The organism is Polycladidibacter hongkongensis (genome assembly GCF_001561995.1).
GTDB lineage: Bacteria > Pseudomonadota > Alphaproteobacteria > Rhizobiales > Stappiaceae > Pseudovibrio > Pseudovibrio hongkongensis.
This window is the reverse complement of record NZ_LLWC01000022.1, coordinates 111911-169581: the sequence shown is the minus strand read 5'-3', so window position 1 is coordinate 169581 and position 57671 is coordinate 111911. Positions and strand designations below refer to the sequence as shown.

Annotated in this window: 52 protein-coding genes, 5 tRNA genes and 1 pseudogene (2 of these 58 running past the window's edge); 30 read left to right on the top strand and 28 right to left on the bottom strand. The window is 53.2% G+C overall.

Annotation, left to right across the window (positions count from 1 at the left end; translation table 11 throughout):
* Positions 1 to 216, top strand: partial view of a CBS domain-containing protein gene (locus AYK82_RS08890; protein ID WP_068314253.1) — the end only. The gene continues 216 nt to the left of window position 1, outside the view; only the last 216 of its 432 coding nucleotides appear in the window; its start codon lies beyond the left edge, outside the window; its stop codon occupies positions 214 to 216.
* Positions 217 to 288: 72 nt separating this feature from the next.
* Here the strand turns inward: AYK82_RS08890 and AYK82_RS08885 are convergent, their stop codons facing one another.
* The 3 genes from AYK82_RS08885 to folE form a co-directional block, all read right to left on the bottom strand.
* Positions 289 to 1320 (bottom strand): patatin-like phospholipase family protein, encoded by a 1032-nt coding sequence (locus tag AYK82_RS08885; protein ID WP_068314251.1) that lies wholly within the window; start codon positions 1318 to 1320, stop codon positions 289 to 291.
* A gap of 80 nt (positions 1321 to 1400) precedes the next feature.
* Positions 1401 to 1868 (bottom strand): phosphoribosyl-AMP cyclohydrolase, encoded by a 468-nt coding sequence (hisI, locus tag AYK82_RS08880; RefSeq protein WP_068314249.1) that lies wholly within the window; start codon positions 1866 to 1868, stop codon positions 1401 to 1403.
* A gap of 45 nt (positions 1869 to 1913) precedes the next feature.
* Complete coding sequence (gene folE / locus AYK82_RS08875) at positions 1914 to 2549, bottom strand: GTP cyclohydrolase I FolE (protein ID WP_068314246.1); 636 nt, start codon at positions 2547 to 2549, stop codon at positions 1914 to 1916.
* A 354-nt stretch (positions 2550 to 2903) separates the two neighbouring features.
* Between folE and AYK82_RS08870 the strand changes: the two genes are divergently transcribed.
* The 7 genes from AYK82_RS08870 to AYK82_RS08840 all read left to right on the top strand — a co-directional run bounded on the left by AYK82_RS08870 (position 2904) and on the right by AYK82_RS08840 (position 8201).
* The gene (locus AYK82_RS08870) at positions 2904 to 3365 is read left to right on the top strand and encodes an iron-sulfur cluster assembly scaffold protein (RefSeq protein WP_068314244.1); all 462 of its coding nucleotides are present in this window, start codon (positions 2904 to 2906) and stop codon (positions 3363 to 3365) included.
* Complete coding sequence (gene yidD, locus AYK82_RS08865; RefSeq protein WP_068314242.1) at positions 3365 to 3730, top strand: membrane protein insertion efficiency factor YidD; 366 nt, start codon at positions 3365 to 3367, stop codon at positions 3728 to 3730. Before AYK82_RS08870 ends, yidD begins: the two co-directional genes overlap by 1 nt.
* A gap of 175 nt (positions 3731 to 3905) precedes the next feature.
* Positions 3906 to 3990: transfer RNA gene (locus AYK82_RS08860), tRNA-Tyr, on the top strand.
* 149 nt (positions 3991 to 4139) lie between these two features.
* Entirely contained in the window at positions 4140 to 4625 is a 486-nt protein-coding gene (locus AYK82_RS08855) for a DUF6653 family protein (protein ID WP_208976443.1), read from the top strand.
* Between the two features lie 54 nt (positions 4626 to 4679).
* A complete protein-coding gene (locus tag AYK82_RS08850) occupies positions 4680 to 5087 on the top strand; it encodes an ASCH domain-containing protein (protein ID WP_068314239.1) in 408 nt (135 codons plus the stop codon).
* A gap of 169 nt (positions 5088 to 5256) precedes the next feature.
* Entirely contained in the window at positions 5257 to 7200 is a 1944-nt protein-coding gene (gene thrS / locus AYK82_RS08845; RefSeq protein WP_068315598.1) for a threonine--tRNA ligase, read from the top strand.
* A gap of 182 nt (positions 7201 to 7382) precedes the next feature.
* Positions 7383 to 8201 (top strand): lysophospholipid acyltransferase family protein, encoded by an 819-nt coding sequence (locus AYK82_RS08840; RefSeq protein ID WP_082733827.1) that lies wholly within the window; start codon positions 7383 to 7385, stop codon positions 8199 to 8201.
* 22 nt (positions 8202 to 8223) lie between these two features.
* Here the strand turns inward: AYK82_RS08840 and AYK82_RS08835 are convergent, their stop codons facing one another.
* Positions 8224 to 9318, bottom strand: coding sequence for a hypothetical protein (locus tag AYK82_RS08835; RefSeq protein ID WP_156453309.1), 1095 nt, complete (start codon positions 9316 to 9318; stop codon positions 8224 to 8226).
* 282 nt (positions 9319 to 9600) lie between these two features.
* Here AYK82_RS08835 and AYK82_RS08830 point away from each other — a divergent pair, with 282 nt between their 5' ends.
* Entirely contained in the window at positions 9601 to 10182 is a 582-nt protein-coding gene (locus AYK82_RS08830) for a nitroreductase family protein (RefSeq protein ID WP_082733826.1), read from the top strand.
* Positions 10183 to 10241: 59 nt separating this feature from the next.
* Entirely contained in the window at positions 10242 to 10838 is a 597-nt protein-coding gene (locus AYK82_RS08825; RefSeq protein ID WP_068314230.1) for a flavin reductase family protein, read from the top strand.
* A gap of 24 nt (positions 10839 to 10862) precedes the next feature.
* Here the strand turns inward: AYK82_RS08825 and AYK82_RS08820 are convergent, their stop codons facing one another.
* Positions 10863 to 11558: an aldolase/citrate lyase family protein gene (locus AYK82_RS08820; RefSeq protein ID WP_068314226.1), complete on the bottom strand. Its 696-nt coding sequence runs from the start codon at positions 11556 to 11558 to the stop codon at positions 10863 to 10865.
* Between the two features lie 293 nt (positions 11559 to 11851).
* Here AYK82_RS08820 and AYK82_RS08815 point away from each other — a divergent pair, with 293 nt between their 5' ends.
* Together AYK82_RS08815 and AYK82_RS08810 are read left to right on the top strand one after the other, a co-directional pair.
* Positions 11852 to 12919, top strand: a complete 1068-nt coding sequence (locus AYK82_RS08815; RefSeq protein ID WP_156453308.1) for a lytic transglycosylase domain-containing protein — start codon at positions 11852 to 11854, stop codon at positions 12917 to 12919.
* A 107-nt stretch (positions 12920 to 13026) separates the two neighbouring features.
* On the top strand, positions 13027 to 14163 hold the full coding sequence (locus AYK82_RS08810) for a DUF2336 domain-containing protein (RefSeq protein ID WP_068314220.1): 1137 nt from the start codon (positions 13027 to 13029) through the stop codon (positions 14161 to 14163).
* 29 nt (positions 14164 to 14192) lie between these two features.
* On the opposite strand, the gene AYK82_RS08805 is transcribed toward AYK82_RS08810, so the two are convergent.
* From AYK82_RS08805 to AYK82_RS08795, 3 genes are all read right to left on the bottom strand, one after another.
* Positions 14193 to 14768: an Hpt domain-containing protein gene (locus AYK82_RS08805; protein WP_082733825.1), complete on the bottom strand. Its 576-nt coding sequence runs from the start codon at positions 14766 to 14768 to the stop codon at positions 14193 to 14195.
* A gap of 170 nt (positions 14769 to 14938) precedes the next feature.
* Positions 14939 to 15715: an NAD kinase gene (locus tag AYK82_RS08800; protein WP_068314217.1), complete on the bottom strand. Its 777-nt coding sequence runs from the start codon at positions 15713 to 15715 to the stop codon at positions 14939 to 14941.
* Positions 15716 to 16313: 598 nt separating this feature from the next.
* On the bottom strand, positions 16314 to 17444 hold the full coding sequence (locus tag AYK82_RS08795) for an anhydro-N-acetylmuramic acid kinase (protein ID WP_068314215.1): 1131 nt from the start codon (positions 17442 to 17444) through the stop codon (positions 16314 to 16316).
* 27 nt (positions 17445 to 17471) lie between these two features.
* Between AYK82_RS08795 and AYK82_RS08790 the strand changes: the two genes are divergently transcribed.
* Complete coding sequence (locus AYK82_RS08790) at positions 17472 to 18263, top strand: nucleotidyltransferase family protein (protein WP_068314212.1); 792 nt, start codon at positions 17472 to 17474, stop codon at positions 18261 to 18263.
* A 497-nt stretch (positions 18264 to 18760) separates the two neighbouring features.
* Positions 18761 to 20092 (top strand): sodium-dependent transporter, encoded by a 1332-nt coding sequence (locus AYK82_RS08785; RefSeq protein ID WP_068315593.1) that lies wholly within the window; start codon positions 18761 to 18763, stop codon positions 20090 to 20092.
* Positions 20093 to 20166: 74 nt separating this feature from the next.
* On the opposite strand, the gene AYK82_RS08780 is transcribed toward AYK82_RS08785, so the two are convergent.
* The 4 genes from AYK82_RS08780 to AYK82_RS08765 form a co-directional block, all read right to left on the bottom strand.
* Positions 20167 to 20445 carry a hypothetical protein gene (locus AYK82_RS08780; RefSeq protein WP_068314208.1) on the bottom strand — a complete coding sequence of 93 codons (279 nt, stop codon included), beginning with the start codon at positions 20443 to 20445 and terminating at the stop codon, positions 20167 to 20169.
* Between the two features lie 192 nt (positions 20446 to 20637).
* On the bottom strand, positions 20638 to 21051 hold the full coding sequence (locus AYK82_RS08775) for a carboxymuconolactone decarboxylase family protein (protein ID WP_068314204.1): 414 nt from the start codon (positions 21049 to 21051) through the stop codon (positions 20638 to 20640).
* Complete coding sequence (locus AYK82_RS08770) at positions 21011 to 21415, bottom strand: MerR family transcriptional regulator (RefSeq protein WP_068314201.1); 405 nt, start codon at positions 21413 to 21415, stop codon at positions 21011 to 21013. The genes AYK82_RS08775 and AYK82_RS08770 overlap by 41 nt, the downstream gene beginning before the upstream one ends.
* A gap of 135 nt (positions 21416 to 21550) precedes the next feature.
* A complete protein-coding gene (locus AYK82_RS08765; RefSeq protein WP_068314198.1) occupies positions 21551 to 25885 on the bottom strand; it encodes an ExeM/NucH family extracellular endonuclease in 4335 nt (1444 codons plus the stop codon).
* A 224-nt stretch (positions 25886 to 26109) separates the two neighbouring features.
* Between AYK82_RS08765 and AYK82_RS08760 the strand changes: the two genes are divergently transcribed.
* Positions 26110 to 26751 carry a LysE family translocator gene (locus AYK82_RS08760; RefSeq protein ID WP_068314195.1) on the top strand — a complete coding sequence of 214 codons (642 nt, stop codon included), beginning with the start codon at positions 26110 to 26112 and terminating at the stop codon, positions 26749 to 26751.
* Positions 26752 to 27038: 287 nt separating this feature from the next.
* Complete coding sequence (locus AYK82_RS08755) at positions 27039 to 30134, top strand: autotransporter family protein (RefSeq protein ID WP_172795220.1); 3096 nt, start codon at positions 27039 to 27041, stop codon at positions 30132 to 30134.
* Between the two features lie 79 nt (positions 30135 to 30213).
* Here the strand turns inward: AYK82_RS08755 and AYK82_RS08750 are convergent, their stop codons facing one another.
* From AYK82_RS08750 to AYK82_RS08690, 13 genes and pseudogenes are all read right to left on the bottom strand, one after another.
* Positions 30214 to 30915 (bottom strand): RraA family protein, encoded by a 702-nt coding sequence (locus tag AYK82_RS08750; RefSeq protein ID WP_068314189.1) that lies wholly within the window; start codon positions 30913 to 30915, stop codon positions 30214 to 30216.
* On the bottom strand, positions 30912 to 31604 hold the full coding sequence (locus AYK82_RS08745; protein WP_068314186.1) for an alpha/beta fold hydrolase: 693 nt from the start codon (positions 31602 to 31604) through the stop codon (positions 30912 to 30914). Before AYK82_RS08745 ends, AYK82_RS08750 begins: the two co-directional genes overlap by 4 nt.
* Before the next feature lie 50 nt (positions 31605 to 31654).
* On the bottom strand, positions 31655 to 32233 hold the full coding sequence (locus tag AYK82_RS18345; protein WP_244265741.1) for a cupin domain-containing protein: 579 nt from the start codon (positions 32231 to 32233) through the stop codon (positions 31655 to 31657).
* 414 nt (positions 32234 to 32647) lie between these two features.
* Positions 32648 to 33631 (bottom strand): nuclear transport factor 2 family protein, encoded by a 984-nt coding sequence (locus AYK82_RS08735; RefSeq protein ID WP_068314183.1) that lies wholly within the window; start codon positions 33629 to 33631, stop codon positions 32648 to 32650.
* 25 nt (positions 33632 to 33656) lie between these two features.
* On the bottom strand, positions 33657 to 34673 hold the full coding sequence (locus AYK82_RS08730; protein ID WP_068314180.1) for a LacI family DNA-binding transcriptional regulator: 1017 nt from the start codon (positions 34671 to 34673) through the stop codon (positions 33657 to 33659).
* On the bottom strand, positions 34673 to 35437 hold the full coding sequence (locus AYK82_RS08725) for an SDR family NAD(P)-dependent oxidoreductase (RefSeq protein ID WP_068314177.1): 765 nt from the start codon (positions 35435 to 35437) through the stop codon (positions 34673 to 34675). Before AYK82_RS08725 ends, AYK82_RS08730 begins: the two co-directional genes overlap by 1 nt.
* Positions 35438 to 35440: 3 nt before the next feature.
* Positions 35441 to 36493 (bottom strand): ester cyclase, encoded by a 1053-nt coding sequence (locus AYK82_RS08720; protein WP_068314174.1) that lies wholly within the window; start codon positions 36491 to 36493, stop codon positions 35441 to 35443.
* On the bottom strand, positions 36448 to 37893 hold the full coding sequence (gene hisD / locus AYK82_RS08715) for a histidinol dehydrogenase (RefSeq protein WP_082733824.1): 1446 nt from the start codon (positions 37891 to 37893) through the stop codon (positions 36448 to 36450). The genes AYK82_RS08720 and hisD overlap by 46 nt, the downstream gene beginning before the upstream one ends.
* Positions 37894 to 37920: 27 nt before the next feature.
* On the bottom strand, positions 37921 to 38463 hold the full coding sequence (locus AYK82_RS08710; protein WP_068314171.1) for an ester cyclase: 543 nt from the start codon (positions 38461 to 38463) through the stop codon (positions 37921 to 37923).
* A gap of 15 nt (positions 38464 to 38478) precedes the next feature.
* The gene (locus AYK82_RS08705; protein WP_068314167.1) at positions 38479 to 39360 is read right to left on the bottom strand and encodes a carbohydrate ABC transporter permease; all 882 of its coding nucleotides are present in this window, start codon (positions 39358 to 39360) and stop codon (positions 38479 to 38481) included.
* 3 nt (positions 39361 to 39363) lie between these two features.
* The gene (locus AYK82_RS08700; RefSeq protein ID WP_068314164.1) at positions 39364 to 40389 is read right to left on the bottom strand and encodes a carbohydrate ABC transporter permease; all 1026 of its coding nucleotides are present in this window, start codon (positions 40387 to 40389) and stop codon (positions 39364 to 39366) included.
* Positions 40390 to 40467: 78 nt separating this feature from the next.
* On the bottom strand, positions 40468 to 41694 hold the full coding sequence (locus tag AYK82_RS08695) for an extracellular solute-binding protein (protein WP_068314161.1): 1227 nt from the start codon (positions 41692 to 41694) through the stop codon (positions 40468 to 40470).
* Positions 41695 to 41732: 38 nt separating this feature from the next.
* Positions 41733 to 42783 (bottom strand): annotated as a pseudogene (locus AYK82_RS08690) (ABC transporter ATP-binding protein).
* Between the two features lie 157 nt (positions 42784 to 42940).
* Between AYK82_RS08690 and AYK82_RS08685 the strand changes: the two are divergent.
* On the top strand, positions 42941 to 43927 hold the full coding sequence (locus tag AYK82_RS08685; protein ID WP_156453306.1) for an ester cyclase: 987 nt from the start codon (positions 42941 to 42943) through the stop codon (positions 43925 to 43927).
* 711 nt (positions 43928 to 44638) lie between these two features.
* Here the strand turns inward: AYK82_RS08685 and AYK82_RS08680 are convergent.
* Positions 44639 to 45853 carry a GTP-binding protein gene (locus tag AYK82_RS08680; RefSeq protein ID WP_068315590.1) on the bottom strand — a complete coding sequence of 405 codons (1215 nt, stop codon included), beginning with the start codon at positions 45851 to 45853 and terminating at the stop codon, positions 44639 to 44641.
* 278 nt (positions 45854 to 46131) lie between these two features.
* Between AYK82_RS08680 and AYK82_RS08675 the strand changes: the two genes are divergently transcribed.
* The 5 genes from AYK82_RS08675 (at position 46132) to AYK82_RS08655 (ending at position 51892) form a co-directional block, all read left to right on the top strand.
* Complete coding sequence (locus AYK82_RS08675) at positions 46132 to 47136, top strand: TRAP transporter substrate-binding protein (protein WP_068314155.1); 1005 nt, start codon at positions 46132 to 46134, stop codon at positions 47134 to 47136.
* 71 nt (positions 47137 to 47207) lie between these two features.
* Entirely contained in the window at positions 47208 to 47741 is a 534-nt protein-coding gene (locus tag AYK82_RS08670; RefSeq protein WP_068314152.1) for a TRAP transporter small permease, read from the top strand.
* A gap of 3 nt (positions 47742 to 47744) precedes the next feature.
* Positions 47745 to 49037, top strand: a complete 1293-nt coding sequence (locus AYK82_RS08665) for a TRAP transporter large permease (protein WP_068314149.1) — start codon at positions 47745 to 47747, stop codon at positions 49035 to 49037.
* A gap of 18 nt (positions 49038 to 49055) precedes the next feature.
* Entirely contained in the window at positions 49056 to 50720 is a 1665-nt protein-coding gene (ilvD, locus tag AYK82_RS08660) for a dihydroxy-acid dehydratase (RefSeq protein WP_068314146.1), read from the top strand.
* A gap of 149 nt (positions 50721 to 50869) precedes the next feature.
* A complete protein-coding gene (locus AYK82_RS08655) occupies positions 50870 to 51892 on the top strand; it encodes a LacI family DNA-binding transcriptional regulator (RefSeq protein ID WP_068314143.1) in 1023 nt (340 codons plus the stop codon).
* A gap of 723 nt (positions 51893 to 52615) precedes the next feature.
* On the opposite strand, the gene AYK82_RS08650 is transcribed toward AYK82_RS08655, so the two are convergent.
* Positions 52616 to 52691: transfer RNA gene (locus tag AYK82_RS08650), tRNA-Thr, on the bottom strand.
* A gap of 161 nt (positions 52692 to 52852) precedes the next feature.
* Positions 52853 to 53686: a TrmH family RNA methyltransferase gene (locus AYK82_RS08645; protein ID WP_068314140.1), complete on the bottom strand. Its 834-nt coding sequence runs from the start codon at positions 53684 to 53686 to the stop codon at positions 52853 to 52855.
* Between the two features lie 509 nt (positions 53687 to 54195).
* On the opposite strand from AYK82_RS08645, the gene AYK82_RS08640 reads away from it, so the two are divergent.
* The 8 genes from AYK82_RS08640 to rplA form a co-directional block, all read left to right on the top strand.
* Positions 54196 to 54280, top strand: a tRNA-Tyr gene (locus tag AYK82_RS08640).
* A gap of 15 nt (positions 54281 to 54295) precedes the next feature.
* Positions 54296 to 54369: transfer RNA gene (locus tag AYK82_RS08635), tRNA-Gly, on the top strand.
* 117 nt (positions 54370 to 54486) lie between these two features.
* Entirely contained in the window at positions 54487 to 55662 is a 1176-nt protein-coding gene (gene tuf, locus AYK82_RS08630) for an elongation factor Tu (protein WP_068314101.1), read from the top strand.
* Positions 55663 to 55771: 109 nt separating this feature from the next.
* Positions 55772 to 55847, top strand: a tRNA-Trp gene (locus AYK82_RS08625).
* Positions 55848 to 55950: 103 nt separating this feature from the next.
* A complete protein-coding gene (gene secE / locus AYK82_RS08620) occupies positions 55951 to 56142 on the top strand; it encodes a preprotein translocase subunit SecE (protein WP_068314137.1) in 192 nt (63 codons plus the stop codon).
* A gap of 39 nt (positions 56143 to 56181) precedes the next feature.
* Complete coding sequence (gene nusG / locus AYK82_RS08615) at positions 56182 to 56718, top strand: transcription termination/antitermination protein NusG (protein WP_068314133.1); 537 nt, start codon at positions 56182 to 56184, stop codon at positions 56716 to 56718.
* A gap of 112 nt (positions 56719 to 56830) precedes the next feature.
* The gene (gene rplK, locus AYK82_RS08610; RefSeq protein ID WP_068314130.1) at positions 56831 to 57259 is read left to right on the top strand and encodes a 50S ribosomal protein L11; all 429 of its coding nucleotides are present in this window, start codon (positions 56831 to 56833) and stop codon (positions 57257 to 57259) included.
* Positions 57260 to 57264: 5 nt separating this feature from the next.
* A protein-coding gene (gene rplA, locus AYK82_RS08605; RefSeq protein WP_068314127.1) for a 50S ribosomal protein L1 crosses the window boundary here: on the top strand, positions 57265 to 57671 show its 5' portion. Its footprint extends 289 nt past the window's final position; 407 of the gene's 696 nt are visible here — the first part of the coding sequence; its start codon is at positions 57265 to 57267; its stop codon lies beyond the right edge, outside the window.

Genomic DNA, 57671 nt, shown 5'->3' with positions numbered 1-57671 from the left:
CGCGATATCATGACACGGAAAGTTATGGTCTGCGAAGAACAGGATACCTTGCTGGTGGTGTTGGCACGGATGACAGAGGGGCGCTTTCGTCACTTGCCCGTTGTCAAAGATGGGCGTTTGAGCGGGATTATCTCCATTGGTGATGTGGTCAAGTACCGTATTGCGCAGGTGGAGCGGGAGGCCGAAGAGATGCGCTCCTATATTCATGCGGGATAGCCGGTTTTCGCTTTGATTGCCGAAAAGGCGGCTGGCAAGTGCTTGTCGCCTTTTTGTTTGATGCATGAGGCTTTAGGCGAGATCGTCGGGCACACGGAATTTGTGCTGTGGTGGTAGAGGCGGACAAAGGCCGAGGACATCGCGAATGTCTGTGAGCATGCGCTGGGTGGTTTCATAGCCGATCTCGATGCTTTCCGCGGCACGATGAAAATCAAACAAGCCAATTTCGCCAAGGCGCAAGGGGATGACCCAGTCCGGTGGGTCGCCTGCCAAGCGGGAGCGGGCAATGCGGTCTTGTATGATGTTGTAACTTTCCATCATTACCCCGGAAATTCCCGGTAGTCCCTTTGGTTTGCCAAAAAGCTTGCGCCGAACGATGCGCTTGGCCAGTTGTAGTTGGTTTGGTGTGTCTTGATTGTCTTCTTGCAAGTTGAAGAAAGGATCGTCGTGCACCACTGTCGAGCCACGGCCAAAACTATCGGTGTTGAGATTGATGGCGATGACGAAACGGGCCCCAAAGGCACGGCAGACGGAAACGGGAATTGGGTTGACCAGAGCGCCATCCACCAGCCAGCGTCCGCCATAGGAGACTGGCTCGAAAATGCCGGGAAGCGAGGCGGTGCAGCGTAAGGCGTGGGCAAGGGAACCGGAGCGAAGCCAGATTTCGTGGCCGGTGCCGAGTTCGGTGCACACGGCGGCAAAGGGTGTGACGAGCTCTTCGATTGTTGTCTTGCCAAGGTGTTCGTGCAGAAGGTCGAAGATTTTATTGCCGGAGATAAGACCGGCGCCACCGATGGAAAAGTCCATTAGGGAGAACATGCGGCGTCGGTTTATGGAGCGGGCAAATTCTTCCAGCTCATCTAACTTGCCTGCCAGATAGCAGCCGCCAACGATTGCGCCAATTGAACTGCCACAAACCACGTGGGCTTTAATATCCGCCTCCTCTAAGGCGCGGAGCACGCCAATGTGGCCCCAGCCACGTGCGGCACCGCCGCCTAGGGCGAGGCCGATGCTTGGTGTGGTTGGGCCGGGTTTGGCGAGGCAATCGTCCTCTGGTTTGCCCGAGGCTTTAAAGCGTATTTTGTCCAGCACGTGTTTGCCCATTTGGCGAAGAGTTTGCTATGAATGAAAGAGTGTGACAGACAAACTCTATAAAAACACTGAACAAACGCGGGCTCAACCTATCACTTTTTGCCGTAGACTTCCTCTGGATCATAGACAGGCGCGGCTTCTGCGAAGGTCAGAATGGTGTTGCCGGTCGCATCCTTTTCGATTTTGCGGTAGAAGCAGGAATTATAGCCCACATGACAGGTGGCACCGTTACCTGCCACGCGTACGCGCAGCCAGATGGCGTCCTGATCGCAGTCGGTGCGCATTTCGATGACATTCTGTACTTGGCCGGAGGTGCCGCCCTTTTTCCAGTACTCCTGACGGGAGCGGCTCCAGTACCATGCTTCGCCGCTGTCGATGGTGCGTTGCAGGGCTTCGGCATTCATATAGCCGACCATAAGCAAGTCGCCGGTGTCAAAATCGGTTACAGCGGCGGCGATCAGGCCATCACTATCAAACTTCGGCGACAGTACGGCGCCCTTCTCCAACTCCTGCTTGGCAGGGCGGGGCGGGAAGTGGCTGCAATTGGCTGAGTTGCACATAACAATCCTTAAATAAATGCGTGAGTTGGCGCAGGTGTTTTGCGCTTAGGCTCGAACCAGTTGCATAAAACGGGCCTGCTCAGCTGCATCTTCGGCAAAACAGCCGGTAAAGCTGTTGGTGAGGGTAGAGACCCCCTGCTTTTGAATACCGCGCATGGACATGCACTGGTGCTCGGCCTCGACCATCACGGCAACGCCGCGCGGGGCGAGCGTGCTTTGGATGGTGTCGATGATCTGTGCGGTCATCTTTTCCTGTGTTTGCAGGCGGCGGGCGAAGATATCGACAACACGTGCGAGTTTAGACAGGCCAACAACCGCATTGGAGGGATAGTAGGCAATGTGAGCCTTCCCAACGAATGGTAGAATATGGTGCTCGCAAAAGGATGTGAAGACGATGTCGCGCAGCAACACGATGTCTTTGTAGCCTTCGACTTCCTCGAAGGTGCGCTCCAGATGCTCCTTCGGATCTTCGCGATAACCGGCGAAGAGATCTTCGTAGGCTTTGACCACACGAGCAGGCGTCTCTATGAGACCTTCCCGCGCCGGATCATCTCCTGTCCAACGCAACAAGACAGCTGCTGCAGCTTCCGCCTCTGCACGGGAAGGGCGCTGGCTGGTGGTTGCGGCCTGCGATTTTGCCTCTTGATCGGTGTCACTTACCGGTTTGAGGACTGGTTCCATTGCGGATCTCCATATTCACATCTGTCACGTTACGTTTTTTGAAAACGCCGCAGCTTTTGCGCTAAATTATGTACAAAGGGCCTAACAGGCGGTACATAGCGCAAAACCAAGGTCAAGCAATGGTGCGGGCTCTCCGGATAACGTATCGTGGTTGCTGCTGCTTTTCGGTTCTTGTCTGGCGCCAGCTAGTGGGCGGCGCTTCGCTTTGAACTTGCAGCAAGCGCTCTTATATAGGCCAGAATACGACCTATGAAAAGAGAGGGCCTTTCGGCTCGATTGAGTTTTACTCGGGCGATGCTGAAGTGATTTTGTCGCTAGGCCCAAACCGGCACATTTTAAGGAATGACACGAGCGATGCTAAACGACGTCTACAACAGCAAAATCCTTGAGCTGGCAGGCAATATTGCAGGGCTTGGCAGGCTGGAACAGCCAGAGGCGAAGGCCAAGGCGCACTCTCGATTGTGTGGCTCTACCGTTGCGGTGGAGCTGTGTGTCGAGGCAGGTACCGTGAGTGCCTTTGCACAGGATGTAAAAGCGTGTGCCTTGGGGCAGGCCAGCGCCAGTGTGCTGGGGGCGCATGTGGTGGGAGCCACGGCGCAGGAGGTGCTGGCAGCGCAGCAGGCATTGCGGGCGATGCTTAAAGAGAATGGGCCAGCGCCAGAGGGGCGCTTTGCCGATCTGCGATATCTGGAGCCGGTGCGGGAGTACAAAGCGCGTCATGCCTCTACCATGCTGGCTTTTGACGCCTGTGTTGACGCGCTGCAACAGCTGGGCGCTTTACCTCTTGCAGGCGAGACAGGTGAGGGCGCGCGCTGATGTGCCTTCGCTGTGAATTGGAGCGGCAAAAGCAGGGCACAATGCGGCTGGGCATAGGGGCGGCGATTGGGCTTGCCCTGATTTTCGTTTACCGCCACTCGCTTAGTTTGTTTCTCGGGCGGACATGCCGATATGCGCCGACCTGCTCTGAGTATACGTCGACCGCGATCCGCCGCTACGGTCTGTGGGCCGGAGGCTGGGTGGGGTTGGCGCGGATTATGCGCTGCCGCCCGGGCGGTGCCAGCGGCTTTGACCCTGTGCCAGAGACCCTGCCAGCTGAAGGGCGGTGGTATGCGCCTTGGCGCTATGGCGACTGGCGCGGTGCGCAGATTGACCCAACGACACGCCTTGGCGGTGAGGACTAGGATGGTTTTCTTGGTGCCTTGCGGCTGTTAAGCCTTATCTTTTCAACAGGTTGGCGGCGTCCTGCGATATTTATACAGTTAAATTTAAAAAATGCAGAACGGGCCGTTGACAATTATCCGTGAAGACCGCATAAACCGCCCACACCGCACGGCGAGACACACTTCGCAGCGTGACGGAGGAGTGCCCGAGTGGCTAAAGGGGGCGGACTGTAAATCCGCTGGCTATGCCTACGTTGGTTCGAATCCAACCTCCTCCACCATCCCTCTTTATGAGGTTGATGAGATAATCTTCCAAACTTCCAGAAGAACAAGTTGTTTGTTTATAGATCTGTTGTGGCTTTTTGCTGTCAATCGACAGGTGCTTTCGAGCTTGCTAGGTTTTGCTCTGCCTATTTGAGGGAGAGTTGCCATGGACCTTGGAAGTTTTGCCGAAAAGCTCATGGGAATGGACGATGCGAGTTGGGAGCGACACACCAATCCTTGGAGCGGTTGGTCGCGCTTGTCTGTACTACCTCTGTTTGCGCTGGCGGTGTGGTCGCGGGTATGGCTGGGGCTGTGGTATCTTGTGCCGGTGGTGCTTGTGCTGCTTTGGGTCTGGATTAACCCCCGGTTGTTCGGTGTGCCCAAGTCTACTGATAATTGGATGTCGACAGGGGTGCTTGGCGAGCGGATCTGGTTGAAACGAAAGCAAGAACCTATCCCGCAACATCTTGGACGCATGATCAATTTGCTTAACTTTACTTCTGCCCTTGGCGCAGTTGCCTATATCTATGGTTTGTGGGAGCTGCATCTTTGGTGGACGGTGATTGGCACTGTGGTGATGTTTTGCGCCAAGTTGTATTGCATTGATTTTATGGTAAAGCTGGTGGCTTGGAAAAATCAGGCGGCGCATTAGGCTCGTTGTAGCTTGTTCCATAGGTTGGGCGCTGCCTTAACGGAGTTATGCTGCGTGAGCGAGATTAACATCGAGGGACTGTCGAGCTTTAGCTTTGGCGATACACCAGAGCTGGCAGATGAGCTGCTGGCGCTGGTGCTGAATGGCACGAAGACGGCCACTTGCGGCGATCTGCATTATTATGAAAGCGAAGGCTTGCGCATCCCGCAGGCGGGCGATCAGTATGTCATCACCAACGGCAAGGGCGAGGCCGCTTGCGTGGTGGAGATGATTGATGTGAGTATTCGCCGCTTTGACGAGATTGACGAGGTTTGGGCGGTGCTGGAAGGCGAGGGTGACCTTTCTTTGGATCACTGGCAGGAAGGGCACAAAGAGTACTTCACCCGCCTTGGAGTTTATGCGCCAGACATGCCGCTGGTCTGCGAGTACTTTAAGCTTATCAAGATTTTGAAGAAGTCGTAGGCGGACTTGCATCAACGCGACATGCTGCGTGGATACAGGAAAGAATCTGCGGCATGACCGGCGCAGGTTCTGGACCAGCCTCGTCATTTAGGCTAAGCACTCCTTTGAAGTGACCAAATGACCCACTGCTTACCTGCCTATGTTTGCAGGAGTGAGCCGGAGAGTGATGATGATTAAACTAAGTTTTCCTGACAATTCAATCCGTGAGTACGAGGCTGGCAGTTCCGGCTTTGATGTCGCGCTGAGCATTTCCAAGTCCTTGCAGAAAAAAGCATTGGCTGTGGCGATTGACGGCGAACTGCGTGATTTGGCCGAGCCGATCACCCAGGATGGCGCCATCGAGATCATTACCCGTGATGATCCACGCGCGCTGGAGCTGATCCGCCATGATGCGGCGCACGTGATGGCTGAGGCCGTGCAGGAATTGTGGCCAGGCACGCAGGTGACCATTGGCCCGGTTATTGAAAACGGCTTTTATTACGACTTTAAGCGCGAGACACCGTTTACCACCGAAGATTTGCCGGTCATTGAAAAGAAAATGCGGCAGATTATCGAGCGGAACGCCAAGTTCACCAAGGAAGTCTGGTCGCGCGAGCAGGCCAAGGCGCATTTTGCCGAGCAGGGCGAGCACTACAAGGTTGAGCTGGTGGATGCGATCCCTGCGGGGGAAGATGTCAAGATCTACCGTCAGGGCGATTGGCTGGACCTTTGCCGCGGGCCGCACCTTTATTCCACTGGTCAGATCGGGCAGGCTTTCAAGCTGATGAAGGTTGCCGGTGCTTACTGGCGCGGGGACAGCAACAACGAGATGCTGACCCGCATTTACGGCACCGCGTGGGCTAACGAGAAAGACCTCAAAGCCTATTTGCACATGCTGGAGGAAGCGGAAAAACGCGACCACCGCAAGCTGGGCCGGGAGATGGACCTATACCACTTCCAAGAGGAAGGGCCGGGCGTTGTTTTTTGGCACCACAAGGGCTGGAAGCTGTTCCAGAACCTGACCAACTATATGCGCCGCCGGTTGGCTGATGACTATCAGGAAGTGAACGCCCCGCAAATCCTTGACAAGGCTCTTTGGGAAACCTCGGGACACTGGGAATGGTACCGCGAGAACATGTTCTCCACCGAGACAGAAGACCACCGGGTGTTTGCCATCAAGCCGATGAACTGCCCGGGTCACGTGCAGATTTTCAAGCACGGCTTGCGTTCCTACCGTGAGCTGCCTTTGCGCATGGCGGAATTTGGCGCAGTGTCGCGCTATGAGCCATCAGGCGCACTTCACGGCTTGATGCGCGTGCGGGCGTTTACGCAAGATGATGCGCATGTGTTCTGTACAGAAGAGCAGTTGGCGGAAGAATGTCTCAAAATCAACGAGCTCATTCTCTCGGTCTACAAGCATTTCGGCTTTGATGAGGTTGTGGTCAAACTTTCGACCCGCCCTGAAAAGCGCGTTGGTTCTGATGCAGTTTGGGATCATGCCGAAGAGGTTATGGGCCGGGTCTTGAAGCAGATTGAAGAGCAATCAGGCGGCAAGATCAAAACCGGTATTCTTGAAGGCGAAGGCGCGTTTTACGGGCCGAAGTTTGAATACACCCTGCGCGATGCTATTGGCCGCGAATGGCAATGTGGCACGACACAGGTAGACTTCAACCTGCCGGACCGTTTTGGCGCGTTCTATGTGGACAGTGACGGCGAGAAAAAAGAACCGGTTATGGTTCACCGTGCCATTTGTGGTTCGCTAGAGCGATTCCTTGGCATCTTGATCGAGAGCTTTGCCGGACACTTCCCGTTATGGTTGGCGCCGCAGCAATATGTGGTGGCAGCGATCACTTCTGAGGCGAACGAGTATGCTGAGCAAGTGCATGCCAAGCTGAAGAAGGCTGGTCTTGCTGGTGAGCTTGATCTGCGAAACGAGAAGATCAACTACAAGGTGCGTGAGCATTCTCTGGCAAAAGTGCCGGTAATTGTGGTTGTTGGCAAGCGTGAGGCGGAAGAGCAATCGGTGAACATTCGCCGTCTTGGCTCGAAGGACCAGACGCCGATGAGCCTTGCTGATGCGATTTCCTCGCTGGTGGATGAGGCAACACCGCCTGACTTGCGCGAAGAGGACTAACATTACTCTTAGAAAGTTCCTTTTCATGTGAGAGCAAGAAAAAGAATGGGCTGGTTCCTGCATGGTGCCAGCCCTTTTGTTTTTCTGATATTTGCTTGTTTCCAGATGTGTTGTCACGTGTTTGTAACCGTTGCTTTGCTAGGCAGAGGAATGGTTTTCCGGCGAAGGAGTTCGTCTTGCACGTGTCAAACTCTGATCTTAGTTATGCAAATCCTGAACACCCTTACTTAAAGCGATGGACGATCCGCGTGGTTGAAGGGCTTTCAGGGCGCAAGGAATTGCTAGCGCTCTATGCATACTGGCGGGATAATATAGTTGGTGTGACGCCGCATATCTGGAGTAGCCTTATGGAGCTTGTAGGGCTGGGGCTTGATGTGAATGCCGGGGCTTGGCCGCCGCGCGGCCTGAGCGCGCAGCCCTTAGTGATTGTGGCTAATCATCCATTCGGAATTGGAGACGGGATGGCGATCCTGTCACTTGCCGAGCAAATGGGGCGTCCCTACCGGATCCTGATTAATAGCGAGCTGCTTAAAGTGCCCGAAATACGTCAGTTTTCTTTGCCGATTGACTTTGAAGACACGCGAGATGCGCTGCGAACCAATCTTGCCACAAGGCGAGAAGCGTTGCGGCTGCTGCGAGAAGGGGTGACGATTGTGATCTTTCCTGGTGGGGGTGTTGCGACGTCGCGTCATATGTGGGGACGGGCTGAGGAGCTACCTTGGAAAAACTTTTGCGCCAAGTTGATCCGTAGCGCGCATGCGCAGGTATTGCCGGTCTACTTTGAGGGGCAGAACTCCCGCTTGTTCCAGCTGGTTAGCCAGTGGTCATTGACACTGCGGTTGGCTTTGCTGGTGCGCGAGTTTCGCCGTTTGCTCGGTTCCACTATTCATGTGCGCGTTGGGGCGGTGATCGAGCCGCACAAAATACTGGCAAAAGGGAGTGCTCAGGACATGACGGCCTATCTGCATGCAAAAGTCCATGCACTGGCAGGTGAACACTAGATTTGCCTTTAGGAAAGAAGGTTTAGTTGATTGCAGCCTTGATGGCGACTTCACGCTGGAAATCACCGGTGTTTACGGTGAAGCTGTCGCGGTAGGTGTTACCTTGGTTTTCGGCCAGAACTTCATAGGTACCAGAGGCGAGTGTGACATCCAAGTAAGCGCCGATGCCACTGGTGATGATGTCACCCCCAGGGCTCATCACTGTCCATGCCGTATTGGCGAGCGAGGTGCCGCTGGATTGGTTGATCAGTTTCAAGGTAACATTGCCAGCTTCCATATAAAGCATGGCCTCGGTGAGTTTGCCCGCTTGCACGTGCAGATCGGCGCGAATTTGTGCATTGAGTGAGCCGTAGCGGCTAACGACCTGATACGTGCCAGCGGCGACGGCAACGAGTTCGCCGGGCTTGATGTTCGATGCGATTTTGGTGCGGTTGCCCTCAGCATCATAGGTCATGTCGTAGATATCAAAGCGCAGCTGCTGTGATGGCACTTTCAGCTTGTCGGAGAAGGCGGCATCAAGGCGAAAGCCGCCGGCGTTAAGCAGAATTGTTCCTGTGGTGACGCCGGTCTTGAGCTTGTAGCGGGTTACCGTACTCACTTGGCCATAGGCGGTGTGAACCAGATAAGTTCCGGGGCTTAGCCGAAACTCCGCATCGCGATCCGCGGCTGTTTGCAGCAGCTTGTAGTTGCCCTCACCATCTTTTTCGGTGGTTGAATATACCCGCCACTCCACGCCCTTGGTAAGATTGGGAAGGTCCTTGGCGAGCTTGGCCACCAGATAGAGCGTTGCCTGACTTTCTGGATGCGTGCTGTTGTTTTGCTGCTGCGAGCCCGGAGCATAGGGCAGAACATTCGTGCCAAAAGAAGGGGCAAGAGAGGCCCCTTGATAGCCGCTCAACGGATCGTAGCTGATGGGCGGCACCACAAGCTTTTCCGGCTCTTCCTTCTGCTTCTGCGGTGCCAGTAACTCTGGTGCAAAAGGGTGCGCAGATGGTTTGGAAAGGGGCATGATATTTTGTGCCAGAGCTGGCACGCACATGAGCGTTAGCGCCAATACGCCCGCGTATATGGCCCAAAGGGTGGTGCTGATAAACGACTGCCGCTGATCGTGAATCACTAGATACGCTCGCTCAAACTTTCAGAAATGCAAGGATGCTTGATTGTCGCGCTGCCGCCACACTTTGATGAAAAAGTGCGTCTCAACGCTGCGAAAGACACTACAAGCCGAATTGGACTAAGGGAAGCGCTTTAGTCAAAAAACACAGCGAACTTTTGGAAAACATGCAGGTTTTTAACGAATTCATAGGGGCAGCACGCATTTGTCTCACCTGATATTGACAGGGTTGAAAATTAACCAAGATTATGAGGGTGAGTTGAAACATTTGATTTGGACGGAATCATGACAGCAAAGAACCTAGAGGTGCAAAACTTCCTGATGCACCGGCGCTCGCATTTGGCGGCGACATTGATTGAGCCAGCCCCTCAAGGGGCGGAACTGGTGCAAATTCTGCAAATGGCGGGGCGGGTGCCAGATCACGGCAAGCTCGCCCCATGGCGTTTCGTTGTGTATGCAGACGAGGCGCGGGCACAAGCCGGAGAGGTTTTGGTGCGACTGCTTGAAAGCCGCGGCGAAGTGGTGGAAGGCAACAAGCGTTCGGTCGAGCTGGAGCGGTTTTTGCGCGCGCCGTTGGTTGTTGGTGTAATTAGTGCGCCAGCGCGCGGGCATAAAGTACCGGTTTGGGAACAGGAGCTGTGCGTTGGTGCAGTTTGTGTCAGCTTGCTGAATGCGGCGTCTTCTCTGGGCTATGCAGGACAGTGGCTGAGCGAGTGGTATTGCCATGATGAAGAGGCGAACCGTCTGCTGGGGGCAAGTGAGGGAGAACGGTTTGCCGGATTTGTGCATTTGGGTAGCGCCAGTGTGACGCCGAAGGAGCGGCCGCGGCCTGACATTTTGGAAAAAACCAGTTACTGGACGTCTTAGGGCAATAATTGGCGCCACAAGACTTCATCTTATCTTTCTGTTATTCTTTGAGGAATTACATGCAGTATCAAACCAAAGATGCGCACGGGTTGGCGCATGACCCTTTTAAAGCACTGGTTTCCCCGCGGCCAATCGGCTGGATTTCAAGTGTTTCAAGAGATGGCTTACATAATCTCGCCCCCTACAGCTTTTTTAATGCGGTTTGCGCCCAGCCGCCGATGGTGATGTTCTCCTCGTCCACATACAAAGACAGTGTGCGCAACGTGGATGAAACAGGTGAGTTTGTTTGCAATCTTGTGAGCCGGGATCTGCTTGCGGCGATGAATGCGAGTTCGCAGCCGGTTGCGCGTGATATTGACGAGTTTGATCTTGCCGGACTTGGCAAGGTGGCGAGTTCGCTCGTTCGTCCGCCGCGGGTGGCGGGAGTTAAGGCCGCGTTAGAGTGTAGGCACATTTCCACGCAACACCTAAAGGGGATCGATGGACAGGACACACACAGCTATCTGGTGATTGGTCAGGTGGTGAGTGTTTACATTGATGATGGTGTTTTGCGTGATGGCAAGGTTGATATGGCAGCATTGCAGCTGGCCTCTCGTCTTGGCTACATGGATTATGCCTGTGTTGATGAGGTGTTCGAGCTGGATCGTCCGAAATAGGCTTATAGCTGTATAGAGGTGCGGCTAGCCTTTTAGAAAAGCTTGCCTTTGCGCCTGAGACACAAAGGCCTTGCCGTCAAAGCCCATTTGCTGCGCGGTCTTGGCATCCTTGAGGATCTGATCAAAGGGCGCGTCATGCTGGGAGGGGCTGTCTAACGCCAAGACCCCGGCAGCGCGGGCCTGCATGAGGCAGATGGTTTGCGCATGGGCAAAGGGAGGCAGAAGCGCGCCGTTTTCTGCACGAGAATGACTGGCCCCAAGTGTTGTGCGCAGGGCCTGCTCGTTCCAAACAATCGCGGTGAGGCGATTGCTCAGCCCTTTTAGCAATTGCGGGGCTAGCAGGGGCTCGACGTGATGACCAAATTCGATGACAAGTTGCAGCCGCCCTGCGGCGAGGCCAAACTTTGCTTCAACCGCGGATAGAATGGTGTGCAAGCGCTGCAGATCAGCTCTTGTGGAGATGAAAGACACCAGCAAGCCTTTAATTGCGGTAAAAGCTGCTGTGGGAATGTAAGGGGCGAGTGCACTGTGAATTGTTTCTTCTGCGGCGTCGTGGAGTTGCAGAAATACGTGTTCATATCCGGCAAGTTTTTGGGGCGTCAATTCACCGTAACGATGCTCAAAGCTGGCTGGACGGGCAGGGGCCAATGCGAGCCACGCATCTGCCGGAGATGACTTGACGTCAAGGCTATGAAGTTTTGAGTAAAGTAATGTGCGCATGAGGCCTCTGTATCGCCAGTCTTTGCCACGTGTCTGACTGGAGCTTTGGTTCTATTATATGCAGCAATGTTGTTTTTTGCCTAAACAGTTTGTGCGCGGACAGCAAGTGCGTCAAAGCCGCCTTAGAGAGTGCAAGGCAGGTAAAATCAGTGAATCCTTTTGAAAATTGTGCGCTGTGGGCGGAGGTCCGCCCTGTTCAAACTTTGAGAAATGATTAAAACTTTAAACCTAAGTGAGCGTTGAGTAACAGAGCGTAAAATCAACTCAGATTTCAGATTAAAGAAGGGCAGCTTTTGGCAAAACTATCAGGCCTGCCAGTGATGGACGTGAAGGCAGAGGGGAAAACCGGAGCGAAGTATCAGGCGGCTTTTGAAAAGGCCAGCTCGGCTACCGGTACATCCTTTGACTATTTGCTGCATACAGCTGTGCGCGAGTCTTCGTTGCAGCCACAGGCGAAAGCCGCAGGATCTTCTGCAGAGGGGCTGTTTCAGTTTATCGAGAGTACGTGGCTGGAGACCATGGGCAAGCATGGTGCTGCGTTGGGTCTTGAGCGCTTTGCCCAACATGTGAGCCAACGCGCGGGGCGGTTTGAAGTGGCAGACCCAGCCAAGCGCTCCGAGATACTGGCGTTGCGGCGGGATCCGGAGATCTCAGCCCTGATGGCTGGCGCACTCAGCCGTGAGAATGCGGGGATGCTGGCGCGCAAGCTGGGGCGCGAGGTTGGTAGTGACGAGTTGTATTTGGCGCACTTTCTTGGCGCGCAAGGGGCGCTGCGGTTTATCCGGGCTGCGGAAGACAGACCGCAGATGCCGGCGGCGCTGTTGTTTCAAAAAGAAGCCAAGGCCAATCCGGCGGTGTTTTTCGGCGAGGGGGGGAAGCCGCTCTCGTTTGCTCAAATCAAGACGGCGGTGCAGGGCGCCTTTGCTGCATCCATGGATGTTCAGCCTATGCAGTTGGCCGCGGGAGAGGCTGTGCCTGTGCCAAACCGCAAGCCAATAGATGGTTTTCCGCCGCATGTTGCTGAAGTTGACGCGACTGCCCCGACCATAAGCAGCGCGGAACCGCGGCAAGAGCCTTTTACAATTCGCCGCAGTCGCATTTTTACAGCGTATCAAAGTGGTGGCGGTGTGCTTGGTGATTTGTTTCGCGCTGATGTGGCTGGTCAAAAGCGACAGGCGCTCAACGCTTCTTATTTGACGAAGCTGCGCGAAGACGAGCAAGTGCAGGCATCGCTTCAACAGCAGCAGGTGCAGGCTACGCCGCAGGAAAAACCTGAGGTGACTAGTGCGGGGGATGCTGCGCAAGGAACGCGTGGTCCGCTTGACCTTACAGCCTTTTTGCAGTTGACCAGACGGGGGTAGACTGGCGCAATTGTTTGTCCGACCTGTTAATTACCACTAGGGTGAACCAAACCTTAAGAATTTGAACGGTATCTAAATACTGAGCAATAGTAATTAGGTTTGCACGTATGATTATTCGTCAGTTCTTCAGCTGGATCAAAGGAGCGCCAGAGGGCAGTCGCAAGGATGCGGCGGGCGCACTGGCGCGGGCCTATTTGTATTCTGATCTTGGTGAGGAAGAGCTGGAGGAGGCGGAAGCTGCGCTGACATTTCTGTTGGATGACAGCAGTACGCCTGTACGTGCGGCTTTGGCTGAAGAGTTGGCACAGGGGCAAGGCGTTGCCCGACATTTGCTCTCCTCCATGATCACAGATGTGCCGCAGGTTGCTTTGCCTGTTCTGCAACACTCTAAGGATATAGACGAAAGTGATCTGATTGACTTGGTGGCGACATGCCTACCAGAAAAAGCGATGGCTGTGGCGTGGAGGTGCAACTTGGGGGCCGGAGTTGCTGCGGCGCTTGCCGAAGTTGGAGATGCGCAGGCCTGCTTGGCGCTTATGGAAAACAAGTCGGCCGTATTGGTCGCGGCGTCGTTTGAGCGATTGGCGGAACGTTTTGGCACTAATGATGAGGTTTGTGCGGCGATGCTGGCGCGCACGGACGTACCGGTAAGTGTACGCCATGTGGTGCTGCGGGGGTATGTTGAGCGGCTGCGTTTGCATCCTTCTGTGAGCACTGGGGATGTGGGGCGTTGCGCAGATGCGCTGGTAGTTGATGCCAAGGATAAGGCGACAATTTCTCTGGCTTGGGAGGCCAGCGAAGACGATATGCAGCGGCTCGTCGAGCATCTGGTGATAAGTGGTGAAATGACCACACTGCTTTTGCTACGTGCCAGTGTATGCGGATGTCATGGATTGGTTGAAGCGGCGGTACAAAAGCTTTCACATGTGGCGGGCAAACGGGTGCAGCAGATCTTGCGGCGCCCGGGCAGCTTGGCAGCGGGGGCTTTGATGAAAAAGTGTGGCTTGCCAAAACGGGTGATCCGGCTGTTGCAAAGAGCATTGGAATTCTGGTGTGAAGCAGAAGAGCTGGACCTGCCGCACTGGGAAAAGGCCCGGTTGGTGGTGAACGAGCTGGTGGCGCTACGCGTGGAGTTGGAAATTGCCGAGCTGGGCGATCTGGAAGACCTGTTACTGCGGCTATCCGACGATATTTCGCGCTCCTGCGCGAAGCTTAGAGTGTCGAAAATGCTCGAAGCCGCCTAGATTTGGCGGCTCTTTGGCTTATGGCACGCCTAGAGCCTGCCGTTGTCCTGATCTGTCAGGTGCTCATCCAAGTTGCCTTCGTGGAAGGCCTCCCCGAAAGCGCGCTCGAATAGGGGGGCTGAGACTTCCTCCAGACGCTCGACAAGAGCGATGCCTATACGGCTGGTTGTATCCCGTGCTTCTTCATTGACCATGGCGCGGATTGCGTCCACATTCTGGCCAAGCAGCTCCATGGGGTAGATTTGGGTCTCTTTTGCAGCTGTAAGCAAAAGAGCTAGGTTCTTTGCGGCACGCCCTACAAGCGGGAAGCCGAGAGTTTCAGCTTGCCCTTTCAAATCGTGGGCATTGCGGAAACAGCAACCGTAGTTATCCTCATTGAAGCCGGAGAGGCGCACATCCTCCCATGCGCTGGTTAAATTATCTACCTCTTCACCCATCCAACCGTTGAAGCGATCAGAGAGATTTTCGACAGCAGCTTCAGCGGCTTTGACAGGATCAAACTTGGCAGCCTCACGGGCCGAGAGCTTTCGAACCTTTTTTGACAGGTCTTTCGGGGCTTTGACCAGCTGGTAGTCTTCTGCCTTGGCGCTGTCTTTTGATTTCATATTGATCGATCCGCGGCTTTTGCTTGAGATGAGTTAGAATTCTTTACTTATGATAATAGGGCTAATTGCCCCTTTCTATCAAGGCGTGTGTTTACCAAAAAAGTACCCTTGTCAATAATAATAGCTATTAAACAATAGGATAGCCATAATATGTGTAACTGGTATAATAGCTAGTAGCGAAACATCTCCGTTAGAATTCTTTCATCCCAATTATGATCGCTATCAAACATCAACAGGCAGGATGACGTTGCGTCTTCAAAGATTGAGACTTGTGTGACATGTCGAAACTCTTGGTGATCGGCGGTTGCGCTCACCGGGCGTTTATCTGCTTCCCTAACAGTAATGTGCACAGTTGATCTATTGGGTAAAAGTGCTCCGCGCCATCTACGTGGACGAAATGCGCTGATTGGGGTGAGTGCCAGCAATGGCGCGTCCATTGGGAGAATCGGTCCGTGAGCGGATAGGTTGTAGGCTGTGCTGCCCACTGGAGTGGCGACGATTGTGCCATCGCAAATCAGCTCTTCCAATCGCTCGCGGCCGTCTACCTGGATACGAAGCTTGGCTGCTTGGTGAGTTTGCCGAAGCAAGGAAACTTCATTCAGAGCACGTGCGGTGAAGCTGTTGCCGCTTGTATCGGTGGCTTCCATGTTCAGCGGGTGGATTGTGCGCAGTTCAGCCGCCGCTAGGCGCTGGAGCAGACCATCGGGGCGAAACTCATTCATCATGAAGCCAACCGAACCGCGGTTCATGCCGTAAACCGGCTTGCCGGTGTTCATATAGGTGTGAAGGCATTGCAGCATCATGCCATCGCCTCCGAGGGCGATGATGGCGTCGGCATTTTCCGCGTTTGTACAGGCGTAGCGCTTCTCAAGTTCGATTCTTGCCGCTTCTGCCTCAGGCGTGCCGCTGGAGACGAGCGCAATGGACTGGATTTTGTTTGCCCGCATGAGGTGTTCCTAAGGGTAAGAGTGCTTGCCGCATGTACGTGGCACTAGGTTAACTGGTATCGGGTGGCGTTGGTGCGCGCTGCGCTGGTGTTGTCCCCAACTTTCAACAGTATGCGCGTATGACTGTGCGTAATTTCTAAGTGCTTGGGAAGTTGCGAGCCTGTTTAAGGCACCCCATCTTGTGTGTCTGGCGCAAGTTTATGAGGATTTTCGACGGGCGGTATATTGAGCAAACCAAAGTTATAGCTTGGTAAAAATTATAGAGTTGGCTGAGCTGCTGTGAGCCCGCCTGCTGAACTGCGGTTATTACACATATCTTTAGGAGGCTTCTACAGGAATTGCTTGCAAAAAGTGCGGTGTCGCAATGTTGTTACAGGCGGGAGGATTGCTGCGGAGGTACAGGATTGCATGCTTGCCGAGGTGCGTGGTGTGGGGCAAGCTTATCGGTATCGGCGGCATATTCACCTTGGGCCAGTTCGGGTTTGTTGTGTTGGTTGGACTTGTGACTGCGCGGCGGCTTTGGACCGAGGAAAAGACTTAGTTTATTGATTTCATTGGGCGGAGGGCAGCGCGGCGGCTGCGCTCCGCCCTTTTTCAATCAGGCCGGTGTCGCCAGTTCCCCAAGAACGCATGCATGGCGGACACCGGTGGTGCTGGCATAGCTGGAATGGAGGCCGCGCAAATGGCGCATGGCGAGGAAAGCGAAGCATTGCGCTTCGATGGCGTCTCCCTGCCAGCCAAGCGCGTCGGCGTTAATGATGTTTGCGCCGGTTTTTTCGCCAAGAAGCTGCATGAAATGGAGGTTGTGACGTCCGCCACCGCAGACTACCAGTGTGTGTGTGCTCTGCGGTAATTGGGCGAGGCCGGCGGCGACTGCGCCTGCGCTAATGTGTGTGAGTGTGGCGGCGCCAATCGCGAGTGGTAAATCTTTCGCGTGCCGCCATGTAAAACTGTTGCGGTCCAGAGATTTTGGGGGTGGCAGAATGAAGTATGGGTGGGCAAGGGCCGTGTCCACCCGCTGGAAATCTGGCAGGGCACTGGCAGCGATCCGGCCTTTGTCGTCGTAGTCTCCTGCTCCGTGGTGAGAAATCCAATCGTTTATGGGGGCGTTGGCCGGGCCGCAGTCGAACGCTATCAAGCCGTCTTTGCCATCCCACCAAGTAAGGTTGGCAACGCCGCCGAGGTTTAACGCCGCAATGCTTTGGCCCCGTTGAAGCTGCGAAGACGTGCGCATGAGCGCGCGATGGTAGACTGGTACGAGCGGGGCGCCGTGGCCACCAGCGCGCACATCGGCACTGCGAAAATCGTAGACCACCGGAATACGGGTGAGCTGTGCCATCAGTTCGCCATTACCGAGTTGGCGCGTGGCGCCGGGTACATTGTCAGTGGGTGGGCGGTGCAGAACAGTTTGGCCATGAAAGCCGATTGCGGCGATATCCTGTGCACTCAGTTTGTTGTCCTGAAGGAAGTGGAGGACAGCCCGAGACTGGGCGCGGGTTAGCGCGTCCTCGGCCTCGGCAAAGACCTGCGGCTCACTCTTTGCAAATTGCCAGTCTTGCGCCGCCGCTATCGCGCCCTTGATCAGCCGGTTTTCTTCTTGTGTGTAGGGAAGCAGTGCGTGAGGGCCGGTTTCGCTGATTTTTTCGCCATCGGTTTTAAGCAGGGCAACATCGATATTGCCGTCGGCAACGGTGCCGGTCATTAGTCCGATTAGCCATTTTGCGCTCATGAACAGCGTTTCCCCTTGAGATGCTTAATGGGCAGGAAGAAATCCAGCGGTATTTTAGGGCGTCTTACCTGCACACGCTATGATGTGGTTGCATTTCCACGCTGGCTTCGTCAGATTTGCACATATTTGCAATGCATGCCCAAGCTGGCAGAACCCGAGGAGATCCGCGTGAGTGAAAAGCAGGAGCAGCAACAGGTTGATTTGCCACGCCTTACGATGGTGATGCTGGCAGCGGGACTTTCCAAGCGGATGCAGGGTGAGAACAAATTGCTTTTACCGGTGCGACGCCAACCCATGGTGCTGCGCTGTGCCGAGCGGTTGCTTTCCAGCGGGTTGGGGCGGCTGTTGGTGGTTACTGGCTTTGAAAGTGAGCGGGTCGAGGCGGCACTGAAGGGGCTTGATGTCACTTTCGTTTACAATAAGAGCTATCGGGATGGGCAGGCGAGCTCGATTGCGGCAGGCGTACGCGCGGCGCTCGCGCAGCCCGAGTTGATGGGAGAGGGCGTTTTGGTCGCCAAAGGTGATATGCCGGGGCTTGGTATTGCGGAGTACCGGCAGGTGGCTGCACGGTTTTATCAAGGTGGCTGTCAGCGTATTGTTGTTCCGCAGCTTGAGGGTGTGTGGGGTTATCCGGTGGTGCTGCCACCCAGACTGCTTGATGATGTTGGGTGCGGTGAGCTGAACCTGCGCAAGCTGGTGAAGGCGGCGGAGCCTTCCCCGATGGTCGATGCGATGGGGGTGCACAGCCCTGCCTACCTGCAAGACATTGATCGAGGAGAAGATTACGCCAGACTGCAGGAGCACGTGTCGCAACGGTAATTATCGTTTGCGGAATCATGGAAAAAAGATGATGAGAGGCGCAATAATGCGCTGAACTCTGACTTGAAACGAGCACTTTTGACAAAAAAATTGCGCGTTTACGCAGAAATACGGAACAGTCTCCCCTGATTATTTAGTTCTTTTTGCCGCAGTTTTAGAAATATTTATATCAAGAGCATATGAGCGCATGTAGATAATATTGCCTTGTTTTAATCTGATTTTGGCAGGTTCTGCTAATGTGTATCACGTATAGTCGTATATGTTTTGATCTTGGCAATTGTCATCGTAACGCTCTTTGATGGCATGCGTCGCGCACGCAATTTCCCAGCTTGACTGTGGCGATTTGCCCTGTAAACAACGTCGCCAGCCTTATGAAAGAAAAGATCTGACAGGGGCACTCTGCAGACAGTTTATTGCTGAATTGGTCAGTATTGTTTGCAGGATTGGGCAATCCGATGCTTATCGGGGCTCCTGCTACAGACAGAGAGAAAAACAAAATGCAGCGTGAGCAATGGGGAAGCCGGTTTGGCTTCATTATGGCGGCAGCAGGCTCTGCCGTGGGACTTGGGAATGTTTGGAAGTTTCCTTACCTTGTCGGTGAGAATGGCGGTAGCGCCTTCTTGATCATCTACATCGCTTTTATGGCGACGATTGGTATTGGCCTGATGATGGCCGAGATCGGCATCGGGCGCTACTCGCAGATGAACCCTGTCGGGGCCTTCCGCAAGATTGCCGGACGTGGCTGGTCTTGGGCCGGTATGCTGGGCGTGATCACCGCAATCATTATTATGTCCTACTACTCCGTTGTCGGGGGCTGGACCATCGCTTACTTCATCGACACGTTGAGCGGTGCTGTTGTTGGCGGTACACCTGATGAACTGGGTAGCAAGTTCGGTGCGCTTGTTGGCGATACCACACGCCCGATCATCTATGATGTGATCTTCCTAGGCCTAACGCTGGCTGTGGTTATTGCCGGTGTTTCCTCTGGCATCGAGAAAGCCGTTAAGGTTTTGATGCCGCTTCTGTTTATCATGCTCATTGTGCTGGTAGCGCGGTCGGTAACGCTTGAAGGTGCTTCTGCCGGTATCGATTTCCTCCTCAGCCCGAAATGGGATGAAGTGGGCATGGGGACAATCAGCGCTGCGCTTGGTCAGTCGTTCTTCTCGCTTTCCTTGGGTATGGGCGCGTTGGTTACCTATGGTTCCTACCTAAATAAAAACGACAATATCCGCAGCTCTGCCAGCTGGGTGTGCTTCCTAGATACCGCCGTTGCGGTGCTGGCCGGCTTCTTGGTGATGCCTGCTGTGTTCGCCTTTGGCTTTAACCCAGGTGCTGGCCCAGGCCTGACCTTTATCACTCTGCCGGCTGTATTTTCCGGTATGTGGGGTGGCCAGCTGTTCCAGGCGTTCTTCTTCTTCATGCTGTTTGTTGCGGCGATCACCTCTTCGATCTCCTTGGTAGCCATTCCGGTTTCCTACCTGTCCGAGCAATTCCACATGAGCCGTGTGAAGGCTACGCTACTGGTTGGTGCGATCGTATTTGTTGTGTCGATCCCTTGCTCGCTGTCGCTAGGTATCTGGAGCGATTACACCCTATTCGGTTATGGTGTGCTTGATCTGCTGTCCAACACGGTTGATTGGTATCTGTTGCCAATTGGCGGGATTGCCGTGGCTGTGTGCGCTGGTTGGTTTGCTTATGACAAGATTGCTGCCGAGTTGACCAATCATGGTGAATTGCCATTCCCACTGCTGGGCGCATGGAAGTTCATCATGCGGATTGTTGCTCCAATCGCAATTACTTGGGTGCTGGTTGGGCCGTTCCTGACCTAAGCTCTGTCTAGTTTACAAACAAAGAAAGGGCCGCCCAGTTGGGTGGCCCTTTTTAGGTTGGGAGCAGGTGCGGCTTAATCCGTGTGTTTCTTGTGGTGCTCTCGGGTGTGTTCTTTATGGTCGTGGTGCTTGGCATGATGGTGCCGATTGTCTGAATGCGCATGGCCGTCATGGTGCTGTTTTGTGTGTTTGTGCCCCTCCGGATTGCCGCCATGCTGGGTTTGGGCATGGGTCTTTTGCCCGGTGGTGTAGCTCATGTGATCTTTGTTATGCTTGTGCTCGTGGTCATCGCCGTAGCGGCGCTGCATTTTGTCATGGGTATGAGCTGACGTGTTTTGCTTGTTTTCCGACATTGCAGGGGGTCTCCTAAAGGACTTGGCGTAAACAGTGACTTGATGCTTCTTTGCTCGATACAGGCATATCAGGATCAGATCTTTGAGCAGGTTAAGCGTTCAGCATGAAACTTCAGTGTGCGGCCTTGAGCTTAATGCTTGGTCAGAACAGAAGGGGCGTTTTTAGGAAAAGTCGGTTTAGTTTTGGGGCAATCAGAGGGTTTTGTGCTCAGCAAACGCGTCTCTTGCAGCATTTACGGCATTTATAGCGGCTGGGAACCCGGCATAAAGGGAGATTTGAATGAGGATTTCGATGATCTGTTCCTCACTTAGCCCAACGTTCAACCCTGCCTTGATGTGAACTTTCAGCTGCGGCGTGGCTGTACCCATTGCGGCCAGTGCGGCGATGGTGGCGATTTCACGGTGCTGTAGATTAAGGCCGGGGCGTGAATACACGTCGCCAAAAGCAAATTCGGCGATGTAGCGCGCTAGGTCTGGAGCAATGTCATTCAATCCGGCTAGGACGTCTTCCCCGGTGCGGCCATCAACTTCACGAAGTTTGGCAAGTCCGCGTGTGTATCGATTGCTAGGCTTTGGTGTGTTCTCTTGCGAGGTTGTTGTTGTCATCTGCGTGGTCTCCTTGTTGCAGTTGGTTATAGAACGCGATTTTGCGTTCCAATGCGTCGAGGCAGGATTGCAGTGTGCCTATTTGCGCTAAGACAGCGAGACGGTGCTCCTGCAGCATGTTCTGTCTTGCTGCGAAAGTGGTGTCGCCGCGTGCGCGTAGGTGGGCGTAGCGGCGCATCTTCGACAGCGGCATACCTGTGTGTTTGAGATGCTTTAAAAATGCGAGCCAATCCAAAGCGTCTTCGCCGTAAACGCGCTGGCCAGAGCTATCCCTTAACGGGGGTGGGATCAGGCCGTACTTCTCGTAGTAACGTAAGGTATGAGCGCTTAGGCCGCTCCGTCTGGCCAGTTCGCCTATTTTCATCTGCAAGTCCTCTTGCCTTGTTTGCTTAAGGGTTCGAGTAGAGTCTAGGTCAAGGGGAAAAATGAAAAAAGCCTCCCCTTTGCTAAAAGGGAAGGCTGCGCTTGTGGTTCAGCTCACATGAGCCGCGACTGGTATCTACGCGATCAGCCCTTCTTGCGGCAGGCCAAGATCCAACCCAATAATGAGTGGATCGTGGTCAGAAGAGGCGAACGGGTCTTCGTTGTAGAACCCTGCATCTGTGTAGTGGCTGTTGTAGCCAAGCAGGTCAGGCTCATCGGCGTTGATGTGCCATTCGGTTGCGCCGGTTACCTGAGAGGCCATAGATCCAGACGCTAGGCCATGATCAAGGCTGCCGCGTTGCCCATCGAAGACGTAGGAGTAGGCATCTTCACCCAGATATTTGCGCAGCAGGTCTGTGTAGCCAGCTTCATCGCGAATGTTCTGGACCGGATCTTCCATGGCGTAGGCGTTCAGATCCCCCAGAATGAGGTGGTCCTCGTCAAGGGCCGCACCGGCGTAGTCGCTCTTCAGCCACTCTACAAGCTCAGAGGCTGCATCGGCGCGCACTTGGTTCCAGAAACCTTGGCCGTTGCCCTGATCAAAGTTTGGATCTGCTTTCAAGAGCGCCAGATCCGCCTCGACTTGCGCAATAAGATCGGCAGGTACGGCGCCACTTGCCAATGCACTTGCCACATCATCAGCCAAGTCCTGCAAGTTGCTATCGCCTTTGGACTTAAAGTGGCTGACGGCCATGGTGAAGCTTTCACCTGTGTCTTTGTGCTTGAAGGTTGCGGCAGCCGACGGGCGGTTGCGTTGCAGATCCAACACGTCGTCACTGGTGAAAGCGTTGAGGCGCTCGGCGATGGCGTAGGTTGATGCTGCCGAACCTTCTTCGAAGACGATATAGTCGGCAGCTTCAAGCTGCAGTACATTGTCTCGGTAGATGATACCGGTTGTGATGGCATCGGTGCCGAGATAGCCCTCCGGATCTCCGTTGGTTGGGTCTACGAAGGTGAAAGAGGCATCTAAACCGCGCGCCGCAGCCTCTTTGTTGAGGGCATCGATCAGATGCTTGATGGCGGAGGTGTCGTCAAAACCGTTGTTTTCCAGCTCTTGCAGACCGAAGGCGTCTGCGCCGGTTTTAAGCATGGCATCGACGATTTTGTCCGTTTGACGCTGAAGGTCGGCCTCGGTTCCTGCGCCACGCGGGTTCAGGCCATTGGGGCCGGAGGTGCCTTGGCCGCGCAAGGTGGTGAACAGATTGAGCACGTTGAAGCTTGCCACTTTCAATTCGCCGCCAACGTCTTGCGGAGCTTGCTCGCGGGCGCCGGAATTAGTGGTCTCGTCAAACACCAGTTGGTCTTGCACAACTACGTTGAACTGGCCGTAGTTGAAATCGACGATACCGCGGACAGGTTCGGTAATCTGCGTGCCAAGGCGAACGGTTGGACCCGTTTCAGAGAAGGTGTCGCCTGCATCCAGATAGCCGTTGCCATTGTCGCCAGAATTGGCTGGCAGGTATGCAAAGCCATCTGGGTTTTGTGCGTTGCTGCCATCGTCCAACGAGATGCGGTTGTTCATATTGTCGGCGATATGGGCGGCGATTTCAGCGCCTTGCGTTTGCGCATCATAGATTTGTGTGGCCTGAACCTGATTGCCGGCGCTGATTTCAATCTGGCCATAACGGTCCAGATTATAATTTTCGATGATGGTGAGGGGTTCGCGGTCCTCGGCGGCAGAGATCTCTACCAGCATACCTTCATAGGCTTCCATGTTGGACAGATCTGTCTCGCCCAACAGGATTTGTGCAGCGGCGGGCAGGGCATTGCCGGAGGAAAGGATTGTCAGAGCGCGTAGAGAACCCAGCTGGGTTTCCCCTTTGAACTCATTCACTTTGCCGTTGAACGTCACATGATCGCCTACCTGCACGTTGGCATTGCGTTGATAGACATAGATGCCTTCAGAGGTTTTTATGTTGCCATCCTGATCTTTTGTTTCCTCCATGAGGAAGAAGCCCTTGTCATCGACGCGGGTTACAATTGCAGAGACGTCGACACGTTCGCCCACCAGTGTGCTGGCATCGCCATCCCCCTGAATTTCAGAGATCAAGGTATAGGAGATGTCGTCGTTCAGAATTGTAGTGGTTGCTGCTGGCGTGGTGATGGTGCCGCTTGACGGGTTTGACAGGGTCAGCGTCAAGGCTTCATCGGCTTCTGCCAGTGTGTCCCCTACGATATTAAGTGTAACTTTTGCTGTGGTCTCGCCAGCGGCAAAGGTAATTGTCCCTGTAGGCAGGGAACCGCCAAAATCGTCAGCATCGACAGCGCCGGAGACCGCGAAGTCCAATGTTGCTGCCTTTGTGCTGTTTCCAGCGCGGGTGACAGTAAAGGTGACTTGGGTCGTGCCGCTATCACCCTCGTTCACGGTGTCAGCATCAGCCGCAACGGCAAAGGTTGTGGGCAGTGTTGACGGGTCGATAGCCTCGCCGGTCACCTGCATGTTTTGCAGGGCAACCGCCTCGCTGCCACCATCTGTTTCGACTGTGAGTGTGATGGTGAGCGTGCTGCCGGTGCCCTGCAGATCTGTCGTCAGGGTTTGCAGAACGTTGCTTAGGGTTTTGCCGCTGGCTGCATCGGTCAGCGGATCGCTCAGGGTGAATTCGTCGCCATCGGCAAGAGTGTAGGTGTGCTTGCCTTGTTCATCTGCAACAAACTTGAACGCGGTTTTTGTTGCACCGCCATCGATCGCGTATGTGAGTTCGAAGAAGTCATTGTTTTCGAAGTCTCCCATAGCGCCTGCGTCAATGGAAAAGCCAAGATCGGTAAAGCCCTCAATATCGAAGTTCCAAACGGCGGTAACAGGGCCGCTGTTGTTGCCATTTTCGGTGTCGGTGATGCCGAAAAATGTATCGGTGTTGGTGGAGCGGTCGATGATGCCAGCTTTGTCCCTCGGGTAGCTGAAGGTACTGTCATCAACAATCGAGTATGGGACATTATCCCCCATGCTGTATTTTTGAAAGCCATCCGCCTTGCTGGAAAACTTCGGCGCGTTGTTCGCGTAGCTCAGCAGGTTTTTGCTGGCAGAACCGACCATGTCGAAGGCGATGAGTGTGCGGGCGGCATTGCCCAATTCGATGGTTAGCGGACGGGTGCAGGAGCCACCTTGTGGGTCGCTGACTGTGATTTCCAGCTCATAGCTTGCATCAGTGTTGGCATCGGCAGGGTTCTCATAGTCTTGGGCGGTATCCAAAAAGATTTCGCCGGTGAGCGCGTCTATGGAGAACAGCGCCGCGTCGGCGCCGCCAGAGATGGAGAATGTCAGGCCGGTGCTGTCGACATCTGTGGCGATTGCTTGCGCCACAAGCCCGGTTTTGTTTTCGTCGATGGCTTTGTCGCCGGTGATTGTCAGCGTTGGCGCGTCGCTTTCACCGTCGATGGTCAGGGTTACTGTGGCGGTGCTGGTGCTGCCGTTGCCATCAGTGATGGTGTAGCTGAAGGTGTCGGTAGCGCTCTGCCCGGCTTGCAGGTGATCGAAGAGGTCACCGGGCGCATAGGTTACAACACCGTTTTGCAAGGTTAGGGCGATGCCTGAGCTGGTCACGGTGTCGATATGGGACAAGGCAAGGGTGTCGCCATCTGGATCGATATCGTTGATGAGCAGGTCACTCAATTTAATAGACAGGGCTGTGTTTTCACCGGTGGCGAATGCATCATCCCTAGCAAGGGCGTCGTTGTTGCGACCATCGAGGTAGTAGGTGTAGTCGTCTGCTGTGAAATAGATTTCTTCCACGCCGCGCAGGGTGTCTTGCTCTGCTTTGGTGTTGTCGATCCAGCGGGTTAATGTGGTGGCGCGGTTCCAGAAAGGGCCGGTTTTGCCAAAGGTGTAATCGGTAAGGGAATGAGAGACGCGGGCAGTATCGTAGCCGTAGCCGCCGTTAATGGTGTCGTTGCCATCACCACCTTCAAAGGTATCGTCACCAAATTCGCCGATGAGTATGTCATTGCCTTCGCCGCCTTTGAGCACATCATCGCCAAAGCCACCGTTTAGCTTGTCGTTGCCATTGCCGCCGTCCAGCATATCGTTGCCGAACTCGCCCAGCAGGACGTCATGGCCATTGCCGCCAAGTAGAGTATCATCACCGAAGCCGCCGTTGAGATGGTCGTTACCTTTGCCGCCATCAAGCAAGTCAGCGCCAAAGCCACCGGTGAGAATATCACGGCCCGCGCCGCCAAACAGACGATCAGCGCCAAAACCACCGTGGAGGGTGTCGTGGCCCCAGCCCCCATGGATCAGGTCGTCGCCAAAGCCGCCATATACGGTGTCATGTCCACCGCCTGCATAGACCGTGTCGTTGCCATCATTGGCATGAATGAACTCATTGAGTTTGCTGCCATAAACGGTCTCGCTGGTGCGGTTTCCAAAAATGTAAGCGAGTTTGTAGGAGCGATACTGCGGATTCCAAAAAGACATAATACACCTCATAGAAGACATGGGTACTTGCCGAAATAATGTTTGTTTTTAATATGTTAGGCGGCAAATGACTTGTGAAACTATCTATTTGCTTTTAGGGGCCATAGATGACATTTCAATAAAATTAAATAAATGTCTAATTAAAAATCCCTATGATGCTCTTATGGTTTTATTGACATGTGTCTGCAGCTGCGTAGCTTAATTGCATTATTCGGGGGAAACTTATGCAGTTAGAGTTGCTTGTTACATTTTCTATAATTGCCAGCTTGCTAGTTATGTCTCCGGGGCCAAACGGCGTGTTGATAGTCAGTACTATGGCCAGCAGTGGCCGTATGGCTGCGTTTGGTAACGTGCTGGGATTCGTTGCAGCGTTTTTCCTGCACGGCACATTTTCATTGCTTGGGGTTTCGGTAGTTTTGATGAACTCGGCTCTGGCTTTTGCTGTCATCAAGTATGTTGGCGCTTTATATTTATGCTGGATTGGGATCGGGGCCCTCTACGCCGCATGGAAAGGCGAGTGTGCTGCTGCGCCGAAAGAAAGCAAAAAAGAAAAGAAGCATTCACTTCGCCGGGCGATTGGCGAGGGTTTCTTGACCAATGCGCTTAATCCCAAGGTCTCAATGTTTTACCTTGCTGCATTTCCGCAGTTTGCTATGACTGACAGTTTTTCGGACGGAGGTGCCTTCGTGCTGGTTGGTGTGCATGCTCTGGTGGCTGCACTCTGGTTCAGTGGTTTGATATGGTTGCTCGGCAGTTTAGGGAAGGCAGCAAGAGCGACATATTTTCAAAGAGGTATAAAACTGCTGACTGGCATAGTTTTTATCGGTTTTGGCTTAAAAATGATTACCTTGCGTGCGTCGGGCTAGGCGCCGCCCAGAAGCTCTTCTGCACATGTTTTTTTCTGGATTTCCAAAGGATCATATGAAATTATATAATTCCTATAATGCTTTATGCATCTACAGTTAATGCCTAGTGTGATTTAACTGGTTGCTAATAGAAGGTGTGGGGGGCAGCGTCTGTATTAACGAAAAGGTGATACATGCGCGGTCTTACGACAATGCTTGGTGCTTTGATGTTTGCAGTGCCGACACAAGCTCAAAACATATTTACAATTTCTACTGTAGGTGATCACAGCTTTACAGGAAATCAGACTTTGACTGACTTTAATGAGTCAATTGTTTTCTTGGAAAATTTCAATATCTCACCCGGACAGAGCGTAAATGTTACTATCGATGCAGGTGCTGTATTTAATGTTGATGACGATCTCAGCCGTGCTGTTTCACTTGATCAAGAGAACGGAAACGGGAGCGCGGGTAATCTGATCACTTACAGTGTTGATCACTTTGGCAGTATTACAACGGGAGCCGGGGGATCAAGCTCTGATTTTTCCCAACACGGTATCTACGTAAGCCGGGATGATGCAACGTTTTCCGCGATTGATGTGGATTTGCGGAATGGATCTTCAGTTACCACCAATCGGCGCTCAGGCTATGGGGTCTTTGTTGAAACAGCTGAAGACGGATTGATTGATGTAGATTTTCATAGCGGGTCAACTGTCACCACAAATGGCGATCGCTCGCATGGAATTTGGGTTTTTGAAGTCGGTAACGATAGCACTGCAAACATTGATAATGCCGGAACAATAACAACGGCGGGCGATGAAGCCTATGGTATGCGGCTGATATCCCGTGGTGACCGCGCGGTATACAATATCACTAATGCGGCCGCTGGTGTCGTTAATTCTGCCGATAATGCCGTTAATACCGAGCTGCAGGCAATGGATGATGGCGCTTTCAATTTCACTAATGAAGGCAGTCTCACATCAACGGGAAATGCGGCTGTTTTCGTCGATATGCTGTACAGCGATGACCACACATCCACCTATGATAACTCGGGAAGTATCACGGGGGCGACGCGTGGTGTACACATTAATCTGGAAAGTTCCGGTATCCTTATACCTGACAATAACCGAATAACCTTTAACAATAGTGGCACACTCAATGGAGGAAGTGGCGAGGCCTTGTTTGTTGAAGGTGCGGTGGATGATTCAATTGCCGGTAGTAGCCGTATCACGGTGAATCTGAATGGTGGGAGTCGGGTGACAGGGGATCTGGAAATTTCCGATGGTCTTGCACCGGATTTTCTTGCTGTTTTGAATTTGAACATGAATGCGGGTGACTTTTTCCGTGGTGCCGCGATTAATTTTGACCAAATAAATGTGGCGGGCAATGGGGATTGGGACATAACCTCCGCCACCAACCTGCCTACCTATGAGCAGGCCGGGGCAACGGTGAATACCAGCGACAGTTTCACCACGCAGACCTTCAACCAAACAGGCGGTACCTTTAATGTTACCGATGGCAGTTTTACTCTGGAGAGTGGGGGCAGTGGCATGAGCCTTGCCGGGGCGAACAGCTTTAACCTGCGCCCTGATGCAGGTGCGACAGTGACCGCCACCTTCGAGAATACCACAAATAACAATATTAACTTGATCGGCAGTGCTGGTGGTAGCTGTAATGCGAATGTGACCATTCGCGATGGCTTCGGTTTTTCCGCTGGTGCGTTTACCTTTGCCAACACCGCGAACCTGAGCAGCCGGTTGACCTATGAATTAACGAGTGGGCAGGTGGGGACGCTGGATCTTGGCAGCGTGAATGCTTCAGGGTTTGATAGTATCGAGCTTTCTGGTGCCGGGACATGGCGCCCAAGCGCGGACCAGACACTGGATACAACGATCAATCAAAGCAATGGCACGCTTGATATTGTCAGCGGGCGAAGCTTCTCAACCCCTTCGCTTAACCTTTCAGGTGGGACGATCGAGCTTGCCGGAACGCTGAATGACGGGGACTTACAAGCATCACCGCAGGTGACGATTTCCGGTGGAACGCTGAATGTGCCAAGTGGCGGTTCGCTCACCATGGTTGAAGGGGGCAATGGCCGTTTGTCGATGTCGTCGGGGCAGATTACGGCGAATGGCACATTGACGGCCGATCAAGTTGATCTTAGTGGCGGTACAGTGGAAGTTGCACTTGGTACCGCAAACGACACGCCCGCCGAAGCGCCGTTCCAAGTGAATAATTCCGCGAGCATATCTGGTTCCACGGTGCTGAATCTGACGGAGGGATCGGGATTTGCACTAACCGAGACCTACTACATTTTCGGGTTGGCTAGCGGAGCGAGCGGAACAGGGGAATTTGCCTCGATAAATATCGCCAATCCGGAGTTTTCTGAGAGCCAAATCTCGGTGTTTGGTGATACGTCATCTGGTGGTGATGGCGGTGTCTCTGTGCGGCCGAGCTTTAATCCGTCCAGTTGCTACGCATTTAGCAGCCAAGACAACGCGACGCGGGCACGGATGTGGGATACGCAGGGGCATGTGGAGGGGCACGGCACCGTGCACCATCACAATCGCGGTGATTGGGTAAGTTGGGGGGATGTCAGCGGGCAGTTGATCAAGGCAGAAAATACTTCGAAAACCCCCGGCTATGATGCACAGAACTGGGGCTTTACCGCAGGGACAGACTACGAATTTGCACAGGGGCTGCGCACGGGGGGCTATGTTGGCTACCTGAACAGTCATGCGGTTTCCAATGATCCAAAATGCCGCGGATCACGCGAAAAAAGCGACACGTATATAAGTGGTCTTTATGCGACGATGGAATACGCCGGGGTGTTGCTGATGGGGCAAGCGGAATATGCATATCAAGATGTCGACTTTACAGGCCTGACGGGCCTAAACTTTACGGATACAACGCAAGCTGGCTATGGCGTGCAGTCGATCAACAGCTTGGTGAGCGCCACAAAGGATTTTCAAGCCGGAGAATTTCTGATTACGCCGCAAGTGGCAGGCCTGTACCGACAGGTGTTTACCGATAGTTACACTCGCTTTGCCTCTAACGCGAACCTGAACTCCGACTTCTCCGGTACTTCGCAAGGGCTGTTTGATTTGATCGGTGGTATGCGGGTTTCGAGGAGTTTTTCATTAGGTGATGACGCCAAGGCCATCGGCTGGGTTGCCGGATATGGGCGTCAACGGTTGATGGGGCGCGATATCAGCAATGTGGTCGTCGACACCTCTGCCACCAGCCATAGCAACAGCGTGGAAACGGAACACTATTCTTTTCTCGTCGATGCGGGGGTAGGGGTGCATGTCAATCGGCAGCTGGAACTCACCGCGAGTTTTGAAGGGGACTATGCGGCAACCCATGCAAGCTCCAGCTTCCACTTCGGTGGATCCTATTTGTTCTAGATGAGTGCGTTGGAACAGCCCCCCCTCTATGTAGAGGGAGTGGCGGTTGTTGTCGGGCATTAATTTGGCGCACAAACAGTTATGTTCTTGCAGCTTCAAAAGCGCTCCAAGCTTTTTGGAAGCTGTCAAAATCAAAACCGGGTGCGCGTGCTGCATCAAGAATTATGCGTTCTGTGCTCAAGAGTTTGTTAATTGCATCTTCCAGCACTTCATAAAGATCACTCGGGATGACGACCGCGCCGTGCCGATCTGCGTGGACTAGCGATTTTGGTGCAACATTCAAGCCAAACACGTTCACGGGGCAGTCAATATCTCTTACATGGACGAAGCCGTGGCTTGGTCCAATCGAGCCTGCGATCACCGGGAAACCTTTGGGCAGATCCCCCAGATCACGCATTACGCCGTTGGTGAGGACCCCGCAGATACCAAAGCCGCGGTGAATATTGGCGTTGATCTCGCCCCAGAACGCGCCAATTGCCGCGGCTCCGTCCATATCTTCAATAACCGCCACGGTTGGCAGTTCCGGGCAACTGGCCATGTGGCGGTAGTAGTCCATGCGGCGCTTTTTAATGATCTCCGGCGCCTCTTCTGGCGGCGCAATCGCGGAGATTTTTGCAGTGAGAGCGAAGCCGACAATGGCGCCTTCCTCTGGCGCAGAACACAGCATGGTGCCACGGGTGAAATCGTTGAACCCCCGTTTTCCTTGGGCAACCTCAATCGCGTTGCAAACGGTGGGGGTATCGACTTTTTTTAGTAGCTCTAGCAGGCTTGGGGTAATCATGATGAGAACCAATCTAGCAAGTGGGCATTTGTTCGCGCAGGTTGTTCCAGCGTGGGCAGGTGGCCCGTGCCGTCAAGAATATGCAGCTGCGCATGGGGCATAAGTGATTGTAGCAGCTCATGCCTTTCGATTGGGCAAAGCTGGTCTTGCGCCCCGCACAGGATGAGCGTTTTATTTTGAAAGCGGCGTAAAGTCTCCCGCTGATCGGGCCTATCACGCAGGGCGAGTGATTGCCTGATGAACACCTCTGGCCCCAAGTCCAGCGCCATGCGCAGGCAGAGCTGCTCTATTTCAGTAGATTGTTTTCCAGAGGGGAGATATTTAGGGATCATCTGTCCCTTCATCACCTCAGCCAGCTTCCCTTGCCGTACGGCTTCGATTTGTGGGGCACGTATCGCTTTAATAGCGTCGAGTTCGGCCAGTGGGTTGGTGTCCAGTAGCGCCAGTTTTGCAATGCGCTCAGGAGCCTGACGCACAATTTCCATTGCCAGAATGCCCCCCATGGAAAGGCCAGCCAAGGCAAAGTGCTGCGGGGCTTGTGCAAGAACAGCGCTCGCGAGTTCTTGCATGGTGCTGTGCCCGCCGAGGAAGGGGATCTGAACGCTTGTCTTGCTTGAAAACGCAGAGATTTGCGGAGTGTACAGGCGCGCATCGCACATCATGCCCGGTAAGAGGACCAGTGGCAGCATTTGACTTCTCTTAGGGTTGCTGGTGGCTAAAAAGCGCGGGGTCTTTCGTATTATGCCCCTGTCCAGGTTAATCCTGCTGGATCATCATTGGCGATGACACGGTAAAGACTGGATTCGCCTGTCATGGATGGGGTGAGATGATAGGACTCGCCCGGGTTAAGCAACGCGGTATCCCCAGGGTTGAGGGTTGCCTCGCCACGGGTCGTGGAAAGCTTCCAGTGACCGCGCATTGGCATAAGCACATGGTGCTTTTCGCAGGTTTGCGATGCGGTGCCCAAAGAGTTGCGGCTGAGGAAATCGACCTCAAAGCCCGGTTTGTCTTTCAGCAGCGCGTTTTCTCCGATGACCTTGGCAGGATCATTTGCAGAAAGCGCCATGAGGTCCCAATATCTGGCGACATAATCCCGAACAACAGCGCCAACCGGCACTTTAGGGAACTGTTTGAGCTCTTCCTTACTTAATAGTGGCATAGGGGCGATGCCTGCTGGCAGCGATTGCCCTTTCTTGCTGTCATAAAGCACACCGTTTTCGCCGAGAATGAGCCCGTGTACCTTTGCTTCTTCGATAACCTGCGGGGCCCAAGTGACGCCGCCGCCTGCATCATCTCCGCCCAGAATGGCCATGATCATGCCGTAGTCGGTGCCGACATTTTCAAAACCGCGGAAGATCCCCGTCGGGATGTTGAAAATGTCGCCTTCCTCGGCAATGAATTCGCCATCTGTGCCCTGCTCACCCCAGAAAAAGCGTCAGCGACCTTTCAAGACAAAGAATACTTCCGCCGTGGTGTGAGAATGCAGCGAGTTGCGGCATTTGGGCGGTTGGCCCGCAGCGCCAATGTTAAAGCCCGGGGTGTCCTTGATATGGACGTGTTGATCCGGGTTTTCAGAAACGCCACCACCAATGATGGTGAAGTTTTCTTTTTGATCAGATCCGGGTGTGTGGGCATCAATAAACGCTGTTTTACAAGGCTTTAAATCGCCATATCGGACAATCGTCTCTTCAAGAGATTGGGTAATAAATTCACCTCCCAGTGATGATCTTATCTATTTTGTTTGCAGCAAAATCTGTTTCCAGATGGCCGCTTCGTCGAACAGGGTATATTCGCGGCGGATTTTGGCTTCGCTGTTGGTCAACGCGCCGTATTCTGCCTGCGAGATGCCCATGACGTAGACCATGGCACCGGTGGGCGGACCAAAAGCGCCGTACCCCTCGTGCTTGCCCCATAGGCTCCAACGGATGGAAGCGCGGGGTGGCATCAGCGGATCATCGCGGCCGATCTGGTGATGAATGGTGAACTGGGCGTTCGGGAATGCTGCGCGCAGACCCATCCAGAAATGATCAACAGAGGCGTAAGAGTGCCCTGTTGCGCCGCCGGGATATTCTGTTTGCACCGCGCGATCATAGTTGTGTTCGATTACGCGCAGATCAGCTGCCATAATGCTGCGTAAATTGCCCGCATACGCTTCGCCCCATCTATTGTCATTGCCAGTGCCAAGATAGGGGCCTTCAATATCTGTTTCGGGTGTGAGTGGCTTTACGCAATTATCGATGCCGCCTTCGCGCTCGATCAAATCTGCTGCGAAGGCTTTCGGCTCCCAGCCCATTTGCCGTAAAATGGCGCCTTGGTCGCGGATCAACCACTCGTCGTTGATCTTGTTATTGATGGCATGGCAATCGGCCAGAATACGATAGACGAGCGGTTTGCCAGTAGGCTTGCCGTAAGCACCTTCGCCCAAGTGGGTTGCCGTGGACAGGATGCGGTGCGAGGAAAGCATGCCCTCTTCCGGTGAGCCGGACCAAATAACATCCTCACCTAGCAAAGTGCGGTCTGGAAATTCGGCGAGGGTGGCCATGGTGGCCGCAATTACATTCTGGTTGCCCGTGGAGACAGAACCTGGCATGCGCACGACAATGTCTTCGCTGCAATAATCGTGCAAAGTTGCAATGCCGCGGTTTTCCCAGATTTCCTTGGTGATATCGAGGATATAGCCGGGGAAGTCCTTAAAGGAGCTGTCAAAACCCTGCATTTTGTTTTCCTTTTCTTAAAGCGGATTAGCGCAGCGCGCGGCTGGATCTTCTCACGATGAGATCGCCGTCAATTTTGATGTGCTTTGCAGTGAATTCTTCTGGGTGATCGATCATGGCAAACAGGGCCTTGGCGGTTTCCTCCACCATCAGGTTGGCCCTTTGGCGCACTGTTGTCAGGCTGTATGCGCCCCATGAGGCGGGCGGTACATCATCATAACCAACAACAGCCACATCCTCTGGCACACGTAGGCCGTATTCAAAGCGGATAACGTCCATCACGGCGAAGGCCATGTGATCATTGGCGACAAACACAGCATCTGGCCGGTTTGGCGCGGGATTGTCGAACAGGCGGCGGGCGGCCCCTTGCGCTTGCTGGGTGCTGAAGTTTCCAGTTTCCCGGGCGAAGAGCTGATGGCCATGGCGCGTAAGCTCCTGCCTGAACCCTTGCTCACGGTCGCGCTGCGTTGAGGCTTTTTCCCAACCGGCGATGTAGGCCAGTTTCCGATATCCTGCCTCTACGAGGTAGCTGGCGACTTTCTCACCGCCGCGGATGTTGTCTGATGTGATGGAGGTAACGCCCTCGATATCTTGGGAGCGGTTAAACAGCACCAGTGGTACACCGGCGTTGCGGCAACGGCTGACAATATCCGAGGTGAGATCGATGGACGCCATGACGATGCCATCTACTTGATAATCAAGAATATCGGCCATCACATCTTCAACGCTTTCGCGATCATTCTTCACCATGAAAATCAGAATGTGGTAACCGCGCTGCTTGAAGGCGCGGGAGAGCTTTTCCAGAACCTCGGTGTAAAACTGGTTCTCTAGGTAAGCGACGATAACGCCAATGATGCGGCTTTTGCCCGAGACCATCGCACGAGCCAAAACGTTGGGGCGATAACCCAGTTCGTCTGCGGCAGCGCGCACCTTTGCCGCTGTCTTCTTGGAGACAGAGGCCCCGGGTGTAAACACGCGAGAGACTGCGGATTGGGAAACACCTGCCAGTTCGGCTACTTGATGTGATGTGACTTTGTCGTACATTAGCCCGCTGTCCAGCCCCCATCAACGAGTAGGGAGGTGCCGGTCATCATTGCAGAGGCATCACTTGCCAGATACAACGCAGCGCCCATGATGTCTTCCACCTCTGCGGGACGGGGCAGTTTGATCTTGTCCATAATCCATTGCCGCCGTTCGGGATCATCAAAGGTCGCTTGAGTGAGGGGGGTGCGTACAAAGGTTGGGCTGATACTATTGATGCGAATGGCGTGTTTGCCCCACTCGATAGCCATTGCCTTTATCATTCCCTCCAGCGCATGTTTGGTGGCGCAGTAAAGGGTGCGATCGATACCGCCCACATGGCCCATTTGGCTGGATATATGAATGATCGAGCCTTGTTTGCCTTGCCGGATGAGCGCCCCTGCGGCATAGGTGCTAAGGAAATATGCGGACTTCAAATTAACGTCGGTGACAGCACCAAAATCTTCAGGGGTTGTTTCTAGCGCCGGTTTGTGCCGGGCCAAGCCCGCCGAGTTGATTATGACTTCAGGGGTGTAGCTGTCAATCAACGCCTTTAACTCGCTCAGGTTTGATTGATCAAGGCTGACAGCTTCGGCCGAGTATCCCTCCTGATGCATGAGCGCTCGGGTTTCTTCAAGCCGCTCAACGCCCCGTGCAGCGCAGATAACATATGCGCCTGCCTGCCCGAGCGCAGCGGCACAGCCTTGGCCAATGCCGGAGGACGCACCGGTTACCAATGCGGTCTTACCATTCAGGTCCATCGATGGAAGTTTGGGAAGGGTTGCCATAGGTCACTCGCCTCTATTGCTCGGGTGCTGATGGAAAGGGTTGTACGCTTTGTTAAATTCTTGCATGCGCGCAAAAACATCTATGCCCAATTGGGAGTAGACGTCTAGCAGATCAACAAGCACCCAGTTTTCGCGGATCTTACCGTTCTCAACACGCCAAAAATCAAGCGAGCGCAGGGCGATCTCCTGTACTGAGGGAGCAAGCCCTAGCCAGCCGTCGTGGCTTAGTGTCTGGCGCATATTGGGCCAGCCGGTAACCGCTGCATAATTGCCTTCGCCGAAGAAATGGTGGCCTGTGCCCTCAGGGTTCTGGCCCCGATCCGGCATGGCGCGCAAGAACGGGATTTGGTGCCAGTTGCGAAAGCCTGTGATGCCTCTGGCCGTGCCGATGCCTGCCGGTCCATACCAGTTCATCTTGGGGTGCCAGAAGCGCTCCAGCTGCATAACTTCCGGCCCACCCTGTTGCGGGTGGCGGATCATATATTCAAGCATATCTATAATGAGCTTGCAGGTTTGCTGACCGCTTTGCTGCTGCGCTTGCCCCACATTGATGCCATCTTGCGTGGCGGGGGCAGGGGCGCGCCACTCTCGCCCAAGCGACGGTGCCATGGGCCAAGCGCCTGCCTGCATCATCAACTCGGGAATATCCCAAATGGCTTGAATCTCGACAACTTTGCCTTCAACGAAGCGATAAAACTCGTGGAAGCGCATCGCCACTTGATGGCCAGTGGGGGGAATTTGTAGGAAGGGTTGGGCAAATGTGCCAGTGTAGTATCCTGCGGTACCGACCCAGTTTTGTCCCGGACTGTCTTGTCCGGCGATGACGATGTAGTCGCGGCGCTCCAAATCCGGCAGGGCCTTGACAAGGGGGGCGATGGCACCTTGGAAATACGCCGGAGCCGAGACCATAGTGCCAAGCGGGTGTGAGAGCCTGCACACCACCTCTTGCGCAAAAGTGGCACGCAACGCGTTACAAACGGTATCTGCATCGTAGTCGTACAGCGCCTTTCTTAGCGGGTTGAGCAGAGCCTTGTTGCTTTTGTGCAGATCTTGCATTGTGGGCGGTACCTTTGGTTTTGTTTGGTTAGAGGAGAGCGGCCTCTTTTGGAAACTGAGAGGCCGCAACCCGTTTTTAAGAAGCCTCGCGAGGTTGCGCCTTCGCCGTAGGGAACATTGATGCCGCCATAGCGACGAACGCGAATGTTGCACTGCTCCGCATGACCCACAAACCCTTCCAGCATGCACAGGCGGGAACCGACCTCACCAATCTTGGCAGCGGCCTCATCTGTGGTGATGCGTTGATAGCTATGGGTTTTCAGGAACTTACCAACCCATAGACCGCCGGTGTAGCGCCCGGCTTTTTTGGTGGGCAGGGTGTGGTTGGTGCCAATGGCCTTGTCGCCGTTGGAGACATTGGTTCGTGCCCCAAGGAATAGCGCACCATAACAGGTCATGTTTTCCAAGAACCAGTCATCACGATCTGTCATAACCTGCACATGCTCGGATGCAATGTCATCGGCGACCTGCAGCATTTCCTCGTAGGTTTCGCAGAGGATAACCTCGCCATACTCCTCCCAGCTGACAGCGGCAGTGTTGGCTGTTGGCAGGATTTTCAGCAAGCGGTCGATTTCTGCCAAGGTTTCGTTGGCCAGCTTTTCGGAGTTGGTAACAAGTACCGCTGGTGAATTGTAGCCATGTTCCGCTTGGCCAAGAAGGTCTGTGGCGCAGATTTCGGCATCAACAGTTTCGTCCGCGATCACCATGGTTTCTGTTGGCCCGGCAAACAGGTCAATGCCCACCTTGCCGAAGAGCTGCCGTTTGGCTTCGGCCACAAAGGCGTTACCCGGCCCGACCAGCATATGTACCGGCTCAATAGTCTGGGTGCCTAGCGCCATGGCCCCAATGGCCTGAATGCCACCCAAGACATAAATCTCATGGGCCCCGCCCAGGTGCATTGCAGCGATCACAGCCGGATTAGGTTTGCCATTGAAAGGCGGGGTACAAGCAATAATACGCGGTACTCCGGCCACCGCAGCCGTGGCAACTGACATGTGTGCAGAGGCCACCATAGGGAATTTGCCGCCCGGCACATAACAGCCAACAGATTGCACCGGAATGTTTTTATGGCCAAGGACAACGCCGGGCAGGGTTTCGACCTCGATGTCGAGCATAGAGTCGCGCTGCGCTTGCGCAAACTTCTTGACCTGCTCCTGAGCGAACTTGATATCTGCCAGCTCTTGCGGGCTCAGCTGAGCAATGAGATCATTTATCTCTTCTGGCGAGAGGCGGAAACTCTCCGGTGAATAGTTATCGAATTTCTCGCTTAGCTCACGAACTGCCGCATCGCCACGCTGTTCGATTTCTTTCAGCGTCGCCTCAACGATGCTGCGGGTTTTCGCATCGTCCTCTGCCCGATCTGCCTCAGGTTTGCCGTGCTTTAAATGCTTGATGGTCATGGTTGGTGCCCTAACACTTATACTTGTTTACTGATCAGTAGATGCTTGTGGCTGCGGAGGTTGGCGCTCACCTTTGTCGTAGGCTTCCCAGCCCTGACCCTTGAACAGATCAACCCCGAGCTGTGCTGCCACATGGGCAAAGTCCACATTGACCCAGTTATCGACAATCTTGCCATCGACGACCTTCCAAAAATCCATGTAGCGGATCTCTACCCGCTTGCCGGTGGGCGCGATGCCTAGAAACTCGCCGGAATGTGTTGCCTCTTGGCGGCCAAAGGCTGCTGCCCATTCGCCCATGTAAAGGCGGGCCTCATCTATGCAGACCTTATCGGAGAAAGCAGCTTGAAACGGCTTTTGCCAATTTTCCTGAAACTCTCTCAGGCCGGTTTTGGTGCCGCAGCCTTGATTGCCCAACCAGCGGAAGTTTTCGGCAAAGAACTCGCCAATATCTTCGATACGGTGATCATTGAGGCCATCCACCATGTTTTCGATGGTTGCGCGGGTGGCTTCGGTTTTGCTCGTATCCGTATTGCGGGTGAGCACGGCTTGCTCAGGTCTTGAACCTTTCATTTTTTACTCCAAAAACTAGCCTTTGACGGCGCCTTGCGTCAGTCCAGCCACAATCTGACGCTGGAAGAACATGATAAGAATGAAAAGAGGTGCGGTGGCGGAGACCACGGAGGCGACGGCGAACATTACGTTGCCTTCTGTCTGCGTCGTGCCAAGGAAGCTGGCAATTTTTGGCACCATGGTGTGGTTTTCTTTTGCCAGCAGCATGGCTGTCACTGCAAAGTCGTTATAGGCGAGCAGGAAGCTGAACAGACCGGTGGTGATCACGCCCGGCCACATCACCGGAATAATGACATGCCAGAAGGCCTGAAACTGGTTGCACCCATCGACCTTGGCACTTTCATCCAGATCCTTCGGAATTTTCTGGAAGAAGCTGTGTAGCATCCACAAAGTGAAGGGCTGATTGATCGCCACCAGTACGATGATGGAGGTGGATAGATGCCCCCACAAGTTCCACTCGAAAAACGGGAGAAGATATCCGGCAACCAGTGTTACTGGCGGCATGGCGCGGAAGATCAATGCGGTAATCAGCAGCCAGAAAGTATATTTGTGCGTTGAGCGGGAGAGGGCATAGGCGCCCAAGGTGCCAAACGTCAACGAGATGACAACTACACTGACACAAACAATCGCGGTATTGATTGCTGCAAGCCAGAACTCTTCTTGCAACCACGCCCCTTCATAGGCCGCTGCGGTAAACGCGCCTTCGTGGGTGCGCTGGGTGTTTTCACCGGTGAGGGCGTTTGTCCAATTGGCGATGGAGAAGAAATCCAGCTCTACCTTGAAGCTGCCCCATACTGTCCAGAGGAACGGGAAGGCAGCCATCAGCAGCCAGAGGATCACGAAGCCATTGATTAGCACGCTCAGGTGCACCGGATTTTTTTCGCTATGAGTACGCATGGCCTATCCTTTCCTCTGATAATCGCGCCATGTGCGCACCAAAACTGGAGCGAGCAGGATGGCAACGCCGATGATGGTCAGAACCGAGGTGGCAGAAGCGGAGCTGAGCAAGCGGGTTTCGCCGCCAAGATCGTTGAAAATGAACCAGCTTAGAGATGTGGCATGGGCTTCTGAGTTGAAGCCAACGATTGGCTCGAAGACGCGGAAATTATCCATGAGCTGAATGAGGGCCACGAATGTCACCAGTGGCAGCAGGTGAGGCACCACAATATGCCATGTGCGCTGCCAACGATTGGCGCCGTCGATCTGTGCGCTTTCCAGCAGGTCACCCGGCAAGGTTTGCAGGCCCGCATAAAACACAATGAACGAGAACGGTGCGGCGTGCCATACGCCGTAAACGATTAACATAACCCAGGTAAGCGACGTGGAGGCTTTTACCGAGAGATCGGGATCACCTGCCACCCATTGCAAAAAGGTGCCAAGAATTCCGCGGCTATCCACCATCCAGAACAACACGAGCGAGCCGATCAAGGGCGAGACAATCATCGGCAATAGCGAGAAAAAGATTACCAGCCCTTTGAGATAGCGGTTCAACCGGTTGACGCTAACAGCAATCAGGAAACCGAGCAGCAGCATCAACGGCGCGACGGTGAATGTGTAGGTCAGGGTAAAGCCCATGGCGCGGTAGAATGGCAGGTTATTCAGCTCTGAGATAAACTCGGAAATGCCTTCGCTATCGCGCCAAGCCTGTGCAACCTCGTCAACCGCGAGGTGTCCGCGATCAAGGTAGATCTCAAGTCCCACAAAGCGGCCAAGCGGCTCTGCTTCGCGTAGGGATTTGGTTGCTGCTTGATCAATAACAGTTTCTTTAGAGCAACCAAACGGGCCGCAGCTTTCTGTCTCAACCAACACAGCTTCGTGCGGGGTATAAACGGACTGGGTCACTACCGAGACAATGGGCATGGCGATGAAAACAAGCATCGACAGCGCGGTCGGCAAAATGAACCAGAAAAAGGTGCGGTGCTTCATGCATCACCCTTCAGGATTATTGAAAATGGGAGAACGGGGAGGGGGCACGCGCAGCGCCCCCTCAATAGTTCGGGACGGCTACTGCAAGAAGCCTTTTTCCCGCGCTGCTGCGGTATAAGCAGCCTCTACATCAGCAAGAGCGGAAGCTGCATCTTCTTTGCCTTGCATAAAGTCTGAGAGTTCACCACCGAGTGCGGAGTGCAACAGACCCATGAAAGGCTGCATCGGATAGGGCTTTGTCTGCATATTGGCGGCGTTAAAGACGCCCTTTGCCTTTTCAGTTGGCTCATAGCCATCAATGAGCCACACGGCGAGCGGCTTGGTTTCTTCGTTTAGGCGTGAAGGAGCGATGCCGTTCATAAACGCTTTGAAGGTTGCTTCTGCATCTTTGTCGCTGATGTTTTTGGCAATCGTAAAGCCATCCCACCAAAGTGTGGAGGCCGATTTTCCGCTCTCGCCAACGGTTAGCGGGCCGGAAATTGCAAATCCGTCTTTGACCTCTTGCGGGATGCCTTCAATTTCGGTCAATGTTGCGGCGCGGCTGCCCCACATATTCATCATGGCGACATTGCCCGCGCGATACTCTGCGTTGGTTGCATTGGAATCGTGGGTTAGGAAATCAGGGTTCATGTAACCGGAGAGCGACTTCATCATTTCAAGTGCGGCAATGCCCTTGCCATTGTTGATGCTAACTTTCGCCGATCCGGGCTCGAAGAATTTCCCATCCATGCCGTAATACATGTTGACGAATTCCTGTGCCAAGTTCCAACCGGCCTTGTATGCACCGCCGACAGGAAACTCCAGTTCACCTTTCTCGCGAATGATTTTGGCGGCGGCGAGTACTTCCTCGTAAGACTTTGGTGTTTCAATCCCGTGTTTGGCAAGGATATCAGAGCGATAGACAAAGTGCTGAGCGTTGGCCATGAAGGCGATTGCCATTACTTTGCCATCAATTTTTATCAGTTGGTTGGGTTTTAGCTGTTGACCGAATTTGGCAACCAGATCATCCAGAGGACGGAGCAGGTCGTCATTCATTAGCGCGACGATTGAGCTATTGGCGATGATGGCCGATGTGTACTCTGCCGGATTGCCGGTCATGCCGGCAACGTTGATTTTCTGGTGATCTGCGGTCAGATTGGAGGTGATTTCCCCGCCTTTACATTCTTTGGCGCCTTCGACAACGGCGTGAATTGCGGGAAACTCATTGCCGACAATGCTGACCCGGCCATCAATCTGACATGATGCGTATGCTGTGCCACTCATGAGGCTTGCGGAAAGCGCAAGAGCTGCGAGTTTGAATTGCATAGGCCCTCTCCTCCAATACTATGCGTGAAAACTGTCAACTAGGAACGGTTGATCCGCTCTCCGGTTTCTGCTGAAAATAGGTGACATTTTTCCGGATCAATCTGAATCCCGACAGCGTCACCAATGGTGGCGCGGTAGCTCTTGTCGGCTTTGACCGCGACCAACTTGCCACCGATGCGAACTGAAACCATCGTCGCATCTCCAAGCATTTCAAGGGTGTAAAGTGGTGCCTTGATATGGCCATCCTTGGCAATCAGGGCGTCTTCGGCGCGAAACCCGAGAGTGACGGCGCCATCAGGCACGTTTACGCCAGGGATTTCGGTGTGATCAGCTTTAAAGGTGCCACCTATAACTTCACCCTTGACCAGATTCATCGCGGGGCTGCCAATAAAGCTTGCCACGAATGTATTTTCCGGGTTGTCATAGATTTCTGTCGGCGTTCCAACTTGCTGCACAACGCCTCTGTTCATGACGACAACCCGGTCGGCCAAGGTCATGGCCTCGATCTGGTCGTGAGTGACGTAAATGGTTGTTGCGGCAAGATCATGGGTTAGATTCTTGATCTGCGCGCGTGTTGATACTCGCAGCTTTGCATCAAGGTTGGACAGTGGCTCGTCCATCAAGAAGACTTTTGGCTTGCGAACGATTGCCCTGGCCAGCGCGACGCGCTGCCTCTGGCCGCCAGAAAGCTCCGCCGGTTTGCGATTTAAAAACTCGCGTAGCTCCACTCTGTCAGCAGCCTGCAGAACTCGTGCTTCATGATCTGCCTTTTTGATCCCGCGTACCTTGAGGGGAAAGCGGATATTATCATAGACCGTCATGTTGGGGTAAAGCGCGTAGCTTTGAAACACCATCGCCACATCACGGTCTTTTGGTTCAAGATCTTTCACGGATTTTCCGTCGATCAGGATCTCGCCATCGCTTGCATCTTCCAGTCCCGCAACCATCCGCATGGTGGTGGTCTTGCCGCAACCAGAGGGGCCAAGAAGAACCAAAAATTCCTTGTCTGCGATTGTTAAATCAAACTTGTCTACACCAACAAACGCCCCCCCAGCGTTTTGTCAGATTGCGTAGTTGAATTACAGCCAACGTCCCTCTCCATCCGTGCTTTGCATACGCATGCAATATGTAATAAGATCGAAATATCAATTGCAAGCACAGAATGCATAGGTATGCAAAATCAAGTTCGACGAGTTTGTTCTCTGCTTGCTAACTAATTAACAATACGTGGTAAATGAGATGTGCTATGACAGATTTCCAAGTGGAAAAACAATTGGTACTTGCGTATTACAAGGCACTTGAAGAGGCGGCTGTTGAGAATCTACCGGCGGTTTTGGACGAGTATTGCAGTGCGGATCTGACTTGGCACAGCTTCTATCCATTCGATCAATTTTGCTCATGTAAAAGTGTTGCTACCGAGTTCTGGCAGCCGCTGAGACAAAGTCTGACAGGCATGCAAAGGCGGATGGATGTGTTTTTTGCAGGTCAAAATTCGCTCGCTATGGAAAAAGATGTCTGGGTGGTCTCCATGGGGCATTTGATGGGGCTCTTTGACAAGGCATGGCTTGGAATTACGCCAACTGGCAAGCTAGCATTTTTGCGCTACTGCGCGTTTCACCGGGTGGTGGACGGGCAGATCGTAGAGACTGCAATGTATTTCGATATACCGCACCTGATGGTACAGGCTGGTAAGTCTCCGTTTCAAAGCCAATCCGCTGCGCATCTTGTTCAACCTGGGCCACAAACGCACACTGGATTGATGTTTAAGGATGCGCAGGTGGAGGAAGGCCAACGCACACTCAGTGTCATTAACGCAATGATTTCTGATTTGGGGCAGTGGGATAACAAGCTCTCCCTTGAAGAGGAACTGGCACAGACTTGGCATGACGACATGATCTGGTGGGGGCCGGAAGGAATCGGGGCCACCTATACGATCGAGCGTTATGCGAAGCAGCACTCTGGGCCATTTCGTGCCGGTTTTACGGATCGCTCTAAAACCAACCACATTTGCCGGTTGGCGGAGGGGGAATTTGGTGGCTTCTTCGGATATCCGAATTTTACAGCGCGGCCGACTGGCGGTTTCATGGGGCTGCCAGCCTATGACAAGCCCTGTGAGTTTCGTGTGATCGACATTTACCGTAGAGACAAAGACAAACTCGCTGAAAACTGGGTCTTTATTGACATATTGTACTTCTTAAAGCAGCAGGGCATCGACTTGCTTGCACATGATTGAACGCGATAAAAAGGCGAGGTTGCGAGATGGAATTGTTCATCCGCAACTGCTTTTGTGAGCGACTTAAAGCTTTCGTGCCCTTGTGGTTTGTGTTGTGTTGGTCGTTTTGTAAAGTGTTCACAATTTGCCGGTGCACTCGTTTTGGTAGGTACCTTTCGTGAGCGGCATAGCTGTATTTCACAGTTAGTTTTCCTGCAGCGCGTTTAAAAAGGTGACGGTGGTGTTTTGCCATTTGTCACGCGGTGATCGAGCAAGTGTGCACCGGTTGAAGATAGGGTCTACTGCAGGTGAATGTTTGGTGAGAATTTACTGAATGTGGTTCAAGTTAGTAGAGTGAGTAGGCGTCGGCGCTGGTACTGGTACGGAGTAATCAGTGGGTTAGCATCCTTGCAAATGATGCTGATGCAAGCGTTTCAGACCGACCTAATCCATTGAAAATAAGTGGTTCTATAGGTGTTGGCATAAACGTAGCTGTCGTCATGTAAGTGGATCTGTTGGGCGGGGTGCACTGCATCCTTGGCTTGGGAAACTGCGTGAAAATGGGGGAGGGGGCAACCTCAATGTTCTTAACAATCTTGCTTGAAAGGCTACGAGTTCGATTTAGGTTGGGGCCCTATAGCTTTAGATAGCCACGCGACGGTTTTGTTCCTCTTTTCATAGGTAAGAGAGGGCAGGCGCCTCTCTTACCGTTGTTGTGGCTATCTATGTGTTTTATTGACTGGGCTGCGGCGTGCGCTCCCAGACGGGATACGGGTCGGGGAGATCGGGAATTTCTGCGAGAGAGCTGGCCGCTGCTGTGGGCAACAAGGCGCTATCAAGGCGTGCTTTCAGAGCCGGCCAGTCAATACCGCTGCCAATGAAGACGATCTCTTGGCGTCGGTCGCCCCAAGGCTCTTGCCAATGGTTCTTGATATAGGCCTGCGCACTTTGATGGGTTGGGCGTTTGTCCTCTGGCACGGTTGCCCACCAATTACCCAAGGGCGAGACGGATGACAAAGCGCCAGCGAGCGAGAACTCGGCCACCCATTGTGGGCGGGTGGAGATCCAGAAATGTCCCTTTGCGCGAATGACACCTGGCAGGTCATCATTAAAAATTTCCATGACTTTTTCCGGGATGAAAGGCTGCCTTGCGCGATAAACATAACTGGCTACGCCGTACTCTTCCGTTTCGGGGATATGCTCGGCAAAACCGTAGAGCTCTTTTGCCCATAAGGGATGTGTGTGAGCCTTGTCAAAATCGAAAAGCCCAGTGTCCAGAATAGCTTCAGGTGCAACGTCTGAATGGTTTGTCTCGATGATCTTTGCGTCTGCGTTAAGGCTCCGGATGATTTTTCGCGCGGTCTCGGTGCGTTTGGCCCCTGCGTCGGCCACTTTGTTCAAGACGATAACATCTGCAAATTCGATTTGATCGGTTAAGAGGTGTGCCAAGGTGCGTTCATCCTCCACCCCCATAACTTCGCCCCTGTCCTTAAGAAAATCGTGACTGGAAAAATCTCTCAGAATGTTAACGGCATCGACCAGTGTAACCATGGTGTCGAGGCGCGCAACATCCGACAAACTTGCGCCCTGTGTATCGCGAAAGTCAAACGTGGCGGCCACCGGAAGCGGCTCTGCAATGCCGGTTGATTCAATGAGCAAATAATCAAAGCGCTTTTCTTCAGCAAGTTTTCTAACTTCTTGCAGAAGATCATCACGCAAAGTGCAGCAGATACAGCCGTTGGACATTTCGACGAGTGTTTCATCGGTGCGGGATAATTCTGTATCTGCGCGAACCAAGTCTGCATCGATGTTCACTTCCGACATGTCATTGACAATGACGGCTACACGGCGGCCTGCACGATTGTTGAGAATTCGATTGAGCAGCGTGGTTTTCCCTGCTCCTAGGAACCCTGAGAGCACTGTAACCGGTAGACGATTATCCTGCATAAATGCGCATCCTGTATCTTGCTGGTAAGTCATTATGCATCGCCATGAGACGATCACAGCAGCATATGTTATAACATAACGCTTTGCAAGGTGCGTTGCCGGAAGATATCGATAGGAATTTGCAAGAGAATGCAACCCTAGAGCGCGTTCGCACTAAAGTATCACCGCTGATATACTAGGTGGTGACGCTTAGGTAGAAGGGCGATCTTGTTGCTGAAACGTTTTTTCATTTTTCTCTGGTTTGACGTTAATCCAGTCAAATAAATGGGAGTATCACTGTGAAAAAACGTTTTACAGCTAGCCTTGTCGCAGCCTCTTTCCTAATGGCAGGAACTGCCCTTGCAGCTGATGTAACCTTGAAGGTTGCACATGGCGCGCCTGAATCTAACCATATGCATAAAGCGTGGCAGAAATTCGAGGAAATCGTCGAAAAACGCACCAACGGCGACATCGAAGTTGAAATCTACCCAGCGGGCCAGCTTGGCGAGGGGCGCGAGCTGCTTGAGTTTGTGCAAATGGGCGAGATCGATCTCAATGCCGAGGCCGTTGGCGTGTTGTCAGGTTGGGACGACATCTTCGCAGCAACAGAGCTTCCTTATACTTTCGCAAGCCGCGAAGTGGCCCGTAAAGTCTTCCTAGGCGAATACGGCGATTGGCTAGCAGAAAAAATGGAGCCGATCGGACTAAAGTCCATGGGTTGGTTCGAGATTGGCATCCGCCAGCTGACCAACAGCCGCGGCGCGGTATACACCCCAGATGATGTTGATGGACTGAAGCTGCGCACGATGCAGGTGGATGCCCACATCACCGCGTGGTCCAAACTGGGCGCGAACCCAATGCCGATGGCCTCTGGTGAAGTGTACTCCGCTTTGCAGCAGGGCGTGATTGACGCGCAGGAAAACCCGCTTTCCAACATTCGCTCCATGCGTACGCACGAGGTAAACAAGTACATTTCGCTGACCAACCACGTTTACTCTGCGTACACCGTGGTTATGAACCCAGCGAAATTTGAAAGCCTGTCTCCAGAGCAACAAACAATTGTGTCTGATGCGGTGCTTGAGGCCTCTGAATACCAGCAGTCGCTCATCAAGGCAGAAGAGCCAGAGCTGGTTGACTGGTTCCGTGCACAAGGCAATGAAGTGAACGAGCTCACCCCAGAGCAAATGGCACTGTTCCAAGGTAAAATCAAAGAACTGAAGCCAGAGTTCCAAAAATTGGTGGGCGAGGAAGCCTATGGCCGGTTGATGGATGCTGTTGCCAAAGCTGAAGCAGAGCTGAACTAGTCGCAAGAACTAGCAGCAAAGGGGCCGCTACTTGCGGCCCCAGACATTCCCCCAACTCAAGTGAAAAAGCTATGAAAACGCTAGCCTATCTGGATAAGCATCTAGAGCGTGATCTGCTTGTCATCTCTCTAGCTTCGATCGCCATTCTTATCTTCTTTCAGGTGTTTATGCGCTATGTGGTGCAGAATTCCTTGTCTTGGTCCGAAGAGCTGGTCCGCTGGCTTTTCGTCTGGTTTATTTGGCTGGGTATCAGTTACGGCTACAAAGAGCGAAAGCATGTGGCGGTAACCATCATTTCCGGCAAGCTTTCGGAGAAAGGTCAGCTGTATCTGGGGCTGTTGCTCTCCGCTATCATGCTGGCATTCTTCGCCTATTTGGCGGTTCGCGGCAATGCTCAGGCCACAAGCCCGTTTGTGATCAGGCAAACATCTCCTGTTCTCTTCGTTCCCGGTACGGATATTCGTGTCAGCCTTGCATTCCTTTACTGGTCCATGCCGGTCGGTGCTGCTCTGGCTTCCTTACGCATTCTGCAAAATATGATCACAGATTGTAAAACGCTGAAAAAGCTTGGCATTTCTACTGCTGGCGATGGCGAGAAAGGATAACCCATGTCTGGATTTGTCTTATTCTTCGGTTTTTTTGCGCTGGTGCTGTTGGGCATGCCGATCGGCGCGGCGCTTGGGGTTGCCTCGCTGTTTGTTATGAGCTTTTTGCCGGGTACGCCAAGCGACATTCTTCTGCTGAAGAGCGCTGTCATGGGGGGCAACAACTTCCCGCTGGTGGCGGTGCCAATGTTCATCCTTGCAGGTGATATTATGCAGTCTGGCGGCCTTTCCCGCCGTATTGTCGGCATGGCAGCGCGCGGTGTTGGCCACCTGAAAGCGGGGCTTGCTTATGTAAACGTGCTGGCCTCTATGTTCTTCGCCGCTATCTCCGGTTCCTCCCCGGCAACTGTTGCTGCCATTGGCTCGAACATGATTCCTGAAATGGAAAAGCGCGGTTATCCGAAGGAGTTTTCTGCTGGTCTAACGGCTGCCTCCGGTATGCTTGGGGTGATGATCCCGCCGTCTATTCCCTTTATCATTTACGGGGTTACTTCTGGCCAATCAATCGGCAAGTTGTTTATGGCAGGTCTTGTTCCCGGCTTCCTTTTTGCAGCCAGTTATGTCCTGGTATCAAAGTACCTGCTGCGAGATCGTGATGATCTTGTCTCCACCAAGGAGGAGTTGGCTGCGCAAAAAGCTGCGGAAAGCGATAAAAACGGTAATGCAATCTGGGCCTTGCTAGTTCCAATCATCATTCTGGGCGGAATCTATGGCGGTATCTTTACCCCAACAGAAGCGGCTGGTGTTGCGGTTATCTATGCGGCGTATATCTCCCTGTTTGTCTACAAGGAAATCAGCTTCAAGGAGCTACCGTCCATCCTTGCCAGATCATCGCTGACAGCGGCGACCTGCCTTGTGATGGTGGTAATGGCCTTTGTGTTTGGCCGTCTGCTCACGATCGAGCAAATTCCAAACACAGTTGCCAGCATGATCACCTCGTTCTCCGACAATATGCTGGTCATCATTCTGCTGCTTAACTTGGTACTGCTTGCTGTTGGTATGTTTATGGAGACCGTGGCGGCAATCATCATCCTAACGCCGATCCTGCTGCCTGTTGCTGTGAGTGTTGGTGTTGATCCAATCCACTTTGGTGTGATCCTCACCGTGAACCTTGCAATCGGTTTCTGCACCCCACCGCTTGGCGTCAATCTGTTCGTTTCTTCTTCGGTTGCGAACTTGTCGATTGAAGCGGTTTTCAAAGCGATTGCCCCATTCCTAGTCGCGATGTTGATCTGTCTCATCTTGGTCAGCTACGTGCCTCAAATTTCGCTGCTGCTTCCAACGCTGTTTGGCTAAAATTAAAAGGATATAACAATGTCAAAACGCTCTGATATCATCACCAAGGGTTATGCCGCAGCCAACCAGCGTTCTATGCTCAAGTCTGCCGGTATGAGTGAAAAAGATCTGGCCACCAAACCGATTATTGCGGTGATCCATGCATATAACGAGATCATTCCCGGCCACCAAAACCTGCGTCAACTTTGTGAGCGGGTAAAGTACGGAGTATACGAGGCAGGTGGTTACCCGTTTGAGCTAACAATGCCCTCGATCTGCGATGGTATCGCCATGACCCACGTGGGCATGCACTATCCGCTTGCAAGCCGGGAACTCATTGCAGATGCCATTGAGGTGCAGATTCAGGGGCACCAGTTTGATGCGATGGTGCTGATTACCAACTGTGACAAGATCACCCCGGCAGCCTTGATGGCGGCTGGTCGGCTCAACATCCCATGCCTCTTGCTCTCGGGCGGCTGCATGGAGCCCGGTTACTTCGATAACAAGCGTATCGATGGCTCAATGATGTGTGAAACAATCGGCGAATACGCCGCGGGGCACATCGATATGGAAGAGCTGCTGGCCCGCGAAGATGTGGCAGGCCCGACAATCGGCTGTTGTGCGCACCTTGGTACAGCAAACTCGATGAATATCATGGCAGAAGCCTTGGGTATGACTTTGCCCGGCTCCTCGACCATTCCAGCAACCTACAGCGAGCGCAATCGCCTCGCCAAAGAGGCTGGTATCAAAATCATGGAGCTGTTTGAAAAGCAGATCCTGCCACGGCAAATTATGACTTCAACCGCATTCCACAATGCGATGGCTGTTGATATGGCCATTGGCGGTTCTACCAACACGATGCTGCACTTGCTGGCAATTGCGCATGAATGTGATGTGGAGCTGGATCTGGACGATTTTGACAAGATCAGTCGTGAAGTGCCAAAGCTTTGTGCTTTTTCACCGGGCGGAAAGTTCCATATTCAGGATTTGCATCTTGTTGGCGGGCTGCGCGTTGTCATGAAGCACCTGAAAGATGGTGACATGTTCGACACCAGCACGTTAACGGCCTCTGGTGTGTCTTTTGAGGAATTAATCGGCACGCTTGATGCCAAGAGTTCCGATGTGGCGCGCTCTGTTCCAGAGGCTTACAAGCCCGAAGGTGGCCTTGCTGTTGTGTACGGCAATATCGCACCGGATGGCGCTGTGGTGAAAATCGGCGTGGTTGATGAGAAGATGAAGCAGTACACCGGTACGGCCCGTGTCTTCACTCGCGAGGAAGATGCGGTAACCGCGATCAACACCGGCAAGATTGTACCGGGTGACGTGGTGGTTATCATCTATGAAGGACCACAGTCGGGTATGCGTGAAATGCTGTTGCCAACTGGTTCGCTCTGCGGTGCCGGTCTTGATGACAAAGTGGCGCTGATCACCGATGGTCGCTTCTCAGGTGCCACTCGCGGAGCAGCAATTGGCCACTGTTCACCTGAGGCCAGCAAAGGCGGCCCAATCGGTCTTGTGCGCGAAGGCGACAAGATTGCCATCGACCTGAAAGCCAAGAGTATCAATGTTCTGGTGAGTGATGAGGAGTTGGCGCAGCGCCGCGAAGGGCATGAGCCTCTGCCTCCGAAGGTTACCGACGGCTATCTGGGGCGTTACTCAAAGCTCGTTTCCTCTGCGAGCCTAGGGGCGATATTCGCCAAGTAGCACATTGCCTCAATCTGCCAGCCAGAGCTTGGTCTGCCCACGCGCTCTGGCTGGCAAACTTACTTCCACCAGGCTGCTGGCATCGGCCCTATCATGTTTACCTAAACTATTCGACATACTAAAAAACAATAGATTATAGGATTTATCGTATGTCTAAACCAACAATTGTAGATATTGCTAAGTATGCTGGCGTTTCCATTGGAACAGTTTCAAATGCGCTGAATAACAAAGGGCGGATTTCCGATGCTACCCGAAAGAAGGTCGTTGCCGCGGCGCAAGAGCTTGGCTTTGTGCCGAATTACAATGCCTCGAAACTGAAGAGCGGTCACTCAAATCTCGTTGGTGTTATCGTTGAGGATATTACCAACCCGTATATGTCCGAGCAAACAGTGGCATTGGAGGGTGTCTTGGCGGCTAAGGGTTACCTTCCTTTGCTCGCAAACACCAATGACGATGTTGAGAACCAACGCAAGCTGATAGAGGAAATGGTGGGGCGCGGTGTGGCGGGCATTGTGCTGGCGCCCTCCATTGGCACTGTTGCCGATGATCTTGCGCTTATTCAAAGCCGAGGTGTGCCTTGCGTTCTTTCAACGCGTGAATTGTCCGATGTCACCCTTGATTTCGTTGGCGCTGACGACTTCCAAGGCGCGAAACTGATTACCAGCCATTTGCTTGATTTGGGGCACCGCAACATTTTGAAGATTGGTGGCCATGAAACTGTAAGTACCGGGCGCCTTAGAACTCAAGGGTTCTATAGTGCCTTTATGGAAAGAGGGTTGGCATTAAATACGACGCGCGTACTCCCCGGCTATGCAACCCGTGCATTTGGCAAGGCGTGTGTTGAACAGTTACTACCTGAACTTGGCACGTATTCTGCTATCGTTTGTCAAAATGATATTGTGGCTGGCGGCGTTTATTTGGCTCTTGCAGAAGCTGGCATTCGCGTAGGCGAAGATATCGCTGTGACTGGCTTTGATGGCCTAAAGGACACTGTTTTATGGGGGCCCCCTCTTACCACAGCACGCGCAAGCCCAAGCGCAATCGGCCGTGATGTGGGGTCTCAACTGTTGCGGCGCATGCAAGGGGACATCTCGCCCGTGCGTCGCACGCGCCTCATGCCCGAGTTGCTTGTCAGAGCATCTAGTAGGGTTAATGCGCTCATCATTGACTGAGAGCTACTAGACAATCTGCCGTTTTGGGGACGACCTTTCTTGAGTGCAATACGCCGAACTTGCACATCGGCCCCTTTTTAACAATGCGAGATCGCCGCAGATCGCACTGATATTTGTCTCGCAAAGTCAATATACTCGATTGTCCGGGATCATGGACGAACTCCATATGACACCCGGTTTCTGGTGCAGAGATGTAGCTTTAATCTGTTTTTCTCAGGTCTTTTGCCGTGGTCCTGACCGCGTAGCTGTGTCTGCGCTGTGGATTGGTTAAGGGCATCATCTTAATGCCTTGATGGCAGCTTGCGGCATTTTGAAGTGCGCATCTGAAACGGCTGGACGTTCAAATGAAGTAAATAATCTAGCATTAGTAATTAACTCTACTTTTCCGCACTTTGCTCTTTCGGCGCTCGCTGAATCGCTCGAAGAACATACGTCTATCTGACTGGGAGGATAATTGAGTATGTGGAGGCTATGACGAGCGGTTACAAAGTTCTGACGGCTTGGTTTGCGGTAAACCTTACGGAAAGCCTATTTGCTGACGGCTAGTGACGGCATTCACAGCTTTTTCAGTATTAAGTTGAAAGAGAATTTAGAGGGGGTAGGCGGGGCGAAATTCTGCTTACCAAAACGCCCATTTGCTTACCATATGCTGACAAAAGCCAGAAAAGCAAAAAGCCTCCCGAGGGAGGCTTTGAAATATCCTTGATAACTCAAGGAGAAGAGTGGTGCCGGCAGCAGGGATCGAACCCGCGACCCCCTGATTACAAGTCAGGTGCTCTACCATCTGAGCTATACCGGCGTCGCTGGAGACGGGGTTTAAGGGGTGTTTGGCCTGTTGTAAACTCTAAAAAATACAAAAAGTGCATTTTTCACAGGGCATTTTGTTTTTTGCTGCGGTTTGGCGCTTTGTTCACAGGTGTTAGCGCCAAACTCCTATTGATTTGAAGTATCTAGTGTGCGCTAGATTTTCATAAGACCCATCTTGAGGCGCGCCACATAGAGGGACAGTACGGCGGCATTGGAGACATTGAGTGACTTGATCGGGCCGGGCATATCTAGGCGGGCGAGGGTGCCGCAGGTTTCACGGATACCTTGGCGCACGCCTTTGCCTTCCGAACCAAGCACGAGCAAGGTTTTGTCTGTAAACTCGGTTTGTTCGAGCGAGGCGGGGCCTTCGCTATCCAGCGCAATAGCTTGAAACCCGGCGTCCTGCATCTCTTCGACAAAACGGGCCATATTTTGCACGCGCACATGTTTGATCATGTCCAGCGCACCACTGGCGGTTTTTGCAAGAACCGGTCCTTCTTCGGGCGCATGGCGGCGGGTGGTGACCACTGCGTCTGCGCCAAGGGCCAAGGCGCTGCGCAATATGGCGCCCACATTATGAGGATCGGTCACCTGATCGAGCGCTAGCACCAAATGCCCTTGCTTTAAATGAGCGGCACCATAGTGGGGCAGGGGATCACACAGCAAAACCGCGCCTTGGTGTACGGCGTCTTTGGGGACGAGCTTATCAATTTGGCGCGGCGTCATTTCCTCGACGGGGACATCGATGTTGATATCGCGCTCTTGTAGCCGGCGAAGGGCGTTGGTGGTGACAAACAGTTTGTGGCGCTTGCGTTCCTTGTTGTTAAAGGCAGCTTCGAGGGTGTGCAGGCCGTAGATATGCATCGGCCCGTCGTTTTCTTCCTTTTTTTGACGGAAGTCGGGTTTGCCCCATTTGTTAGGGCGGCCGCTGCCAGATTTGTTAAACCGCTTGTTGGCGCTGTTTGGGCCTTGAGACTTGGTGTTCATGGATTATATGGCCTGACTTCGTTCTTTAGCTTTACACGCCTGCCGCCTAAGGTGGATTAAAGTTGCAAGCGGACATACTGTGACTTTTCCACATATACTCTTAAGGGATGGAGAAATAGCAAAACAGCCGATTGGTCAAGCGCGGCAGTAATGCTCATCCACGATTGCGGGTGACCTGATTTGGGAATGAAAGCAATTTGCCTGCGTGCGAATTGGTGAATTGGCTCCTAAAATTGCAGATATGGGCGATTTGCAACTTGTCACTAGGGGGAAAAGCAATCTGGTGGCAAGGAGATGGGTTTGTGATGGTATCGCATTGGTAGGCTCTGCTAGCTTTCGTAGTGCATTGCCTGTTAATTTTTTTGGGGGAGTGAAAACTAGCCGTTGACAGGAGCGGGCGAGGGCTGCATAAACCGCGCCACAGGGACGCCAACGCGCTTTTGCAAGATGTGTGGGTGTCTTTGAATTGCAACCGAAGCCGTATGTTAAGCTTTTTGCATGCAGATTTCGGAGGAGTGCCCGAGTGGCTAAAGGGGGCGGACTGTAAATCCGCTGGCTATGCCTACGTTGGTTCGAATCCAACCTCCTCCACCATCTGCCCTTTGTTGTGCGGGTGTAGCTCAATGGTAGAGCAGCAGCCTTCCAAGCTGAATACGAGGGTTCGATTCCCTTCACCCGCTCCAATAAAGTTTACTACGGTTGATTTGGCTGTGTCGGTCTCTTTGGTGTCTGTGCGCCCTCCTTCGGGTGCTTACTGCATGTAAAGTGACTGGGCCGCGAACGGACAGAGAGCTACGCCGATGGCGAAGGAAAAATTTGAACGCAATAAGCCGCACGTCAACATCGGCACGATTGGCCACGTTGATCACGGTAAAACCACTCTGACTGCTGCGATCACCAAGTCTTTTGGTGACTTCAAGGCATATGACGAGATTGACGGTGCTCCAGAAGAGCGTGCTCGCGGTATCACCATTTCTACCGCACACGTTGAGTATGAGACCGAAGCTCGTCACTACGCTCACGTTGACTGCCCGGGTCACGCTGACTACGTGAAGAACATGATCACCGGTGCAGCGCAGATGGACGGTGCTATCCTGGTTGTGAACGCAGCTGATGGCCCTATGCCACAGACCCGCGAGCACATCCTGCTGGCACGTCAGGTTGGCGTTCCTGCTCTGGTTGTCTTCATGAACAAAGTTGATCAGGTTGACGACGAAGAGCTGCTGGAACTGGTTGAAATGGAAGTTCGTGAACTTCTGTCTTCCTACGAGTTCCCGGGTGACGATATTCCGATCATCGCTGGTTCTGCTCTTGCAGCCCTTGAAGATCGTGATGCAAACATCGGTACTGAGAAAATTGCAGAACTGATGGCTGCTGTTGACGAGTACATCCCTACTCCAGATCGTCCGCGTGATCAGGCATTCCTGATGCCTATCGAAGACGTGTTCTCTATCTCTGGCCGCGGTACTGTTGTAACCGGTCGTGTTGAGCGCGGTGTGGTTCACGTTGGCGACGAAGTTGAAATCGTTGGCATCAAAGAAACCTCCAAAACCACCGTTACCGGTGTGGAAATGTTCCGTAAGCTGCTCGATCAGGGTGAAGCTGGGGATAACATCGGTGCACTGATCCGCGGCGTTGGTCGTGAGGAAGTTGAGCGTGGCCAGGTTCTTTGTAAGCCGGGTTCTGTTACTCCGCACACCAAGTTTAAGGCAGAGGCATACATCCTCACCAAAGAAGAAGGTGGTCGTCATACCCCGTTCTTCACCAACTACCGTCCACAGTTCTACTTCCGTACAACTGATGTGACCGGTGTGGTTACTCTGCCAGAAGGCACCGAAATGGTGATGCCGGGCGATAACATCTCCGTATCTGTTGAGCTGATCGTGCCGATCGCTATGGAAGATGGTCTGCGCTTTGCTATCCGTGAGGGTGGTCGTACCGTTGGTGCGGGCGTTGTAGCAGCAATTATTGAATAAGTCAGTTTTTTGACTTTACAAGCTACGTCGCAGGCTTTAAACGCGACGTAGCAGTCTTCAGGGAAGACAAAACGAGATTCGCTTTACTATCCAATAGGATAGATAGCAAAGGGGTATAGCTCAGTTGGTAGAGCGACGGTCTCCAAAACCGTAGGTCGCGGGTTCGAACCCTGCTGCCCCTGCCATTTTCCCTTGATTGTCTTGGGAGTTTGGTTTAAATAGTTTTTCTCGGGCGGGCGCGTGAAATGTCTTCACGCGCCCACCTTGCGTAAGATGGGCCGGAACCTTATGGCGAAAACCAATCCTTTGAAATTCATCCAGCAGGTGCGCTCGGAAACAGCGAAGGTCACTTGGCCCTCTCGTCGTGAGACAGGCGTAACCACCCTCATGGTGTTCGTGATGGTGTTTCTTGCTTCCATGTTTTTTCTTGCAGCTGACCAGTTGATGAGCTTTGCGCTTTCTTGGTTGCTGGGGTTTTAATATCTGAAGACTTCGCGGACTTGGAGCGAAAATAAGAACATGGCAAAGCGCTGGTATATTGTTCAGGCTTATTCCAACTTTGAAAAGAAAGTTGCCGAATCAATCAAGGAGCGTGCTGAGCAGCACGGGCTTGAAGGGTCTTTTGAGGATGTCCTGGTTCCCACTGAAAAGGTGGTTGAGGTGCGCCGCGGGCGCAAGGTGGAGTCCGAGCGTAAATTCTTCCCAGGATACGTGCTGGTGAAGATGGAAATGAACGAAAATACATATCACTTGATTAACGGTACGCCGAAGGTTTCTGGTTTTCTTGGTAATGACAAGAAGCCGATGCCGATTTCTGAGGCAGAAGCCTACCGGATCCTTAATCAGGTGGAAGATGGGGTGGAGGCGCCACGTCCATCTGTCGAGTTTGAAGTGGGTGAGCAGGTCAAGGTTTCCGATGGTCCGTTTGCTTCCTTCTCTGGCTTCGTTGAGGAAGTCGACGAAGAGCGGGCACGTCTGAAAGTGACTGTGTCTATTTTTGGCCGTGAAACACCGGTCGAGCTGGAATACGGTCAAGTTGAAAAACAGGGCAGTTAATCCAGATTAATGTGGGCGGCAGGTTTGATGCGCTTCGCCGGTGCATCGGGGCCAGACCGCCCTCTCTCTTGTAACGGGGTGCGAGGCGCCCCAATATCCTTGGAGAGGATTTATGGCGAAGAAAATTGAAGGTTACCTAAAACTTCAGGTACCTGCGGGCTCTGCTACACCATCCCCGCCAATCGGTCCTGCGCTGGGTCAGCGCGGTCTGAACATCATGGAATTCTGTAAGGCGTTTAACGCCAAGACTCAGGATGTTGAGAAGGGTGCTCCTTGCCCAACCGTCATCACTTACTACTCTGATAAGTCTTTCACTTTTGAAGTGAAGACTGCTCCGGTTTCCTTCTTCTTGAAGAAAGCTGCGAAGATCAAGTCTGGTTCCCAGACACCTGGTAAGGGTTTTGTTGCTTCCGTGACCAAGGACCAAGTCCGCGAAATCGCAGAGGCAAAAATGAAAGACCTGAACGCCAATGACATCGAAGCTGCGATGTTGATGGTTGAGGGTTCCGCCCGTTCTATGGGTCTGGAAGTTAAGGGGTAAGATCGATGGCGAATGTAGGTAAGCGCATTAAAGCGGCCCGCGAGGGTATCGATCGTAACAAAGACTACGCACTGGCAGATGCTGTTGCGCTGGTCAAAGAGCGTGGTACTGCCAAGTTTGACGAGACCGTTGAGCTGGCGATCAATCTGGGTGTTGATCCACGTCACGCGGACCAGATGGTTCGTGGTGCGTGCGTACTGCCAAACGGCACTGGTAAGAATGTGCGTGTTGCTGTTTTTGCTCGTGATGCGAAAGCTGACGAAGCAAAAGCTGCTGGTGCGGACATTGTTGGTGCTGAGGATCTGCTGGCTGAAGTTCAGGGCGGTAAGATCGACTTTGACACCGTGATCGCAACTCCTGACATGATGCCACTTGTTGGTCGTCTTGGTAAGGTGCTTGGTCCACGCGGCAT

Coding starts and splice junctions, on each gene's coding strand:
- AYK82_RS08885 (WP_068314251.1), bottom strand. CDS start 1,320: ATGGGCAAACACGTGCTGGACAAAATACGCTTTAAAGCCTCGGGCAAA.
- hisI (WP_068314249.1), bottom strand. CDS start 1,868: ATGTGCAACTCAGCCAATTGCAGCCACTTCCCGCCCCGCCCTGCCAAG.
- folE (WP_068314246.1), bottom strand. CDS start 2,549: ATGGAACCAGTCCTCAAACCGGTAAGTGACACCGATCAAGAGGCAAAA.
- AYK82_RS08870 (WP_068314244.1), top strand. CDS start 2,904: ATGCTAAACGACGTCTACAACAGCAAAATCCTTGAGCTGGCAGGCAAT.
- yidD (WP_068314242.1), top strand. CDS start 3,365: ATGTGCCTTCGCTGTGAATTGGAGCGGCAAAAGCAGGGCACAATGCGG.
- AYK82_RS08855 (WP_208976443.1), top strand. CDS start 4,140: ATGGACCTTGGAAGTTTTGCCGAAAAGCTCATGGGAATGGACGATGCG.
- thrS (WP_068315598.1), top strand. CDS start 5,257: ATGATTAAACTAAGTTTTCCTGACAATTCAATCCGTGAGTACGAGGCT.
- AYK82_RS08830 (WP_082733826.1), top strand. CDS start 9,601: ATGACAGCAAAGAACCTAGAGGTGCAAAACTTCCTGATGCACCGGCGC.
- AYK82_RS08825 (WP_068314230.1), top strand. CDS start 10,242: ATGCAGTATCAAACCAAAGATGCGCACGGGTTGGCGCATGACCCTTTT.
- AYK82_RS08820 (WP_068314226.1), bottom strand. CDS start 11,558: ATGCGCACATTACTTTACTCAAAACTTCATAGCCTTGACGTCAAGTCA.
- AYK82_RS08810 (WP_068314220.1), top strand. CDS start 13,027: ATGATTATTCGTCAGTTCTTCAGCTGGATCAAAGGAGCGCCAGAGGGC.
- AYK82_RS08805 (WP_082733825.1), bottom strand. CDS start 14,768: ATGAAATCAAAAGACAGCGCCAAGGCAGAAGACTACCAGCTGGTCAAA.
- AYK82_RS08800 (WP_068314217.1), bottom strand. CDS start 15,715: ATGCGGGCAAACAAAATCCAGTCCATTGCGCTCGTCTCCAGCGGCACG.
- AYK82_RS08795 (WP_068314215.1), bottom strand. CDS start 17,444: ATGAGCGCAAAATGGCTAATCGGACTAATGACCGGCACCGTTGCCGAC.
- AYK82_RS08790 (WP_068314212.1), top strand. CDS start 17,472: ATGGGCAGGAAGAAATCCAGCGGTATTTTAGGGCGTCTTACCTGCACA.
- AYK82_RS08785 (WP_068315593.1), top strand. CDS start 18,761: ATGCAGCGTGAGCAATGGGGAAGCCGGTTTGGCTTCATTATGGCGGCA.
- AYK82_RS08780 (WP_068314208.1), bottom strand. CDS start 20,445: ATGTCGGAAAACAAGCAAAACACGTCAGCTCATACCCATGACAAAATG.
- AYK82_RS08775 (WP_068314204.1), bottom strand. CDS start 21,051: ATGACAACAACAACCTCGCAAGAGAACACACCAAAGCCTAGCAATCGA.
- AYK82_RS08770 (WP_068314201.1), bottom strand. CDS start 21,415: ATGAAAATAGGCGAACTGGCCAGACGGAGCGGCCTAAGCGCTCATACC.
- AYK82_RS08765 (WP_068314198.1), bottom strand. CDS start 25,885: ATGTCTTTTTGGAATCCGCAGTATCGCTCCTACAAACTCGCTTACATT.
- AYK82_RS08760 (WP_068314195.1), top strand. CDS start 26,110: ATGCAGTTAGAGTTGCTTGTTACATTTTCTATAATTGCCAGCTTGCTA.
- AYK82_RS08750 (WP_068314189.1), bottom strand. CDS start 30,915: ATGATTACCCCAAGCCTGCTAGAGCTACTAAAAAAAGTCGATACCCCC.
- AYK82_RS08745 (WP_068314186.1), bottom strand. CDS start 31,604: ATGCTGCCACTGGTCCTCTTACCGGGCATGATGTGCGATGCGCGCCTG.
- AYK82_RS18345 (WP_244265741.1), bottom strand. CDS start 32,233: ATGATCATGGCCATTCTGGGCGGAGATGATGCAGGCGGCGGCGTCACT.
- AYK82_RS08735 (WP_068314183.1), bottom strand. CDS start 33,631: ATGCAGGGTTTTGACAGCTCCTTTAAGGACTTCCCCGGCTATATCCTC.
- AYK82_RS08730 (WP_068314180.1), bottom strand. CDS start 34,673: ATGTACGACAAAGTCACATCACATCAAGTAGCCGAACTGGCAGGTGTT.
- AYK82_RS08725 (WP_068314177.1), bottom strand. CDS start 35,437: ATGGCAACCCTTCCCAAACTTCCATCGATGGACCTGAATGGTAAGACC.
- AYK82_RS08720 (WP_068314174.1), bottom strand. CDS start 36,493: ATGCAAGATCTGCACAAAAGCAACAAGGCTCTGCTCAACCCGCTAAGA.
- hisD (WP_082733824.1), bottom strand. CDS start 37,893: ATGACCATCAAGCATTTAAAGCACGGCAAACCTGAGGCAGATCGGGCA.
- AYK82_RS08710 (WP_068314171.1), bottom strand. CDS start 38,463: ATGAAAGGTTCAAGACCTGAGCAAGCCGTGCTCACCCGCAATACGGAT.
- AYK82_RS08705 (WP_068314167.1), bottom strand. CDS start 39,360: ATGCGTACTCATAGCGAAAAAAATCCGGTGCACCTGAGCGTGCTAATC.
- AYK82_RS08700 (WP_068314164.1), bottom strand. CDS start 40,389: ATGAAGCACCGCACCTTTTTCTGGTTCATTTTGCCGACCGCGCTGTCG.
- AYK82_RS08695 (WP_068314161.1), bottom strand. CDS start 41,694: ATGCAATTCAAACTCGCAGCTCTTGCGCTTTCCGCAAGCCTCATGAGT.
- AYK82_RS08685 (WP_156453306.1), top strand. CDS start 42,941: ATGACAGATTTCCAAGTGGAAAAACAATTGGTACTTGCGTATTACAAG.
- AYK82_RS08680 (WP_068315590.1), bottom strand. CDS start 45,853: ATGCAGGATAATCGTCTACCGGTTACAGTGCTCTCAGGGTTCCTAGGA.
- AYK82_RS08670 (WP_068314152.1), top strand. CDS start 47,208: ATGAAAACGCTAGCCTATCTGGATAAGCATCTAGAGCGTGATCTGCTT.
- AYK82_RS08665 (WP_068314149.1), top strand. CDS start 47,745: ATGTCTGGATTTGTCTTATTCTTCGGTTTTTTTGCGCTGGTGCTGTTG.
- ilvD (WP_068314146.1), top strand. CDS start 49,056: ATGTCAAAACGCTCTGATATCATCACCAAGGGTTATGCCGCAGCCAAC.
- AYK82_RS08655 (WP_068314143.1), top strand. CDS start 50,870: ATGTCTAAACCAACAATTGTAGATATTGCTAAGTATGCTGGCGTTTCC.
- AYK82_RS08645 (WP_068314140.1), bottom strand. CDS start 53,686: ATGAACACCAAGTCTCAAGGCCCAAACAGCGCCAACAAGCGGTTTAAC.
- tuf (WP_068314101.1), top strand. CDS start 54,487: ATGGCGAAGGAAAAATTTGAACGCAATAAGCCGCACGTCAACATCGGC.
- secE (WP_068314137.1), top strand. CDS start 55,951: ATGGCGAAAACCAATCCTTTGAAATTCATCCAGCAGGTGCGCTCGGAA.
- nusG (WP_068314133.1), top strand. CDS start 56,182: ATGGCAAAGCGCTGGTATATTGTTCAGGCTTATTCCAACTTTGAAAAG.
- rplK (WP_068314130.1), top strand. CDS start 56,831: ATGGCGAAGAAAATTGAAGGTTACCTAAAACTTCAGGTACCTGCGGGC.